This is a genomic window from Streptomyces sp. NPDC046122 (assembly GCF_056429965.1).
This window is the reverse complement of record NZ_JBWKLQ010000009.1, coordinates 171150-220058: the sequence shown is the minus strand read 5'-3', so window position 1 is coordinate 220058 and position 48909 is coordinate 171150. Positions and strand designations below refer to the sequence as shown.

The window sequence follows — 48909 nt, the reverse complement described above, 5'->3', positions numbered from 1 at the left end:
TGGGTCTGTGCGGTGAGGGTGGAGACAAGGTTGCGGTGGGAGGAGAGGATGCCCTTGGGGCGTCCCGTGGACCCGGACGTGAACATCACACACGCCGGATCGTCCGCCGTCAGCACGACGTGCAGGCCGGTGCACGGCTTTGCCGCGATCGCCGCGCCCTCCCGGTCGGTCCGTACCGTCGGCCAGGGACCCGGTACCCGCTGGGCGTGTCCGGCGGATGTGATGAGGGCCGCGATGCGGGCGTCGGCGGCGGTGTTCGTGAGTCGCTCGTCGGGGAACTCCGGGTCCAGCAGGGCGTATCCGGCTCCGCACTTGAGCACCGCGAGGATGGTGACGGCCAGTTCCGCCGACCGGTCCAGCAGGACGCCCGCGAGCTGACCGCGCCCGAGTCCCGTGGTGTCCCGCAGGTGGTGGGCCAGTTGGTTGGCGCGGGCGTTGAGCTGTTCGTACGAGAGTCGCTCCTCGCCGAAGACGACGGCCGTGGTCTCGGGCCGCAGTCGTGCCTGCTCCTCGAAACGCCCGGTGAGCGTCCGGTCGTCGATGGGGACCGATACGCCCGCCCACTCACCGAGAATCAGACGCGACTCATGCTCGTCCAGCAACTCGACTGCGTTCAACGGCAGTTCGGGTGAACGCAGCATGCTGCCGACGAAGCGGACGAAGCGGTCCTGGTGGGCCGCCACCGACGCTGTGTCGCACTTCTCCGGCGCCGCGTCGAAGTCGATCCGCAGCCCGTCCTCCGGGCCCAGGTCGTAGACGGCCACCGCCAGGTCCTCCACCGGCCCGTTCCCAAGATTGTGCTGGGTGGTGGGCACACCGAAGAACCGCATGCCGGGCGCGAACGCCATGATGTTCACCTGGAGGGAGGTCGGCGGCCGGGCCGCCGCCCCGGCCCGGCCCGGGCCCGGCTCCGCCCGGCGGCACATCTCCTCGAACCGGGTCCGCTGCCGGCGCAGCCCCTGCCGGGTCTCCTGGACCACCGACTTCAGCAGCGCGGTCAGGGTGGTCTCCGCCGGGACGGCCAGCCGCAGCGGGATGATGTTGGACATCATGCCCGGCGTACGGCGGGCCAGTTCGGTGGTCCGCGCGGTCACCGGCAGCGCGAGGGCCAGCTCGTCCCCGGCGGTGCCGGAGGCTCGCCGCACGTACGCCGCGACCAGCGCGATCACCATCATCGTCCACGGCGCCCGGTGCGCCCGGGCGGTCTCCCGCAGCAGTTGTGCGTACTCCGGGGGCAGCGTCACCGTGCGCCGGACGAAGGGGAGGGAGTCCGCCGGAACGGGCGCGGACCGCCCGCTGCCGATGCGCGGGGACGGCGGCAGGTCCGCCAGCCGCTCCGTCCAGTACGCCCGGTCCGTGACCGCGTCGTCCGAGGCCCGGTAGGCCGCGTCCTGGGCGAGGAGTTCCGTGAGCGAACCGAACGGGCTGGGGCTCCACGGCTCCCCGGCCTCGGCGTGCGCGTACAACTCGACCAGCCGGGCGTCGAGCATGGCCAGCCCCGCCCCGTCGATCACCAGGTGGTGGAAGCCGTGGAAGTAGAACCACAGCTCCTCACCGGCCTTCACCAGCGCGTGCCGGGTCAGCCAGTCCGAGGCCAGGTCGAAGGGCCGGGCCAGCTCGGCCGCCATCCAGGCCCGCGCCGCGGCGGCCGGATCCCCGGCGCCGCTGACATCCACCTCGGTCAGCTCCTGGTCGCCCGGATCGGCGTGCAGTTCCTGCCAGGGTTCGTCCTCGTCGGCGCCGATGCCCCGGATCCGCATGGCGTCGGTCTCCACGGCCAGTTGCCGGAACGCGGCCCGCACCAGCTCCGGATCGACCGGACCACGCATCTCCCGGTACTCGCCGACGTTGTAGCGGCGGCCGGTCGGGTCCAGCGCGTGGGCCAGCCAGATGTCGCGCTGGGCCGCCGACAGCGGCAGCCGTACAGAGGCCTTGGGGGACATGCGGGGGCTCCTCGGGGACGGTGTCGGTTCGGGGTCGGCAGGACGGACTCGGCTCGACGGGCTTGGCGCGGTGGCGCCGGGGCGACGGGGTCCGAAGTGCGGTACGCGGTCTTCGGGCGGGTGCCGGCGGTGCGGACCGCCGGGAGTACGGGACGGGTGGGGGCCGGGCGCCCGGTCCTTCCGGCGTACGCCCATCCAATCCGCGCGGTCCGTTCCCGGGCGGCAGTTGTTCCGGCGCTCCAGGAGCAGTTCAGACAGCGGCAGTTGCCTGCGGCGCGCACACTGCCGCACCGGGCACCAGCGCCCGTACGAGCGGAGGCACCCGGAAGTGGGAAGCGCCCTCTTCGTGAGCGGCGCGCACCAGACCCGACAGGAGCAGCTCGCGCAGCAGCCGCCCGCACTCCGGCAGGCTGCGGCCGGTCAACGCCGTCAGCGCGGGCAGCTGGAAGCTGTCGTCGGCGATCGAGGCCGGGCTCTCGCCGCCGCCCGGCGCGGCACACAGGGCGGTCAGCAGGGCGCGGGGCCCGGCGGGCAACCGGCCGATGCGGTCCCGCAGTGATGCGCGCAGGCAGTCGTCGCGACCGCCGAGGTGGTCCAGGAACGCCGTCGGGTCGGCCTCCAGCGTGTCGCACAGCGCCGCCAGGTCGGAGACCACCAGCCAGGACGCCGCGGCGGACAGGGCCCCTGGGTGTCCGTCCAGGAGGCGGCAGACCCGTGCTGCCCGTTCCCTGTCCGCACTTGTGGCGGCCGGCTCGGGCCGGACCCGCCGCACCTGGTCCAGGAACATCCGGACCGCCGGCTCGCACTCGTCCCCCGGGTCGGCCGCCCGGTCGGACCGGCCCGGGCCGCTGCCTCCGGTGGCCGGGGCCGGCAGGGGGCACAGCAGGAACAGCCGTTCACCCGGCGCCTGCCACGGCTCGTCGGAGGTCACGAGCAGGCGCAGTCCCGGTACGTCGTGCAGCAGGCGGGTCAGCCGGTCGAAGCGGGGTGCTCCCGCCGGGGCGCCGTCGAGGACCAGCAGGACGGGTCCTTCGCCCAGCAGCCCACCGGTCGGCTCGGCGCCCGCCGGGCCGGACTCGTCCCCGTACAGCCCGGCCACCAGTCGGTCGGTGAGCTCCGTCCAGATCCCCGGCCCCGTCGGCAGGTACTCACGGGCCGCCCCGGGAAAGGCGTGCCACAGGACCGGCACGCCGGCGCCGTGCAGCCGCGCGGCCACGGCGAGCGCCACCCGGGTCTTGCCGACTCCGGGCAGTCCCACCAGATGCGTCAGCCGCTCCTCGCCGTCCGGAGAGAGTTCCTCTACCAGGGTGTCAGTCTCCGTGTTCCGGCCCCGCAGCGGCTGCGGGGCGTCCGGCGGGGCGGGCGGCCCGGCTGTGACGCCCAGGGCCCGGCCCAGCTGCGCGGCATCCTCCAGGGCGGCCCGGGCCCGCGGGCCCAGCCGCAGCGCGTCCGCCATCAGCCGCACGGTGTCCGTGCGGGGCCGTCTCGCACGGCCGTGCTCCAGGTCGCGGATCGCTCGCACGCTGATGGTGGACAGGTCGGCGAGTTCCCGCTGGGTCAGTCCGATACGCAGCCGGTGGGCCCGTATCAGTGCGCCGATCTGCGTGTCCTGGGCGGGACCGGCTGTGACGGTGGGGTTCATGCGTGCTCCCGGGGGTGGTGAGGAGGGACACGTCTCATCTTCGGGAGCCCGCTATCGCGTCACCATCGTCCGGCCGCTCACCGCGACAGGCGGTGCGCGACGGCCGGCGTCCGCCCCGCTATCACGGGTTCGGACGAGTCCCAGGCCCGCGTGATCGGTGCGGCTCGGGCCTGCCCCGGCGGTGGGCCGGTCTGTTGAGAGTGGTGCGGAAGTGACGGGTGTGGTGTGTGGGGTTGGGGGCTGCCTCGTGCCGTCGGTCCGGAGCCGGTTCTGCCTTCTCCCTGGAGCGGCAGTCGGGCGGGGGACGGCGGGCAGCGGCTCGTCCGCTATCACGGCGTGGGCATCGCGCGGCCGAGCGACGGCGGAGGCAGGCCCGCCGCGCGGCGTGGACGCCCCCAGGACCGCGCAGCCACCGCCGGATCACACCACGCACGTGCCGAACGGCCAGGTCGGAGCGGGTTGCTGCGGCCCGGTCGGGTGGCCGGGCGGAGCGCCGTCCCGCAGTCGGGGGAGAAGTCGGAAGCGCCGGCCGCGCCCCCGCGAACAGCGGAGCCGCGCCGTCCGCCGGCATCCGCGCCGCGCCGCCCGGAGCCTCGCCGACAGCTACCCCGCGCCGTGATAACTGCGTGATAGGAGCAGGGCCGGTTCGGGGATTCCGGCCGTTCCTAGCGTGGTGCCCACGAAGAAGGAGACGCCCCCCGCAGCCCGGCGGGGACGCCCCGAACGAAGGGAAACCCCATGGCCCTCGCCCACGCCCTGCGCGCCGCCGTCGTCACCGTCGCCCTGGCCGGCGCCGCTCTGCTCGGCGCCCAGGCGGCCCTGGCCGACGAGGCTGCTCCGGCGGGTGCGACGACCGGGACCTCCACCCCCCAGGAGGCGGCCCCGACCCCGACCCCGAGCACCACCAGCGACAACAACCCCTGGGACTGACGCCGCGGTACTGCCCCCCGTCGCCGTACCGAACGCGCACGGGAGACCCCGGGCCGCGCGTACAAGCCCACCGCCCCGGGGCCCGTTTCTCGCGATCCGCTGCCGGATCTCCTGCGCATGCTCGACCAGGACTCCGTCGCCGGTCCGGTTCCCGGACTCCTCGACGGCCCCCACAGATGACGCCGAGCAGTCCCCCGGCCGCCTCCTCCGCGCGACCCGCGACCCGGCCTCGCCCACCGGCCCCACCCACCCGCCTCGTTCGCGGATGCCTCGTCGAGCGACGTCCGCTTCGGCGGCGTCCGTTCAAGGGACGGCCCTCCCCCCGGCTTCGTCAGCCGATGCTCCGTCAGGCGGCGTACACCCAGCGGCGTCTGTTCCCCGTACGCCCCCGGCCTTCCGCCGAGCCGCTTCAGCCGCCGGCCAGCAGCCGCTGCGCCTCCGCGAGCTCCGGCTCCATCCGCCGGTCCCGGAACGCCCGGACCGCACTGTGCAGCAGCTTCTGCGACCGGTCGCGGTCACCCGGACCGTTGTCCGACGTGAGCAGCCGTGCGAGATCGAGCCGCACCATGGCCGCCCCGCCCTGGTCCATGATCTGCTCCCGGATGCTCAGTGCCCGGTCCAGACACGCGCGGGCCTCGGCGACGTGGCCCAGCCCGGCGTGGGCCAGCCCGAGGTCGCGCAGCAGGTGCCCCTCACCGATGACGTCCCCGGTGTCCCGGCACAGTTCCAGAACCTCGGTGAACGTCGCGACCGCACGGGTCATCTCTCCCTGCCGCTGCTGCAACTGCCCCGCCCTGCGCAGGGTCCGCGCCTGGCCTCCGGTGTACCTGACGGACCGGTAGATGCCCAGGGCCTCGTCCAGCCTGCTCTGGGCGGCGGCGCTCTGGCCCCGCAGCATCCAGATCTGCGCGCTCTGGGTGAGCACGATCGCCCGGCCCACCACGTCACCCGCCAGGTCGAAGTCCCGCAGGGCCCGGTCGTACAGCTCCAGCGCCTGGTGCTCGTTGCCGCGGAATCGTTCCAGCAGAGCCAGGTCACGGTGGCACAGGGCGAGGCCCTGCCGGTCCTCGGTCTCGGTGAACAGCCCGAGCGCCGTGGACAGCGCCGCCCGTGCCTCCTCGTGCTGACTGCGGCTCAGGTAGAGCGAGCCCAGCGAGGCCAGTACGGCGGCGCTGCCGCGCTTGTTCCCGGCAGACCGGGCGGCGCCCAGCGCCACCTGGTGCGTACGCTCCCAGTGGTCGAGATAGCCGCGCGTTTCGAACAGCGTGACCAGAGTGGTCGTCAGGTCCCAGCACACCTCGTCGAGCTGCTCGGCGGCCGCGTGCTCCACCGCCTGCACCAGGTTCGCGTGCTCGCTGTCCAGCCACTCCAGGGGATCGGCGAGCAGCTCGTCCACGTGCGCCGCCGGCGGCAGCCAGCGCGGTGCCGTGCCGTGCAGCACGGTGAAGTCCCCGCCGTAGATCCGCCGGTGGGCCGCCTCGGCCAGCGCCATCCAGCCGCCCATCATCCGGCGCAGCGCCGCCGACTGAGTCGCCGGATCGTCGTGCGCGGCCAGCTGCTCCCGTGCGAACACCCGGATGATCTCGTGGAAGCGGTACCGGAATCCGCCGGTGGACTCCATGCCCACCACGTCCAGCATCTGCACGTCGACCAGCGGTTCGAGCAGGTCCGACGGGAAGGGGCGCGTGTCGTCGAGCAGCGCCCCGGCCAGCCAGCCGGGCAGGCTCGGCCCACGCGCCAGGCTGAGCAGCCGCAACAGCTTCCGGTCCTCCGGGCACAGCCCGTCGTGCGTCAGGGACAGGCTCGCCCGCATCGTCATCTCGCCGTGCGTGAGCTCGTCCAGCCGGTGCCGCTCGTTGGCGAGCCGGTGCACCATCGAGGCCAGGGTCCAGTGCGGCCGGGCCGCCAGCCTGGCCGCGACGATCCGCAGGGCGAGCGGCAGCCCGCCCACCGTCCGGATCAGCGCCTCCGCCGAGACCCGCTCGCCCGCGACCCGCTCCTCGCCGATCACCCGGACGAGGAGCTCCATGGCCTCCTCCGTGCCGAGTACGTCGAGCTCCACCCGGTGCGCTCCGGGCAGCCCGGTCATCCGCACGCGGCTGGTGACCAGCACCGCGCAGCTCCCGGCCCCCGGCAGCAGCGGGCGCACCTGGCTCTCGGACGCGGCGTCGTCCAGTACGACCAGCACCCGCCGGGACCCGAGCAGCGTCCGGTACATCTCGGCCCGTTCGTCCAGGGAGTCCGGGATGACGGGCCCGGGGATGCCGAGGGCGCGCAGGAACCGGCCCAGCACCTCGCCCGCCGTCGCCGGAGCCCCGCTGGTGCCGCGCAGGTCGCAGTAGAGCTGTCCGTCGGTGAAGTGCTTCTCGCCGGCCCGGTGCGCGATGTGCGTGGCGAGGGTGGACTTGCCCGTGCCGGGTTTGCCGACGATGACGACGAGCCCCACGGCGCGGCGCTCGCCGGTGCCCAGCAGGGTCTTCTCGATCACAGATATCCGCTCGCCGTGACCGACGAAGTCTGCGGTGTCGGCGGGCAGTTGCCGCGGCACGTCGGCGGACGGCGCGGGCGCCGGGACGCCGGCCGGCCCTTCGCCGGACGGCCGGCCCGCCGGTTCGGGCGCCACCGGCTCGCCGGACCGCGGGCCGTTGTCCCCGGCGTCCTCCGCCGCGTCGCGGGTGTGCGCGGCGACCGGGCCGCCCGGGCGCTCCCGCGTACCGGCAGCCGTGCCGAACCCTCCACCGCTGCCCGGGAAGCCCCCACCGGCGCCGCCCGCCTCGCGCTCGTCGGACACGGACCGGAAGACGACGCCGTGGCCCGCCGGGCCGGGGAATACGGAGCCCGCGAGGACGCGCCCCGGCCCGTCCGCCCCGCCGGAGGCCCCCGTACCGCCGTGGAGCACCTCGCTCGCGGCGGGGTTTCCCGCCGACGCGGCCCTTTGTCCCGTGGCTGCGCGCGGCCGGTCGCCCGCGCCCGGTCCCGCCAGCCGGGGCGGCGGAACGTCACCGGCGAGGATCGCCGACTCCAGCTGCCGCAGCTCCCCGCCGGGCTCAAGACCCAGCTCCTCCACCAGCAGATGCCGACCGACCCGGTAGACGTCCAGCGCTTCGACCTGCCGGCCCGAACGGTACAGAGCCAGCATCAGGCGACCGCGCAGCCGCTCCCGCAGCGGGTGCTCGTGCACCAGCAACTGGATTTCCCCGACGAGCTGGTGGTGCCGGCCCAGTTCCAGTTCCAGGTCGATCCGGTTCTCGGCGGCCGTCAGCCGTTCCTCGTCCAGCTGACGCGCCTTGCTGCGCAGGGTCTCGCTGGAGAGTCCGCTCAGGCAGTCCCCCTGCCACAGCCCGGCCGCCGCTCGCAGCAGTTCGACCGCTTCGGCCGCGCCGCCGGGCTGCCTTCCGAGCAGCCGCGCGTCGGCGATCCGCCGGCCGAACAGGACCGCGTCCACCGAGCCGTCCTCGGTCCTGAGGACGTACCCGGGCGGCCGGGTGGTGATGGCCGCGGAGATCTCCTCCTTGCCGAACAGCTTCCGTAACCGGGACACACAGATCTGGACCTGGGTACGGGCGGTGTCCGGCGGCTCGTTCTCCCAGATCAGGTCCACCAGATAGTCGGTGCTCACGACCCGGTTCGCCTCCAGCAGGAGAGCTGCCAGGATCACCTCCTGACGCCCGGGCGGAATCCGCACCTGCCCGTGCGGGCCGTGCACATGGAGCGGTCCGAGAATGCGGAAAACCACGGTGTCAGGGGTACGAGGGCCCCCGCCGGGCGATACGTTCACTGTTTCTCCCAGCAAGGAACACGCCCCAAACCAACCGATTCGCAGCGAAAATGACCTGCAAGACGCGTGTGCGGACTGTAGTTTTCCCGATCGTCTCCGTACTTGTAAACGGTGTGGAGATTTCGTGGTGGTGATAGGCCCGCGATAGTGCGGGGTTACGACGCCGGAGCACGGTGGTAACTGCCGCCGCCGGGCCGGAGGCGGACGTACGAAAGGACTCGCCATGAACAGTCGTCACGCACGGCGGCTGCCGCCCAGCAGTCTCATCACCGACTCCGGGGTCGACCACGTGCGGCTCGCCTACCACTACCTCGACGCCGGCGACCTGGACGGCTTCTCGTCCCTGCTGCACGAGGACGCCCGCCTGGAGACCCCGGCACCGGGCTGCCGCCACCACATCGACCGGATCGTGGCCTCCGGCGACTGCGTGGTCGCGATCGGCCGGCTGACCCCGCAACAGGTCGATTTCGTCGACGTGTTCACTCTCTCCGAGGAAGGCATGCTCCGCAGCCGCCGCCGCTACGACGCCCACCCGCGGCTCTCCGCGCACTGAACCGGGCCCGCACGAAGGCGGTGAAGGACCCCTCGCCGACCATGGACCGCGAGGGCCGCCTGCCACGTCGTACGGCGGCCGCTCCAAGGTTGCTTCGGAGCCGAGGACGGCAGCTCATGCATGCACGGCCCGGAGTTGAACGGCCTCCCTGTCCAGGTCGCCGCCCGGCAGTGAGCGGGGTGAGAGGATCTGCCGACGGTTCCGTATGTGGAGGCACGATGGACGACGGCTCGAAGCACGACCACCCCGGATGGGAGGAGGTCGTGCTCGCGGCCCGGGAGCGTGCCCGCTCCCGGCAGACCCTCATGGTCGAGCGCTTCGGACTGTCGGGTGACGTGCAGTACCACTGGTCGATGGACGACGCGCAGATCGTGTGGTCGCGCGAGGGGAACGTGTTCCTCACCGGCCGGCTCACCCTGATCGGCAGCGTGAGCCTCGCTCAGCAGACCTGGTTGTGGTCCTGGGCGAACGAGTCCCTGCCGCGAGCAGTCCGGGGCGACATCGAGCGGGTACGGAGCTTCGGCGAGGCGAACGACTACCCCGTCCTGCCGTGGCCCGGCTTCGACCACCACCCGGAACTCGTCGCTGAGGCGCGGATGGTCGCAGCGTCGGTGCTTGATGCGGAAGGGCTGTGGGTGGACTCGACCGACGACGCGCAGCTCCACTTCCTGGTCCACGACCTGGTGCCCGCCGGTTGACCGCTGGTGGGTGCGAGCGGAGGTCGACGGCCTCATCGCCGCCGGCCGCAACATTCAGGCCATCGCGGTGGTGAGGGAACGCGCCGGTCTGCCGCAGCCCGAACTCGGCGAGTGCGTTGATCTTCTGGCACGGCGCCACCGGGTGCTGTGTGCGTAGGCAGGGCCGCTGTCTGCGACAAAGCGCTCGTTGCGGAGGCTGTCTTCGAGCTGCCGACAGGTCTAAGCTCGGCGAATGACCTTGGAATGGGAACAGGTGATTGTCGACTCGGCAGATCCGGTGGCCTTGGGGCAGTGGTGGGCCGAGGCGCTGGGCTGGGTTGTGGTCGACTCCTCGGCCGAGGAGTTCGAGATCCGTCCGCAGCCGGATCGCCTGCCGGGACTGCTCTTCGGCCGAACCGAGGAGCGCAAGACGGTGAAGAACCGACTGCACCTCGACTTCCGGCCTGATGACCGGGACGCCGAGGTGGCTCGTCTGGTGGCTCATGGCGCACGGCGCGTCGACATCGGCCAGGGTGACCAGCCCTGGGTCGTACTGGCAGACCCGGAAGGCAACGAGTTCTGCGTCCTTGGCGAGCGGCGTCAGTAACTGATCGCCGCAGACTGCCCGGCTGCCTGCGGGGGCGTATGGCTCGCCCGAAGCGCAGAACGTGGTCCGCCCCAGGCCTTACCGCTTCTCGGGCTTCAGCTCGCTCCCGCTTCCAGCAGGTTCATCTCGGCGCGCGAGGTGTACGTGCTGCCGTCCGCCGCCGCGTTGTTCCGTTCGCGTACGACGGTGAAGTGGCCGTCTGCCTTGTCGTAGACGGTGTCGAACCCACCGTCCTCCACGGCGAAGGCCAATTTCACTCCTTGGAACCTGGCCGGATCGCCACTCGGCTTGTCCGGCGAGTAGAAGTCCTTCAGGATGATCCACCCCGATGCCGTGACGTTTGATCTGGAGCTCAGCCCTCCGAGCGAACTGCCCGGCTGGGCACCGGCCCCGTCGGCCGCTGAGCAGCTGTACTCGCCGGCGACGTTCCTCTCGTACATGAGTGAGACGTTGTCCGTCGACATGAGCAGATCTTCGCCCTTGCGAGCGTCGATGAAAATCTGCGGTTCGGCCGTGAAGCCGCCTTGCGTATGGTCGGTCAGGCGCAGCTCGAACGGGATGACGGCGTCACGACTGGTGCTGCTGACGTCCACATCCTCGCCGCAGCCATTGATGTCGCCGAGGACGGCGACAGCGCCGGTGCGGTCCCGCATCGCCTCCGCGTCATCCATGAGCTGGTTTCCGGTGGCGAGCCATTGCTGCGCCCGGCGCAGCTTCCCGGTATTCGCGCTGACCGTGTAGGTCGTTCCGTCGGACCGGGTTACGTCGAACTCCGAGGCGTAATGGGTCGTGGCATGGACGAGACTCGGTGCTGCGGTACTCGACGACGGTGACGCAGGCGGTGATCCGGAGGCTCCCGAGCCGTCGTCGATGACGAAACCACCGCTGTCGTCGTTCTTGCCGGTTTCCGGTGCCTGACCGCAGCCTGCGGTGGCACAGAGCAGTAATCCTCCGATGACAGCGGCGGTCCCTCGAAGATGACTCATCGGTCCGTGCTCCTTACACTCAGCCATGGTTCGTGCAGGACGGCGCCCGGCGCCGACGTGTCGTAGAGGGGGCCTGGTCCGTTCGTCGCCCGCCCCGCGAGTGTGAGCCGCGCTCTGGCCGCCCGTCTGTAGTTCGCCGATTTCGCCGAGCCGCCGCTGATGGGGGGCGACAATGGGGGATGCCGTGCCCATGAGCCGCCACTGCCTGGTGCAGGGCTGCCGCGGGTGGTGGCGCGTGAGACGCCGACGAGGGTCCGAGGGCCGGGATTTGACCGACGCCTCCAGGTGCGAGCCAGGCAGTCAGGCCGGAGCCGGGGAGGGCGGCCCCGTGTAGCCTTCTGCGGTCGAGTCAGGGGCGAGGGGGCGGGGGCCGTGGTGCAGCTTCCCGAAGGGTCGTGGTGGGACTGGGACATCGTCTCGTGGGAACCCGGCCGGTTGTGCCTGGGCGCGGGGCACGACATCTCGTACGCCCACGGCTTGGAGCTGGTGTTCAGTGACCCGGCCTTCGTCACGTGCCCGGCCGCTTTCCAGGATCCGGTGTTTCGAGAGCCGACGCCCGAGGAAGCCCGACGCGTTGCCCGGCAAGTCGGTGAGACACCTCCCGTGCTGATTGCCTTCGAGGCCGATGCGGGCGGCCCCAGCCTGGCCTCCGGCTTGGTTGCGGCCGGGCAGCTCGACATCGTCAAGGGAACCGTCTTCCGGTACTGGCGCGAGAAACTGGCCGCGGGGGAGCGCCTGGCCCCTTGGGTGAGACCTCGAATGTGACCGCTATCCGCCTGTGCGGTCACGGCAGTCGGATTTACGGTTCGCTCGAGCAGTCGGCCTCGGTCCGGGGCGCCACCAGGTCACTGCAGACGACGGCGAGTGTGCCGTTCCGGCACGCGATCTCGTGGCTGTCCCCGTACTCATCGCCCTGACCTCGCGTCGCTGTCCAGGGGGATACTGCTGTAGGGCTGTTGACGTGGATAGCTGAGGTAGCGGACGAGCCGTTGGTGCTGGAGCCGGCTCACCGGACGGCGGAGTGGGAGACCAACACCTGGTGGCTGAGTGCGGCGGACGAGGACAGGGGTTCCTTGTCCGCCGTCGAGGTGGTGGCTGCCTTTGAGCGGACCGCTTCCGCCGTCCGGAAACGCATTCGCGCTCTGGGCTTTTCCGGGGTGGCGACGTTCTACGTGTGGCACGACGAAGAGGCCGGGCAGCTCCGCTGCTCGACCGGTTCAGTGCCCCCGGACGCGTTGCCGTTCAGCGGTACGTACGTCGCTTCGGATGACCTCGCTGCGATCGTCGAGGTATTTCTGGCCAGCAGCGAGCCGGGCCTCACCGCCTGGTCGGACCTTGAGGATGTGCTGTGCTCCTTGAAGGAATCCGAGAGCAAGCTGGGAATCGCACCCTTCCCCGTTTGGGTCAGCAGTGTCGGGTCCGCACCGTGATCGGCCCGCCTGTTGGCACGGAGACCCGGCCAGTGCCATGAGCGGACAAGCGGCAGTACCAGTGCGGCGGGCCGCTCGGCAACCCGTAGCGGTGTCGGCATTCAGCCGCTGACCCGCTCCACCGGAATCCACACCTCCGCGTCCGCGTGCGTACCGTCCTCGGACACGCGCGTGCGCGAGAGCGACGGACCTGGCCGGCTGCGGTACGGGTTCGACGGGAACCACTGCGTGTACACGTCCCGCCAGAGGTACTGGACGGCCAGCGGGAATTCGCCCGAGGATTCGAACACCGCCCATGTACCCGGCTCGATGTCGAGGCTCTCCGAAGCCCCGGGCACCTCCGCGTCGCTCACCACCCCGTGGAAGTAGCCGAGTTCGGTGCCCTCCGCATCGTCCGCGGAGTGGTTGCTGACGGCGGCCACGACACCGCCCGGCTCCCCGGCCGCGCTCTGCTCCCAGCGCCCCAGCGTCTCCTGACCGATAGTTTTGATGAATTCCACGATGGCCGGGTTCATCCCCTCGTAGACCAACGGGACCTGCGTCCCCCTGCCGACGAGCCTGAACCCGTCCTTCTCCACTACCCGGTACCGCATGCTGCTGCTCCCTTCGACGATCACCCGGAAGGACATCCGCGGCTGGGAGTGCAGCGCCGCACCCGTACGCCGCGCCTCGCCCGGGCCGACCCCGTGCACCGCGCGAAAGGCACGCGCGAACGCCTCGCCCGAGCTGTACCCGTACCGCACCGCGACATCGAGCAGCGTCCGCTCCCCGGCGAGCACTTCGGCCCCGGAGAGCGTCAGCCGCCGGCGGCGGATGTACTCGGAGAGCGGGATCCCCGCCAGCGCGGAGAACATCCGCCGGAAGTGGTACTCCGACGTCATGGCGATACGGGCCAGCTCGGCCGCGTCGATGGGCTCATCCAGGTGGTCCTCGATGAAGTCCATGGCCTGATTCAGCCGCTCCAGCACTCCTGGCCGTCCTTCCCCTTGTTGATGTCCACGCTAGGGAAGTCCCACTGTGCCGGACCCGACATCCTGTGCCCGGTGCGGTCGGGTCAGCCGGCCGCCTTCGTCTCCCGTCCGCCCGGCGCAGGAGCGGTTGAGGCCGTGAGGGCGGCGGGCTCGCCGAGGTGCCGGGCTGCTGTGCGCCAGGCCGCGGTGACGGCTCGGTGCGCGGCAGCGCTCGCTGACGTGATCTCGGCCGGGAGGTGGAGCGGGGCGGCGATGTGAACGTGCAGTCGGGGACGCCGGGCGGGAGCGGTGATGAGTCCGGCCACCTGCTTGGCGGTGCTGCCGGAGGTGACTCGGCGCGCGCCGGCCTGGCCGATCGGAATGATGGGGGCGCCTGAGGCGGCGGCCAAGCGAGCGGGGCCGCTGCGGAAGGCTCCGGGAGCCGCTTCGGCCGCATCCCTGCGCTGGGGTATGCGCCCTTCGCCGTAGATGAGGACGTGGCGGCCGGCTGCGAGGGCGACCGCCGCGGTCTCCAGAGCGTCGGCGGCACGGCTGGTACGGCGATGGACGGGGACGTGGCCGCCCCGGTCCAGGAGGTGGCTCAGGACCGGGACGCGCCACAGGCCGGCGGTGGCGAGTATGACGGGCTCGATGTCCATCCGTCGCAGGGCGGCGAGCACGATGCCGGGGTCCGCCAGCGAGGTGTGGTTGGCGACGAGAATGGCGGGGGCCGGGACGGCGGCCAGGTCGGCCGAGGTCGTCAAGCGACCGAGGAAGGGAACGACGGTGGCGGCGATGCGGCTGAGCACGGCACTCCTGCAGGTCGGGCGTCGAGGTGATCACCATCGTCACGCCGCGATCGGCCGGGGGCCTGAGTCGTCGTACTCAAATACGCCCGGTATCTCCCGCACGGCCGAGTCCCCCGCGCCGTGAAAGAAGCGAGCCCTGTCGTCGAAACGGGTTGCGATCGGCGTGGTTTCCGACCGTTGCTACTCAGCCGCCAGGGCTCCACGTCCCGGCGTCGCACGATCGCCTTCACAAGGTCGAGTGTGTGTCGCGTCGCGGTGGGGCGGGCGACGTCGAGGGCCGTCCGGGCGCGGGCGGTGACGCAGAGGGCATCCTGGCGGTGGACGCGTCGAGGTCGGGGACGGCCTCAAGGCGGCGGCCTGTGACGTTCAGGAGCCCAGGATGCCTTCGCGACGGTCCCGCGAGACCAGAGGAAGCACATGGGGTAGTGCGTCCTTCGCGTGGCCGCGCGCCTGCTGGGGAAATGAACTTCGCCGCGAAAGCCCGTCACGGCATGATTCCCACCATGCATGGGGACAGGGGCCGTCGCGGGCAGGGGCGCTACACGCTGACGGAGACGGAGCAGGGACACGTATGGGGCGTCTGTGCCGAGGTAGAGGGACTCTTCGGAGAATCCGGGCGTGGCACGTACGAACTGATGGACTGGGTTCCGGACGGCCCCGAGGTGCGCGGATGGGTCGGTAGCCGAGTGTGGCTGGTGCCGCAACGGGCCGGGCGGCTACTTCGGCGGCGGCTTGGACGCCCTTGCGGACTGCCTGTGCGGCAACTTCGGCTGTACCGCCCCCGCGACCCTTCTCTGGCGAGACGTGGCGACCGCGCGCGAGCACCTGTCCCGCGTCCTGGCGCCGGAGGGCGAGCCGTACGACCTGGTCGCCGCGGTCCTCGACGTCCTGACCGAGGGCGGGATACGCGTCATCTTCACGTGACGCAGCTACGGCGCTCAGAGAGCTGCTGAGAAGCACGCCGGCCCGCTGCAGTTGTGCTCTGTGGCCGCTGTCCATAAACGGAGAACCGGCCCAGAGCCGGCACCCGTGGGAGGTGTGTGGGAACCCGCACGTGCAGTCGGCTGCGTTCTCGCCTCCCTCGTTGAGGTGAACGCGGCACGCGCCCCGCCCCGGGCCGCGGCGGGGCGGCGACCGCGGGGTGTCCGACATCGGGACCTCGCGACGAGGGATGTTTCGCATCCTGCGTACGAAGGGCGCGTGGGCCGTCAGTTTCAGGACACGGCGCTGGGGCCATACTGGTCGGGCCCCGATCACCCACAGAACGATGCCATGGCCAACAACAGAAGCTCTTCGACCATCGTCCCCGACACCGCGTGGCTGGGACGCGGGCGCCACCTCGGGCCCGAGCCCGAGCAGGACGTACGGCGCAACCTGACCGCCCTCAAGGCGGCCGGGGTGCTCGACGACTTCCTGGACCTCGACCCCGTCGAGGCGGCGCGTTCCACCGTCCTGCACCCACGGGACGAGGCCGCCGACCCCGGTCCGTCGGCCCGTCGCCTCTTCGAGGCGCGCTGGCGCGTGGGCGACGACGTCACCGTGCGCGCGCAGTTGACCACGTATGACGCCGAGACCCGCCGCAAGGAGGACGAGGGCGTCACCTGGGTCCTCGCCGCCGAGGCGGAGCGCACGTGGGACCCGGGGTGGCCCTCGCCCGCCACCATGTTCTGGCCCGACAGCGACCGGGTCGCCTGGGACCACGACACGGTGCCGGGCGTGCGCCTGCGGGCGGCGAACCACCTGCCGAAGGACGACGACGAGCTGCGCCATCGGCTGCGGGACTGCTCCCGCGGGAGCTGGTACATCCATGTCGTGGTGCACGAGGCGATGACGCCGGACGCGAGGGGGCAGCAGCCGGTCTCGGCCTTCCTGCCGCCGAGCCTGCGGCACCGGGTGGTCGAGCACCGGGGCACACCGGAGCAGGCACAGATCGCCGACTTCGCGTTGAAGCGGGAGCTGGACGTGCGGCTGCCGCGCGGCGGTGGCGTCGTCCTGCCCACGGAGCCGCGGCATCCGGAGTACGACGCGGACCGTTTCACAGTGCGCAGCGTCTTCCTGGACGGCTCCGAACCGGCCGAACTCCTCAGCGCCATCCAGGCGTTCGCCGCACTGCCGCGGCCGCTGCCCGGCGACGCCGAGCCGGCCCTGACGCGGCTGCGCCAGGGCTGGCATCTGCTGACCCCGGACGAGGAGCTGGTCCACGCCCGGAGCATGGTCGTCAAGTACGCCGAGGCGCTCGACGCCATGACGAGGTCCTGCGACCTCTACCGGGAGGCGGCCGAGTCGGCACATGCCGCGCTGGCCGAGGTGACCGGCGGCGACGGTGTGCCCCGGCAGCCCGCGCCGGGGCCGGCCAAGCCCGGCGGCTCGCCGCTGAACGCCCTCACGAAGGCGTTCGGCCGCCTCCGGGACGCGAACAAGTAGGGGCGGCGCTACTGGCCGGACCGCTCGCGCGGGTAGCGCCCTGGCGTATCGGCGGCTGGGGCAGCGCGGCGGCATCAGGAGCGGGACAAGGAGTGGCAGAAGACCGACGACGGCGTTCGATCCACGACCAGGACGACCGACCAGCGCCAGATGCACCAGGAACTCGGCGACAATCGCTGACGTCCATCGACGCCCGTGGGTGAGCCCGAGCCCTCGCGCCATACGGCCGAATGTGGCCTGTGCGAAGGCCCGGCTTCCTTCAACCGCAACGGGGAGCGGCTCCCCGTACGGGCCGTCCTCTACACGTCGTCGCGGTCGGAGCACAGACGCGGGCGGGCGTTCGGACGACCCCTGCGCCTCTACCAAGGGCTGCGGCCCGGCTGTCGGCGCGCGCGGAAGTCGGAGTCGTGGTGAGATCGACGGTCATGGACAAGGTCGAACACCATCACAGCGGGGAAGTGCGGCGCCGGGCGCAGCGTCGGCGGGCGCGGCTTGCCCTGGCGGGCCGGGCGAGGGACGCATCCGACCTCGCTCTGCTTCTCGACATGCTCGCTCTGGGTCCCGAGCTGGACGGGGACGCGAGTCACCACTGTGCGGGGACGGATCTGGCGGGATTCAACGACGCGGTCTGAGTACCGCCTCCGGTGAAGACGCACGACTGTGGCGAAGCGGAGAGGCGAACGCCGGCCGGACCGTCCCGGGTGCGGTGCCGGCCCTCGGGGCGTCGCCACCGTACGGAGGCGTCACGCGCGGCATCGACGCCGGCTTCCACCACCGGTCGGCAGTTCGCCGGCGTGACGTCGCGCTCGTGTCGGCTGTCCCACCCGGCCCGGCGCCGAACTTCGAGCACCGGTGACTGCCGCTCCCGATGCCGCAACAGCGCTCGCACGCATCGCGGCATCCAGTGTGAGGCCGTGCCGTCCTGTTGGGCGATAGGAGGATCACCCAGCCAACTTCTTTGTGTCATCTGCCAGTACGGGGGCCAGTCGGGGTGGGAGGAGACTTTCTGCCACGGCCGCGGCCCGGCGAGCGTCCGATGGCGGAGCGCCGGCGTGGCCCCGTACATGATGAAGCACAGAAGGGGGCGGCACATGAGCGTGCAGCAGCAGTACGACGCGATCGGTGAGGCGTTCGAGGGGTTCAAGTCCCTGCCGCTGATGCGTTACGGGGAGGTGCCGAGCTTCCTGGGGATGGTCGGGGACGTGAGCGGCAAGTCGGTTCTCGACCTTGCGTGCGGCACCGGTTTCTACAGCAGGGAGTTCAAGCGGCGCGGCGCCACGGATGTCTTCGGGGTCGACATCTCCGTCGAAATGATCGCAGCCGCGCGCTCGACCGAGCAGCGCGATCCGCTGGGTGTGCGCTACGAGGTCGGTGATGTCACCGAACTGCGCGCCGTCGAGCGGCGCTTCGACATCGCGGTGGGAGTGCAGTGTCTCAACTACGCGGCGGACATCGCGGCGATGGAGCGGATGTGCCGCAACATCCACCGGAGCCTGGTGCCGGGCGGAGAGTTCTTCGTGCTCGCACAGAAACCCGACTACCGGTTCGACAACGCGTCCTTGGACAGGTACGGGTTCCGCTGCGAGCCCACCGGTGTGGAAACCGAGACAGGCCCGCAGGCGCGCGTCACGGCTCTCCTCGAACCGCAGCCGATCAGCATCGTCGTCGCGGCCCCGCGCCGCGAAGTCTACGAAAGTAGTCTGCTGGCGGCTGGCTTCAGTGAGCTGGAATGGGTTCCGCTGCAGGTGTCCGAGGCCGGCATCCGCGAGTTCGGTGAAGACTTCTGGGCAGACCTCCTCGCCAACCCGCCACTTGAGATGCTGCGCTGCCGGGCCTGACGGGATGGCTGGCCGGAAGACGCGTATGGTCCCTGTCGCCTCCGGATGGCCACGGGGGACGCGCGAGACCGGCTGGTGGCCACGTCGACGCCGTGGGCGAGGCGAGGGTACGGAGTGGGTGTCCATGAGTACCGTCGCAGCTTGTTGAGTACCACCGGGCCGACGGCCCGGCGCCGGGGCGCGGGCCCGGGGTGTGGGCCCGCGTCGGCGTCCTGTTCACAGACGACCGCCGTCGCCCGGTGCACGTGGCCGGACAGCGGGTGCGGAGTGTCCAGGAACTTGGCCGGGCTGCACGTCGCGGACACCTTCCGCTGATCCGCCAGGTCATCCGAACGCACGCGCCTAGACGCCGTCCGCGCCGCGGCTGAACTCGCCGCCGGTGAAAGCGTCCACCGCCAGCAGGACCAGCAGGGCGATGCCGCCGAGCGAGCAGAAGAGCAGGAACGAGCCGAGCACCGAGTTCAGGAGGCGCAGGTGCGGGGGCTGCGGCACCAGCACGTCCGCCGGATCACGCGGGTCGTAGCTGACCGTGACGTACGGGCCGTCGTCGCCGTGCATGAAACCCCGGTAGGTGCCGGCACCGTCCATGTACACATACGCGCCCGGCGTCGCGGCCGCCGTGGCGGTCACGGTGACGCCGTGCCGGCGCAGCCAGCGCTCGCGCAGCCACCGCCGCACCGTGTACGCGCCGACCCCGAGGCTGACCCAGGTGATCCCGCCGAATATGACCATGGCGATGACCGACACCGCGGTCCCCGCCAGACCGGCGGCCACGGTGAAGGCGACGAGCGTCACGAAGAACCCGAACATGCCCCACAGGAGCCGGCGCACGAACCTCTGGTGCCACGTCGGGGTGAGGGAGCGGACGACGGTCAGGGCGGCGCCGTCGACCTCGCCGTCGTCCTGGTCCGGGAGCAGCGTGTTCACTCCGTCGGCGAATACGGTGGCGTCCGCCTCGCTCACGTCCTCCACTCGGTAGACGGTCGGGGCGGTTCCGCGACGCGCCCGCAGTTCGACCGTGACCGTCCGGCCCTCGGCGCACACCCGCGCGATGGCTCCCGGCACGAAGGTGACCTGCTCACTCGGGCGGTCCAGGACGAGCGCGTCCGAGTCGGCGGTGAGGACGGCGCCGCCGCGGCCCCTGAGGACGGGGAGGGAAGGGGGAGTTGTCGACATGGGCGTGATCGTAGGGCGGGCGGTCCGGCGCGTCAGCCCTTCAGTGCGGCCGCGAACGGCCGGCCGGCGTCGTGGACCTCGGGAATCAGCTCATCCTGCGCGGCCACCCCCGGGTCGGACAACGGCACAATGCTGCCGCTCACTCGTCTCCCCAGTCCCACGTGTCGAAGTACGCCGCGACGCCCGTACGGCGGGCCTCCGCGACGGCGGTCAGGCGCGCGAAGTCCTGCGGCGGCATCAGCGCCTCCCACTCGGCCAGGGGCAGGACACGCACCTCGTCGTGCTCCTCCGCGTGCAAGGAGATGTCACGGATCTGCGCCGGGGTGAGGCGCCCGCCGTCGAAGACGCAGCCGACCGTGCTGTAGGGCCACTCGGCGCCGGGCAGCCCGTACACCGTGGCCAGAAGCCGGGGAGGCTCGGCCGGCGTGAGCCCGGTCTCCTCCCGGCACTCGCGCACGGCCGTCTGCCAGGGGCGCTCGCCCGGGTCCATCGTTCCGCCGACCAGCTGCCAGGGGTGGGCGGGGGAGTAGACGGAGTGCAGCTGCAGCGGCTGTTCGTTCTCGTCGGTGAAGTAGACGCAGGCGAAGGCGGTGGCCTTGAGGACTGTCTCGGCATACTGCTCGGGCGGCATCCAGCCGGAGCGGCGCTTCTCCCCGGACGGGGCGGCCGGTTCTTCGCGGCGCGTCATCCGCATCAACGCCGGACTGCCCGCGAACCCGAACTCACGGTAGAGCGGCGCCGCTTCGTCGCTGGCGTGAAGTTCGAACAGCGTGACGTGCTCGACGTGGGAGAGGTGGTCGAGCAGCGAGGACAAGACGGCCCTGGCGTATCCACGGCGCCGGACATCCGGGTGGGTGGCGACGATGTGCACGCGTGCGGCCAGCCCTCGCGGATAGGCCGGTGCCGGGAGTACGGGGTGGACCAGTCCGAGGGCACAGGCGGCGAGCGAGCCGTCCGGGGCGTCGATGACGAAGGCGCGCGCGTCCCCCGTCGGGGCCAGCCTCGGCGCGAGTTCGGCGGTGCACCGCCGGATCCACTCCTCACTCAGGGGCTTGGACAGGACGTGATCGGAGCGCAGCCGGACGATGCCTTCGGCGTCGGCCGGCGTGGCAGCACGGGCCGGCGGACACCCGGCAGCGGTCGGCGGCCGCACCTCGGCGGCGGTAGATGCCAGGTCCTGGTTCATGACGCGTCTCCTGTCGGTGCCCTGTGTGCCCTGTGTGCCTGGTGTCCGTGGTGTGCGTGGTGCTCGCCGAGCGGCGGGCCGTGCGAGTCCGGTACGACGCCGATGTCGCCGCGCACGTGTCCGGGGCGGATCCCCGCTTCCTCGCACACCTCACGTACGGCCGCAGCCAGGAGACTGCAGTCACCCGCCTCGACCCAGCCGCCCGGTGCAAGCAGCTTCCCCGATGCCTTGTGCACCATGTGCAGCACGCGTCGATCTCGGTTGACGACGACCGCGCTGCAGGTGACGTGGCCCGGCATCGTCGTGCGGCTCGTAGGCTCGTCCCACACGTCGAGTACGGCGGGAAAAGCAAGCTGTTCCCGCTCTGCGGGGTGGCGCTCGAGGCAGCCCTCGATGAGGGCGTGGAGGTCTGATAGGGCAGGCCGCACGGAGGTACCTCTCGGGCAGCGGACATGGGCGGCGACGCGGTCGGCACAGCGGGCGGTGGTGGTCACGTGGCCGCCTCCGTCTCCGGGGTGCGGGGCTGGTAGCCGCCGGCCTGCAGCGTGAACATCGCCTCGTAGGCGCCGCCGAGAGCCATGAGTTCGTCGTGGGAGCCGGACTCGGTGATCCGGCCGTCGTCGAAGACGTAGATCGTGTCGCAGTCGACGACGCTCGCCAGCCGGTGGGAAATCAGCACGGTGATCTGGTCCTCGCGCAGTCGGCCGCCCAGGACGGCCTCGTAGACGGCGTGTTCGGACGGCGGGTCCATGCTCGCCGTCGGCTCGTCCAGGAGCAGCAGCGGGGCGTTCTTGTACAGGCCGCGGGCGACCGCGATCTTCGCCCACTGGCCTCCGGACAGTTGCTGCCCGCCTTTGAAGCGCTTGGACAGGAGCGTGGCCCAGCCGAGAGGGAGGGAGGAGATCACAGTATCGGCGCCCGAGGCGCGGACGGCGGCGATGACGCGGGCGGGATCGGCATGAGTGAGCGTGCCGGTGGCGGCGGTGATGTTCGACAGGGCGCTGAAGGGGAAGCGGACCGGCTCCTGGAGTACGCAGGCGACCTGACGGTGCAGTGAGGCCGCGTCCATTTCGCGCACGTCGACACCGTCCCAGCGCACGCTGCCCTGTTGGGGCTCGTACAGTCCGGCGAGCAGCTTGGCGCAGGTGGATTTGCCGGAGCCGTTGAGGCCGACGAAGGCGACCTTCTGACCTGCGGCCAGAGTCATGCTGATGCCGTTGAGGGCGGCGGTGTCCTTGTCGGGGTAGGTGAAGTGCACGTCCTCCACCGTGATCGTCCGCACTGCCGGTGGCGCCGCCGACGCGGCCTGTGGCGGGAGGAGTTGCCGACTGCGTTCCTGAACGGCGAGGAGGTCGGTCACCCACAGGGCGTGCTCGTAGACGAGGTGGGCGACCTCGACGAGCCGGGTGAGCGCGGCCTGCCCGGACTGGATGGCCAGGACGGCGCCGGCTCCGGCGGCCAGCGGGAGCCATCCGGCGATGAGCATGCCGGCCAGCGCCGCGTAGGTGATCCCGGTTCCGAGCCCTCCGACGGCCCGGCCCGCCAGGTTGAGGAGCGCCGCGTGCACGCCCAGCCTGGAGTCCTCGGCAGCGATCTTGACGGTCAGTCGGCGGTGCTCCTCCAGCAGTGCGCCCTGGGCGGTGTCCGAACGCAACTCGGCGGCGGCGTCGACGTCTAGCAGCAGCCAGGAGAAGACCCGCACCCGGCGCTGGAGGGCGTTCCACCGCTTGAAGGAGGAGAAACGGGCCCTGGCGCTGCGGACGGCTGCGACGCCGACCGGCAGCACGGACAACAGGAGCAGCGGCAGCAGGGCAGGGTGAAGGATGCTGAGCACGCCGACGGTGCCGACGAGCGCGAGGGCGGCGGAGGCGAGGGAGACGACCTGTCCGACGATCTGGCGTGCGTAGAAAAGACCGCGGTCGTTGGCGCGGTACACCTCGTCGTGCCAGCCGGCGTCCTCGACCGCTTCCAGCCGTACGTGTGCGGTCAGGTAAAGGAACTCGTACTCCAGGGCAGTGCGGATCTTCGGTGTGACGCGGGCCTGGGCGACCGCGACCCCGGCTTCGAGGACGGCCCGCGCCGTCAGGAGCGCAACGACCAGCAGAAGTTGGGGGAGGGCTGCCCGCACGCGGTCGGGGGTGGGGCCCTGGGCGAACAGGTGCTGGAGAACGGTGACTCCTGCGAGCAGGCCGAGGGCGGTCATCGCGGCGGACGCCAGCTGGCACACGATCACGCACAGGGTCGCGCGCCGATCGGCCTGCCAGGCGAGGCGGCCGATCAGGGCGGTGATCCGGGGTAGCTCGGTGAGGACCTGACGCACGGTGGCGCTGGCGGCGGCGCCGTCGTGCACCGACCAGTACGCCTCCTTCAGCTCGTCGGTGAGGTTGTCGTCCTGCGGCCCGGCCGGGATGGTGGCGGGTGGCGGGGGCAGGGGGGCGGTGCGCGGGCCCGGGACGCCGTCGGCTAACGCATCACTGGTCTCACTCATGCCGCTTTCCCCCTGTCCGGACACGCTGAGCGACGGGCACCGCCGACGCGGTGCCTGACCGTGCCGGGTCGTCGTTCGATTCCGGAAAGGGGGTGCGAGGGGGCAGGGGTGGGGTGCACGGTGTCCTCCGTCTGGGCGTCGATGTGGCACTGGTGCTCTAAGAAACGCGCCGGATCTGCCCCCGTCACGGGCGGAACGCGAGCGTGTCGTGAACACGCGTTCCAATGGGCGGATTGGGGCATGCGGGATCTGGATGGTCGTAGCTCAAACTCGTTCGATCAGGTCCATTCACTCGGTCAGGGGCTTGCGGCAGCACAGGCAAGGCTGCGGCGGAAATCGCCGACGGCCCCGAGGAGATGCTCAGATCAGGGGGGTATGGAGTGGCGGTCAAGGGGTGAGGAATATGGCGGCGGAGGGACTGGGCGCGTCGCCGTGGCACAGCCTGCTCGCACGGAGGGGCGTGGTCGGAGCACTGCAGAGGATCTCCTGCGCGGTGCCGGTGACGACACCGGCGTCGGGCAGGCGCCCCACGTCCAGCGGTGCGCTGGTGCGCCGAACGCCAGAGCCCTCCAACGGCACTTTCGGATGTGGCGGTTTACGGCAGCCGCTGGTCGGCGCAATGTCCAGAACGAGGGTGTAGGCCGCTCGGGCGGAGAAGCGCATCCCTGCGTTGCCGCTCAGTCGCGCGTGTATGGGTGACAGATCGCAGAAGGAGGGACAGCGGTAGCCGATCGCCGGTAGGGAAAAGGGAGTACGTATCTGTTGGTTGACAGGGAGGTACGCATGTTCGCGCCCGACGGTTTCTTCGTGCCTGGAGACCTGATGAAACCCACCCGGAGCAATGACGGGACCAGGGCATACGAGGCCGCGCGATGAAGTGGGATGCCGAGCGCCCGGTCACCCGGCAGCCGCGCCGCTTCTACGACGGTGGGATCGACGCCGACGAGGGACAAGAGGAAGTTCCGCCCGACCGCGGTTCCGATGTTCGCATCGAGCTGCTCCGGCACGTCGAGGGCGGCCGCGAGCAATTCACGATGCAGCGCCGAATCGCCTACTGCGACCGGCATCTCGGCGAGCTCCTGGTGCCAGGGAGCACTCGTACCTTCTGCAGCGACCTGACCTCCGTGCCCGCGTTCTTCACCTGGCTCGTGCCGAAGACCGGGGAGCACCTTCCGGCCACACTGCTGCACGACGGGCTCATCCACCCCCTGGGGAATCCGACGTACACCTCGACCGACGGCCACCTCGTGCTGCGGGCGGAAGCCGACCGCGTATTGCGCGACGCGATGGCGGACGCCGGCACCGCGCTGATCCGGCGATGGCTGGTCTGGTCGGCGGTCGCGACGGCGACGATGTTCGACGGCAAGGGAACGGGCTGGTCGAAGAGGCGCGCGTGGTACTACCGCCTGATTGCGGCCGCGACCGTCTTCGTGATCGCCGCGCTCGGCGTCTGGGCGTCCTTCGACCTCTTCGACTGCCCGCCGCTCGACCTGTTCGGTGTCACGATCACCGGCATTCCGCTGCCCTGGATGGGTGACCGGCCGTGGTTCGTCGAGCTCGTCGGCGGGCTGTCGGGCGCCATCGTCATCCCGCTGGCGCTGGCGCTGCTGTGGCAACGCTTCCGAATCGCCGGCGCGGTCGTGGGCGTGAGTCTGGCGATGCTGCTGCACGTCACGCTCGCGCTGCTCGCCCTTACGGCGCTCTACCGGGGGCTGGAGTGGCTGGCGAGAAGGCCGAAAACGGCACTGGCGCTGGCCGGTGTCGGGACGCTGGGGGCTCTGCTCGGATTCACTGCGGTGCTCTGTCGGCGATAAGCGCGAGGCTCCACGCAGTCCGACGCCGCGCCGGCAGATGTCCACGCCGTCGCAGGAAGGTCAGCGGCGCGCCAGGAGTGCACTCTTCGGTGGCAGGAGGCCAGTGGAGCTGCGTCGACAGGTGCATGCAGCCGTCTGCCCCGGGCGATCAGCACCGGCAGGGCACCGCTGCGATGAGTTTCGGCCGGGGCGGGAGTCTGTTCCTGTGACCGTCCTAGACCGTCGTACGGCGCTGCCCGGAACGAGACACAGCGGAGGACACCATGACGACCACGCCGGACGAACCGCCCACCGCTCTGCCCGGCCGCCCGCCGGTGGTCGACCTGGCCACCTGGCAGACCGCCCGTGACGAGCTGCTGGTCCGCGAGAAGGCCCACACTCGCGAGGGCGACGCCATCGCCGCGGCCCGCCGCCGACTGCCGATGGTGAAGCTCGACGGGACGGTCGAGGTCGTCGGACCCGACGGCCCGGTCCCGTTCCTGGCCCTGTTCCAGGGCCGTGACGAGCTCGTGGTGTACAAGCACATGTGGTACGACGGCGCGCCGCACCAGGGCCAGTGTGAGGGCTGCACCACCACGGCCTGGCACCTGAGGGACGCCGTGTACCTCAACGCCCGCGGAGTCTCGTTCGTCATCCTGACCACGGGCCGCTGGGACGAGGTGGCCGCCTACGTCGAGTTCATGGGCTACACCCAGCCCTGGTACTCGGTGCGTGACGTGGACGCGCCGGTCGGCGGCACCATGGGTTACGTCACCTGCTTCCTGCGCGACGGCGACCGCGTGTTCCTCACGTACTCCACGACCGGCCGTGGCAACGAGCGGATCAACGGATCCCTCGGCCTGCTCGACATGACGCCCTACGGGCGCGGCGAGGTGTGGGAGGACAAGCCGGAGGGCTGGCCCGAAGGCGGCAGCCCGTGCTGGTTCTGGCGCTCGGACGCGGACGGGAACGCCACCTGGGGTCCGACCAGCCGCCCCGTGCCGCAGTGGACCCGCCCCGGCGCGAACCCCGTGCAGACCTTGGGCCGGCACGGCCATCCCCACTGACGAACCTACGCCGAAGGCGTCGACGAGCGGAGCAGTGACGAGGATGGTTCCGGCGGCAGCAAGAGTCGAGCCCGGGTCATTCCGAGGGTCCACTGTTGTAGGGCTGGCGGAGGCAAGAGGCGACGACCACCAAGGGGCGTAGTCCCCATGATGCGGACTTGCCGCGATCAGCCAGAACCGGCCACACCGCCAGGAGAGTGATGCCGACCGCAACGACTGACCCGTGGGTCAGAGACCCCCGCTGCGCGGTACGGGGAGCAGAGCCACCACCCATGCCACTGCCCCGCCGCAGCCCAGCGCCACACGCCCCGCAGGCGCGGCCGCGCGCAGCCCACAAGCGGTGAGCAGGTGGCAGACGCCCAGGCCGGGGAGGGCGCCGGTCATCACCCAGAATCCCGCAGCCCCGTAGGCCCCCAGGACGCTGATCGTCTGAGTGGCGGGATCGTACGCAGGCCCTTCCAGAAGTGCCGCGATCGTCCAGCCTGCGACCAACAGGACGGGGGCACTCCCCGACGACAGCAGGGCCCACCTGGGAACAGCTCGCATCAGCCCCCGTAGGGCTCCCGATCATTCCTCAGCGCGCACGCGGGCGGGTGGAGCGCAGGTGTCCCTGGCCGACCGCGACGCAACCCGAGTGGCCGATCGTGAAGCGCGTTTCGGGTCACCTGCTGTGGGAGACGGGAGGACGAATGCGGACCTGTGGCGAGGGGCAGCGTCGCCAGCGGCCTCGCGGAGTGGCATTCGGCAGCAGCGCCTGGCGCCAATGCGTGGAGGCTCACGCTGGCTGACCCCGCTTGATCACAAATGCGATGCGCCCGGCCTGAGGCAGCCGTACGTGGCCAAGGTCAGGATTGCGCTGAGGGCTGTCGTCGAACCGGACCCTCGTCAGGCGCCCGGTGACCGAGCTGACGCTCGGAGGAGAATGCAGTCATGGCACCTCCCTCTTCCGCGTCGCGGCTGGTGGCTGCGGCCGCCAGGTCCCAGCTCCGCCCCCTCGGCCTGCGTCAGCACGGCCGGTCCCGCCTTTGGCTGGACGACCACGGCTGGTGGCTGGGGCTCGTCGAGTTCCCTTCCCCCACGTGGAGCCAGGGGAGCGGTCTGCACGTCGGAGTGATGTGGCTGTGGCAGGATTTTGGTCATTTCGCGTTCAACGTCAGTGAGCGACTGAGCCACACCGAGGACTACCGCAGTGATGAGCAGTTCTCGCGGGTTGCAGACGAGCTCGCATGTCGTGGGCGAACACAAATAGAGAAGCTCCGAATCCAGTTCCCGGACCTCGGGTCGGCGGCGAACTACCTGGCTGCTCAGCCGGTGAGGCGCGGATGGTTCTGGGAGCAATGGAACGCCGGCGTGGCCGCGGCGCTCGTCGGGCACGTGTCTGTGGCGCGGGAGCGGTTCACAGCGGTGCTCAAGGAGGAGTCCGTCGCCGCGTGGATGGACGATGCGCAACAAACCACACGACATCTGCTGCGCTTGGTAGAGGACACGGATTCCGTCAGGACCTGGGCGATGAGCAGCATCGGCTCCTGCAGGCAAAAGCTGCGCCTGAGTGCGGCGGAGTCGCTTGCGCAGGCATTCGACCAAGGCGCGAGCGCAGGCCTTGACCGTGGCATCAATTCTCTCTCAGCCTGCGTGAAGAGTGCGGAAGCGGTCAGGTTGCGCCGGATCCCGATCGACCACCTGGATTGACGTCCAAGCCCATTGCCAAACGCTGATGCCTGGCGTGCGGGTGAACCGGATCGGACCGCGGGTGCCTTCGACGGCAACGTGCGGCCAGGACGCGGCGATGCGTGCCCGGTCCGTGCCGTGAGAGCGCAGCACGTCGGCGAGGACGGTGATCGTGTCGTAACCCTCCAAGGCGACGAAGGAGGGTGCTTCGGCCAACCGCTCGCGGAGGGCCGTTTCGACTCGTGTCCCGAGTGGGGTGAGGCGCTCGGGCAGGTAGCGCAGGAATGGGATCGCGGTGCTGTCGTCGCCCAGAGGCTTTGCCCACTCGGCGAACTCAGGTTGCCCGGCCGGAGCACCGATCGTGACCCCGGCGAGGCGCTGGTCGCGGCGGACGGACTTGACGATCGACACGGCCGGCTCGGGGTGGCCGACCAGAAGAAGGAGGGCTGTCGCGCGGTTGTCGACGAGTTCGTCGCACACGGCAGTGGGGGCGAGCGCGCCCATGTCGAGTTCGATGACGGTGCCGCCGCGCAGAGCGAGGTGGTCCCGCAGAATGCGGGTGCCAGAGGCCCAGTAGACACTCGGCTGGGTTGCTACGGCGATGCGGCGGTGGCCGGTGCCGAGGAGGAAGTCCGCGTAGACCTGCCAGCCGCGGGACTGCGGCGGGGCGAGGCGCGCGACCCATTGCGTCGGCTGTTCGGTGAGCGCGTCGAGAACCGCTGACGAGCAGAGGAACGGCAGGCCGAGGGCGTCGGCCCTGGCGGCAGCGGCGCGAGCGACGACGCTGTGATACTCCCCGGCCAAGGCGGCCACGCCCGTGCGCGCCAATTCGTCGACGGCCGCCGTGGCTTTCTGCGGATCGGCCGCGGTGTCTCGGACCACCAACTCGAGTGGCCTCCCCACGATCCCGCCGGCGTCATTGACCGCGCGGACGGCCAGCTCGAGGCCGGCGAGCAAGTGTCGGCCTGCCTCGACCCAGCCAGGCCGAGTCAGCGGCACGAGAGCGCCGATCCGGACGGATGGCGACTCGTCAGTCCGCGCCGCTTCAGGAGGCGATGGTGGTGATGGCGGGGTGTTCATGCGTTGACGTCTCCCGTGCGACGGTGTGATCGGAGTTCGCCTTGATCGCCGAGTGAGGAGGTCCGGCAGTGCGCGATCGTCTCGTCTCGCCGAGGCGGGCGCACGTGGGTGACCGTGCCGGACAATGCATCCACCACCATCGCCAACAGACAACCGATTATCTGTTCGCTGGGCTACGAGGCTTCAGAAACCTCGGTCCTGGGAATCGCGGCCGGGCGGGTGGCCGGAGAGATCTCGCCTCGCGTGGGTACGGTCGGTCGGTCGGGCCCGGCCCCGGAGCCGAGGGCGTGTTCGCGTAGCCGCGCCCTGCGGGTCCGGGGACGGTCTGTGGTTCCTCAGGCCGCCTTCGCCGCCTGCTCCAGAGCCTGCTCCACGTCCGCCCACAGGTCCTCGACGTGCTCGATGCCGACCGACAGCCGTACCATGCCCGGGCCGATCCCCGCCGTCTCCAGGGCCGCCGTGTCCAGCTGGCGGTGGGAGGTGGAGGCCGGGTGCATCACGAAGGTCTTCACGTCGCCCAGCGACGGGCTGAGCGAGGCGAGGCGTACCGCCTCGATGAACGCCCGGCCCGCCTCCCGGCCTCCCACCAGGTCGAACGAGACCACCCCGCCGCCCCCGGTCAGCACCCGCCGCGCGATCGCGTGGTCCGGGTGGCTCGCCAGGCCGGGATGACGTGCGGCGGACACCGCCGGGTGGGCGGCGAGCCGTCCCGCGAGTTCGAGCGCGTTCGCGCACTGGCGCTCCATGCGCAGCGCCAGCGTCTGCATCCCGCGCAGCGTCAGCCAGGCCGCGAACGGGTCGGTCGAGGCGCCCTGCTCGATCGCGTAGTGGCGGATACGGCCGTGCAACTCGACGTCCCGGAAGACGGCCACCCCACCGAGGACGTCCGCGTGCCCGGCCAGGTACTTGGTCGCGGAGTGGATGACGACGTCCGCGCCGAATGCGAGCGGCCGGCACAGCAGCGGCGAGGCGAAGGTGTTGTCGACGACGGTGGGGACACCGTGCTGGGACGCCTCGGCGATGAGGGCGGGGAGGTCGGCTACGCGGGTGGTCGGGTTGGCGATGGTCTCGAGGTAGAGCAGCCGCGTCGTGGGCCGTACGGCCCGTCGCACCTCTTCCGGGTCCGTGCCGGAGACGTAGGTGACCTCGACACCCCACCGCTCGGCGAGGTCCGTGAGGACCGCGTACGTACCGCCGTACAGGCAGCTCTGCGCGATGACGTGGCCGCCGCTGGACAGCATGGCGAGCAGGACGCCGTTGATGGCGCCCATGCCGGAGGCGAAGGAGTGGGCCGCGACGCCGTGCTCCAGCCGGGCGACGGCGTCTTCCAGGGAGCGGACGGTGGGGTTGCCGAGCCGGCTGTAGAGGAAGGTGTCGGGCTCCTGGAAGGCATCGGCCATCGCATCGGCCGTGTCGAAGGCGAAGACGTGCCCCTGGTGGAGGGGGACGCCGATGGGGCGGCTGCCCCGGATCTCCGTCCGGGGCGGGTGGGCGGCGAGGGTTTCGGGACGGAGGGCTCCGGTGTCGTGGCTCATGGAACTCAGTCTGTGGACAGGCGACTTGCGCTCACAGGACCAATCCCGGCAGATTGGTCTGCCAATGGAGCCAATGTCACCACCCCCACCCCCGTCGCTCGCCGCGCCGCCCGTGCCAGCCCTCACGCCGCCCCTCGCCGCGCCGCTCAGCCCTGACGAACTCGTCGCACGGCTCGGCCGCTGGTCCGCCGGTCGCGGCCCGCTGTACCTTCTCCTCGCCGCCCGACTGCGGCAGTTGATCGACGACGGTCTGCTGCCGCCGGACACGCCGCTGCCGCCCGACCGGCGGCTCGCGACCGCGCTCGCGGTCGGCCGGACCACGGTAGTCGCGGCGTACGACACCCTCCGCCAGGAGGGCCGGCTGGTCCGGCGCCAGGGCAGCGGCACCCGCGTCGCCCCGGCCGCGCTCACTCCCGGACCCCGGGTGACGGAGACATCGAATCCGCTCTTCCTGCACCTGCTGGAAGCGCCGGATGACGGGGTGATCCTACTGAGCTGCGCGGGTCCCATGACTCCTCCGCCGGAACTCGTACGGGCGTACGCGGAGCTGACGCTGCCCACCTGCGACCTCGGCTACCACCCGGCCGGGCTCGCCCCGCTGCGGTCGGCGGTCGCGGCCCGGTACGCGGCGCGCGGGGTGCCCACGGAGCCGGAGCAGATCCTGGTCACCACGGGAGCCCAGCAGGGTCTGTCGCTGCTGACCCGGCTGCTGGTGGCGCCGGGCGACGGGGTGCTGGTCGAGGCGCCGACGTACCCCGGCGCACTGGACCTGTTCCGCGAGGCGGCGGCCGCGCCCCTGCCGGTCGCGGTCGGGCCCGACGGGGTCGACGTCGACGAGGCGATCCGGACGATGGAGCGTCACCGTCCCGCCCTGGCCTACGTCGTCTCGCGCTTCCACAATCCCACCGGAACCGTCCTGCCCCCGCTGCGCGCCCGCCGCCTTGTGGAGGCGGCGCAGGCCCTCGACGTGCCGCTCGTCGACGACGAGGTGCTCGCCGATCTCGCGTTCGAGGAGGACCCCGGGCAGACGGCACGGCCTGTGCTGTCCGCCTACGGCGAGGTCATCGGTGTGGGTTCGCTCAGCAAGGTGGTGTGGGGCGGGCTCAGGATCGGGTGGGTGCGGGCGCCGGCCGCGCTGATCGCACGGCTCGCCCGGCTGAAGGCCATCCACGACCTGGGCTCCGATGTACCGGCGCAGCTGGTGGCGGTGCGGCTGCTTGCCGAATTCGAGTCGATCCTGGCCGACCGCGTCCGGTCGCTGCGCGCGGGCCACGACCACATGCGCGCCGAGCTGGCCCGCCTGCTGCCGTCATGGAGCTGCGCCCCGGCGACCGGCGGCCAGACGCTGTGGGTACGCCTGCCCCACGGTGACGGGGTGTCCTTCGCGCAGGTCGCCCTGCGCCATGGGGTGGCTGTGCTGCCGGGGGCCACGATGGACGCCTGTGGAGGCAGCACCCGTCGTCTGCGTCTGCACTTCCTCGCCCCGCACGACACCCTGACCGAAGCGGTCCGCCGCCTGGCCGCGGCCTGGGCAGACTACGCTTCCGCCCCCGCACCTCCGTCGCCAGTCCCGCTCGCGGGTGCGTCCCTCCGGGCGATGGCCGTCTGAAACCGGTCGGGTCCGCCCGCCCGACTTCGTACCTCCCGGGGGCCGTTCCTTGAAGGCCGGGAACCGCTCCCAGATCCGCCGCACAGCTACGCCAACCCCGCCGACTGAGCGGTGCGAGTGGGTTCGGACGTTCAGAACCACGTTGTGCGGGCAAGCGGCCAGAGTGAGCAGTCGGCGTGAACCAGACGTTCAGGACTCGGCTTGGACGACAGCCGAGTCCTGTGATGCGCACGCCCTCCGTGACCACCTCGCCCACGCGATCGAGTCCATCCGATCCCAGACAGCGATGATCCGGGGGCTGCCCCCGGAAACTTCTGGTCGGGACGGGGTTACGAAGTCTGACGACACGCGAGGGGAGTGACCCGCCTCGCCGCCCGCAGGGCGCAGTCAAGCCAGGACGTCGAAGGCGGCTGGGGCGTGGGGGCGACGGTGCTCGGCGCGGGTGTCGGGTGGGCAAGGTATGCGCACCGCACGTCAGCTCAGGAGATGAGTGAGCGGCCAGTGGGCGACAGCCTGAGCAGCCGGGGTGCTGATGTCTGTTCTCGCTCGACGCTCGGCAGAATATCCCCTCGTACGAGGGGGTGAGCCCGGGCCGCGGCGACGTGTCGGCGGTGTGCGTCCTCGTCGGGGTACGAGGTGAAGATCGCGGCGACGTTCTCGCCGGTGCGGACCGGCAGCCGCGGAAACGTGTTGGGCGCGTGCTCGGTGGTCAGGAAGGCGAGTGGCGCGGGTCCCGTCTCGGCGAGCACGGGCAGGAGCCCGTCCCGGAGCAGCTCGATGCCGTCGTGCCGTCCGGGTGCGAAGGACCACAGGGTTGCGGCCACGAACCGGTCCGGTGGCGGAGTTCCGACCGGGGCCCGCTCGGAGAGGGCAGTGGTCAGGGCGTTCCCGGCCGCGCTTCCCGTCGACTGCGGACGCAGGAGGAGGACGTCGTCGGAGTCGATCATGGTGTCGTTCGCCTGGGGGCCGTGCTCGGCCCACACAGGGCCGCCGTAGAAGTCCGTGAGCCCGTGATGGCGTGTCCTCATGTCCCGGAACCCGCGCAACCAGACGAAGCGGTCCGGGTCGTCGAGATCCCGGAACTGGCCGAGCACGCTCATGCCTACTTCTTCCTGGGTTTCGACGAGCTCCCGGTCGAACAGCTCGATGAGCTCGTCGCGCCGGCGGGGGCGCAGTGTGTACTGGCGAAGTTCGATCACGGCGGGCGGGCCGGCGAGGTCGGTCGTTGGCACAGCAGGGCTCCCGTTCGGTGCTCTTCGGGCGGTGGCTACCGCCTGTCGGATCGGACACTAGGGTCACTCTGTGACACGTGCTGTCAGGGTTTCCGGGGAGAATGCGCGCATGTCTGCCAGTCGACTGCTGTCGGTGCTCCTGCTGCTGCAATCGCGCGGCCGCTTGTCCGCGTCAGAGATAGCCGACGAGCTGAACGTGTCCGTACGGACCACCTACCGGGACCTGGCGCGCCTGCAGGCCACTGGCGTACCGGTCTACGCCGAGACGGGCCGTGGGGGCGGTTACCAGTTGCTCGACGGCTACCGTACGCGTCTCACCGGAATGAGCGAGGGCGAGGCACGGGCACTCTTCTTCGCAGGACTTCCCGGGCCGGCCGCCGACCTCGGGCTCGCGGCCGAGGTGGCGGCCGCCCGGCTGAAGCTCCTCGCCGCGCTGCCGACAGGACTGCGCGAGGAGGCCACGCGGGCCGCGGCGGTGTTCCACCTGGACGCCCCCGGCTGGTACCGGGAACCCGAACAGACTCCGCATCTGGCCTTGTTCGTCGAGGCGGTGCTCGCCGGGCGTGCGGTGGACGTGCGCTACCGCCGCTGGCGCGCCCCGCAGGAGGTGAATCGCCGCCTTCACCCGTTCGGCCTGGTGCTCAAGTCCGGCACTTGGTACCTCGTGGCTGCCACAGAGAAGGGGACGGCGACCTACCGCGTCGCACAGGTCCTCGACGCGATGCTGGCCGACGAACTGTTCGACCGGCCCGAGGATTTCGATCTGGCAGCGTACTGGGCTTCTTACCTGAGTGACTTCGAGGCGCGCCGCTACACCGGCACTGCCACCATCCGTCTGTCCCCTCGGGGGCGCCGGCGCCTTCCCGACAACGTACCGCCCGAAGTGGTCCGCGCGGTCGACTCCACCGCGACCGCCGTGGGCGAGGACGGATGGGTCGAGGCGGTCATCCCGGTCGAGGGCACCGAGCACGCCTGCGGCGAGTTGCTGCGACTCGGCAAAGACGTCGAGGTCGTCGCACCGGCCGAACTCCGCCGGGCCATGGCCACCACCGTGGGGATACTCGCCCGCACCTACGAACTGCGCTGACGTACCGCGCACGATTGCTTCGACCACGCCGACGACGAACCGCCCGAAGCGGCGCACCTCCGGTTTCGGCGTTCCCGCCGCGCGGCTGGGTTTGTCGAGACCTCGCTCGCCTCGACGGTTCGTGCCCCCAGGTGAGAAACGAACGCTTACGCCGCGCCCGCTGTCGCCGACCCCGTTGCTGGTGGGCGTGGAGTGACGAGGAAGGTCGCAACCCCCGACCCGGATTTCCGAGGCGTCAGATCATCAGCAGCAGTCGCGTGTGCGGAACGAGCTTCCGGTTCACACTGGTGCTCTGCACAAAGATCGTGTATTCGTCGTTGTGGTCCGGCTTGATGCGAATTTCCGTGTCCGGCAGGCCGAGGAGTGCTCGAGCCTCCGGCCCGGTGTACACCCGGTCCGTCTTTTTCTCCAGCACCGCGATCTTCTTCCGTGCCTGAATCTTCTCCGACTTACTCAGCTGATAGAAGGCACAACCGGTGCGGTACGTGTGCCCGCATTCGATGACCCATTCCCGTATCGCCGCATCACGAGCCACCGGAATCAGCTGGTACTCCGACGGCTTGACCGGAGTGAGACCGGCTGCCTTGATGGTTTCCTCGTTGACCGCCTCCGCGCCCGTGGAGAACACCGCCCGCGATCCCCGGATCCCCTGGGCGCGGCCCACCATGAAGTTCTCGGTGGCCTGGCGGATGACCTGTCCGGCCTCTTCCAGGCCCTGTGTGCTCGTGGCGTCCCAGATGGCGATGTTGTCCTTCGGGAAGCCGCACTGCATGGCCTCGCGCTTGCCCAACTGGTCCGGCACAAGGACGGCCAGCGTCCAGTTGTCCTGCTGCGTCTCGATCATCTTCCCGACGGCCTGCACCAGTTCACGCGCGTTCCTGCTGGGTGCGTCCGGGCAGCGATGGCTTGCGTTCTCCTGACCGTCGGTCAATACGAACGTCAGGAAGCTGTGGTCGCCGTACAGTTGCGCGGTCTGAGCCAGTTCTCGCTGCGACTTCAGTGTGGCGGCCAGCAGAGCCGTCATTCCGCCGACCCGGTACAGCTGCTTCAGGGAAGGCATACGCAGCACGTCCTTGTCGTAGATGACGCACTCCACCTTGTCGGCGAAGATGTACACCGTGACGCGGGTTTCCTGGTCCAGTTCCTTCGACCGGCGGGCCAGATATGCAATCTGCTGGTCGGCTACTTCGACGACCTTGCCGTTCAGATGCGACATGGACGAACTGGCATCCAGCACGAGAGCGACGTGATTGATGTAGTTCTGGTTTCCGGACATGGCGGCTTCCCCTCTTTCCGACTCGATGCTTCTACCTTCTCACCCACCACTGACAATCGATCTTGGCTTCCGACCCGGCAACGACGAGTAAGCCCCTCCGGGGCCCCGCCGAACCGCTGGACCCCTCCGTACTTACGTGCGCGACTCCACAGGGCCGCCTGCGAGTTGCCGGGCGGTCCGCCCCTGCGAGTGGCGATCTGCGCCCCCTCGAAGCCCAGTTCATCGAGGCCAGTTCCTTGAACGCAGGCCGCTGCCCGGGGCGGAGTTGCAACAGCCCGCCTCGCCTGCGAGAGGGCGTGTCCTCCGACGCGATCGGGCCGTACGAGAATTTCGCGTACGTGCCCGGTGCCACTGTGCGGTTCGTGGCAGCGGAACCCGGCCTGTTACAGGCCACGTCGGGTTGCCGCCGGTTCACGTCCCAACCAGGTACTCCGAGGGGGAACGCTGCGGTGTCCTGCTGACTCCGGGAGAGCGGCAACTACCCAGACCATGATGGACGACCGCGCCTTGCTCGGCTGGGTACGCCGGATCCACACCGGCACCCGCTCACCACTTCGGCCTGCACCGATTCCCTGGTGCTGGGCGCGGCCGACCACTCAGCCGCCGCGTCGGCCGCGGCGAGCGCGCGTGCGGAAACGTGCGTGCGTACGAGATCGCGGCCGTGCCAGGATTGGAGTCTGAAAGCGAGGTCTCATGGATGAGTTGAGGCGATTCCGCCTGGCGCTCGCCACGTGGGCGGCCGGCGGACCGGAGTCAGGGGCGGCCGCCTCGGTGGCGCGAGAGGTCGCCGACGGGGGTGTTCGGACGATCGTGCTCGTCGAGGGGGGCAGCGATCAGATCGCACTCGAAGCGCTGGCCACACGTTACGGCCGCGACCTCGGCGCAGAGGGAGTCGCGGTAGTACCGCTCGGAGGTGCGACAAGCATCGGGCGTTTCCTGGACGTGTGCGGTCCTCCAGGGCTCGGCCTCCCGTTGGCCGGTCTCTGTGACATTGGCGAGGAGCGGCATTTTCGGCGTCATCTCGAGCGGGTCGGGCTCGGGTCCGCTCTCGAACACCCCGAACTGGAGACGCTGGGGTTTCATATGTGCGTCGCCGACTTGGAGGACGAGCTGATCCGCGCTGTCGGAACCGAGGGCGTGCAGCAGGTGATCGAGGCCCAGGGGGAGATACGCCCCTTCCGCACCTTCCAGGGCCAGCCCGCACAGCGGGAACGACCAGTGGAGCACCAACTGCGGCGCTTCATGGGCACGCACAGCGGCCGCAAGGCGCTCTACGCGCAAGCCCTCGTCTCGCACTTGGACCTCGAGCGCGTTCCCCGGCCGCTGGAGCGCCTCCTCAGCCACGTCTGACGCTGACGTCGTCAGTGCCGAGCGCTCTGGCTGAGGAGGCGGTTCCCGCCGCGTGATGGAGGGGCGGTCAGTCCCACTGTTCGTCGGCGAGGGATGCGACCGGGGCCGGTTTGCCGATGACGGCCAGGGCGATGAAGAAGTTGATCTGGCCGATCGCGACGGTAAGGGTGGCCAGGGCCTTCTCGTCGTAGTGCTTCGCCACCTGCGCGTACAGCTCGTCGGAGACTCGTTCCTTGCAGTGGGGGGCGGGTTGGAGGGTTGCCTCCGCCAGGGCGAGGGCGGCGCGCTCGGCGTCGGTGAAGTACGGCGCGTCCTGCCAGGAGGAGACGGCGGTGATGCGCTGTTCGGACTCCCCTGCCTTGCGCAGGAAGTTGGTGTTCAGAATCGTCAGGTAGGTGTTGCCGACGATCTGCCCGGCCCGCAGGTGGACGAGGCTCATCGTGGTGCGTGGCACCGAGCGGTTGCCCGTGGCCCGGAACAGGGCGGCGCTGATCTCGTTCAGCTCCGGCACGAACTCGGCAGGGTTCGCCATCCGGGAGATCGAGGTGTTCGTCATGACTGGACTCCTTCACATCGGCCTGCGCGGCGCTTTCACAGCATTGACGGACCGACTCGCCAAGGTGTGACGGCCGCCCGAGGTATTTCTTCCGATGCGTCGCGGCTGGCCCGGTGACGTCGTTCCCCGGGGGCCGTACTCGCGCCCCCTACGGTTGTGCCGCAGCGCGGCGAGGCAGCCACCGGGAACGCCAACGCGATGGTGGCCGCGGCTGCTCCCTCGCCAGTTCCGGTCGGCCGCTGCTCCGGCCCTCGCTGCGGCAACACATCCTCGTACGCCCCGTCATCACCCAGCGCGGTGAGCGCTGCTGTGGCACGCGCGCTGCCTCCTCGCGGACCGCCCGTCGCGATGATGGAGCGCAAGGGCGCCCCGAGACTTGCCGAGCCGAGCCGAGCCGAGCCGGAGCAGCGGACAGCAGGGCGGAATCCTGCCACCTGGGCTGCTGCTTGTGGCACTAGCTCCGGGGGACGTCCTTGACGAACACGAGGGCGTCCATTCCTGCCAAGTGGGTCGGGTCGAGCGGGGAGTAACCGAACCACGGGGAAACGCGCGGGGTGGGCAGCGTTTCGCCGAGGACCGTGACCAGCCGCTGGGTGTCAATGACGCATTGGTCCTCCGGAAGCGAGTACAGGAGTCCTTCGACGGTGTCCGGCGGCGGCGTGTCCACTCCCCGGTGCCGGATCGTGCCGAGAGCCGTGGCCACGAAGGCGTAATCTTCGCCCAGTTGGGCGCTCACCAACGCACCGGCGCCCCACCACCGCAGCGGCATCCCGCCCATCCGCATCGTGCTCTGCTCCCGCTGGAGGTGGGAGTTGTGGGCGTGGACGAGTGCGGGGCCCTGTTCAGCGAGGGCGAGGAGGTTGTGGGCCATCATCTGGTCCCGCACGCTCGCCAGCCACGTCAACCGAGCCGGTGAGGCGTCGGCCATCCAGCGGTGGTAGCGCAGCAGGCCGGTCGCTGTGCGCCCGTACAGGCGCGCCCGGTCCCAGTCGTCCCGTGAGGTCACCGTGACCAGGTGCGGTGCCTGCGCGTCGAGGAGTGCGGCCAGGTCGTCGGCGAGCAGCCGCAGCTGGCTGGCTTCGGCCGACTGCCCGACGGACTGGGCCGGGTCGCGCATCGCAGCGGGATTGGACCACTGGTCGTCGGCGCCGAGCAGGCGGTCGAGCGTTTCCGCGGTGCAGGGGAGCAGATCCGCGTCCACGCAGGTAGAGAGGTAGGCGTGGAGTCCGGCGAGGGCTTGCCGGGGGCTCGCGGCGCCAGTGATCTCCAGCGGGCCGTCGAAACCGGCGAAGCGGAGCTGCTCCGGCGCGGGCCGGCCGTCGTTGTAGGAGCGCATCCAGCGCACGAGCTCGCGGTTGGCCGCGTAGGCGCCCCACTCGTGGCTGATTCCACGCTCCATGACCTCGTCGAGGGTGCCTTTGCCCGAAGTGACGTACCCGTCCACGACCAGGCCCATCATGCAGTCGCTCTCGATCGCGATCGTCCGACAGCCCTCCTCCTCGACGAGTTGCCGGAAGAGCTCGTTGCGCAGGTCGAGGAGAGTGTCCTCGCCGTGGGTGGGCTCGCCCAGGGCGAGCAGTCGCGGCCGGGTCGTAAGCAACCTTATGACGGCGGCTGCTTCGACGGGATGGGTGGTGTCCTGGATGTGAGTAGCCATGCATTCAACGGTATCGTTGAACCTCCGATTGAAACTTTTACGCGATATCGGCAGGACCATGAAGCGAAACCTTCAAAGCAGTGAGCGGCTCAGGCCAGTCGATCTGGCACGCGAACATGGTCTGTCCACGCAGGCGATCAGGAACTACGAGGAAGCCGGCATCCTGCCGGCGTCCGGTCGCACATCCCACGGCTACCGCACCTATACGCCGCTGCACGCGGTGGCCCTTCGTGCGTTTCTTGCCCTGCTGCCCGGCCACGGCCACCAGACGGCGTCCTCGATCATGCGAGCCGTCAACCAGGACGCGAACGACGCGGCGTTCCGCCTCATCGACGAGAGCCACGCCCAACTCCTCGACGACCGGCGGACCCTCCAGGCCGTGGAGAGCGCCCTCCGCGACCTGGAGTGCACGACATCGTCCGAACCCGCTGCGGAATCCGAGCGGGTCAGAGCATCCGGGCGCAGTGACACGTTCATCGGGCCGCTGGCGGACGAGCTCGGCATCCGGCCCGCAACCTTGCGCAAATGGGAGCACGCCGGGCTGGTGCGCCCGCGCCGCGACCCGGTGACCGGGTATCGCGTCTACGGCGAGGCCGACGTGCGCGATGCCCGGATGGTCCACCAGCTCAGGCGGGGCGGCTACCTTCTGGAGCAGATCGCTCCGCTGATCACCCAAGTGCGGGCGGCCGGCGGCCTGGTGTCGCTGGAGGCCGCACTGGGCGGCTGGCGCGGTCGGCTGTCCGCCCGCGGACGGGCGATGCTGACGGGGGCCGCAGAACTGGAGGCGTACCTCCGCAAGCGGGGATAGGTCCTCGGTGTCGCCAGGCCATCGGTTCGTCCTGGCTGCCCCGTCCACTGGCGCGGTCCGGTCCGTACTGAGTCCTACTCCTTGTCGACCGCAGCCAGACCCCAGGGGTGCAGGCGGGCGGGCAGCTTGAGGAGCCGCCGAACGGCGCGTTGGCAGCGACGCGACCCGGCACGCTGTCGGTGGGCGCTGGTTGATGCGGGCATGGACGCGGGGGTGCCGGAGCCGTTCGGCAGGTTCCTGCAGGAACCTGCCGGCGCAACCGCCTGCAGCACCTCCCCGCTCCTGGAGGCAGGCGCGGCCGAACGACGCTGACGGGCCAGGGCGTGTCTCGTGGAACACCTGGGCCGGGCGGTGGTCCTACTGAGTACCCACAGGTCGCCGGCGTGAGCCGCATCGGGCGAGGGACGGCCGATCCGGTGCACGGCCGGGTACGGGTCCCGGACACTGGAGCGCCCCGTGCCCCCTGCGAGACGCGCGGTCCGGTCCCGTTCGCAGTCCGCGCGTCTCACCCGCGAGGCGAGGTGGTCCAACGGCAGCCGGGAGGGCGCGCCGGGGGAGCGGGTCAGCCGGTCGGCAGCCCCAGCCCGTAGTACCTCACGTCGTACCCGTCCACGTAACAGGCCTCGCCCCCGATGACCAGGTCCGTCGGCTCGCGCACCCCCGTTGCCCCGGCCGTCGCCACGAGCATCTCGGCGAGTGCGCGGCCCTTCAGCTCCCCGGGGCCGCCCGCGTCCACACGCCATACCGGATCGTCGTCGCTGAAGACCGACGCCGTCCTCGGGTGCTGGGCGACTGTGCCCCAGCCGAGTGCGGCCGGATCGACGTCGTCCGGGGCGAAGCAGCCGATCGACAGCCGGTCGCTGCACGTCACTTCGAAAAGGAGGGGCGCGTCGTGGCCGTAGCGCCCGTAGACCGGCATTGCGATGCTTACACCGAGGGCGGTCGTCTCGGCGGGCAGCGCCCCCAGGAACTGGTCCAGTGACCGGGTGACGGTGTCCCAGCTGCGGGCGGTCCAGCCGCCGGGAAAGCCGAGGCCGGCGTTGGCCTGGTCGTTATTGCTGCCGAAATAGCCGCTGATCGAGTGCTCCTCGCCGATCCCCTGACGCCAGAACCAGTTCTCCGTCGGGTCGGTGGGCTGCAGGACCAGCTCCGGACCTGCCTGCCCGGCGCGCAGTTCCAGGGTGTCCGGCCTGCCGCGCCAGCGGGCGAAGGGAGCGCCCCAGAGAGGCTCGCTGTCGTAGAAGGGGCCCAAATCGCCGTGCGAACCGATGATTGACGGTTTGCCCAGCGCCGCGGTCACTTCCTCTTTGGCGGCGCGGAAGGCGGCGGCCTGCGCTGCGGCGTCTGGTACGGAAGTGGCAACGGGGACCGCGAGCTCCACATACGACTCGTTGCAGACGTACCGTTCCTCGTACTTACCCACCGGGCGCAAGCGGGCGTCGCCCGAGGACCGGCCGGTTGTCAGGACGGGCCTGTCCGGCGTGCCGTTCCAGGCCCAGCCGAGTTCAGCCGCCAAGGCCCTCACCCCGTCCGGCGTCCAGCCACCGGTGTCCGCCGCAACGAGTCGCCGGGCGAGCTCGGCGATGGATTGTTCTTCGAAGTTTCCCCGCTCTCCGTTCATACGCGCATCGTGCCGCATCCAGGACCGGGCCGATTGTGCGGGGTGCGCGGGTCGGGCGATGCGCAGAGCGTCAGAAGGATTGCACGCATGCGTTGGCGTCAGAAACCGTTGGGTGCAACGTGTTTCGCTCTACTGCCAGGTGAGAGTCGGCGCACGTTCGGTATTGAACTGGGCAGCCCGCAGCCCGCAGCGCCTTCGTCGATCATGTTCGCGGTCGACGGCATCGAGGACGTCATTGCCCCGCCTGCCCACCCACGGCGCGGAACTCGTCGGCGACGTGGCGCAGTACGAGGACGTCTATCGCCTCTGTTACGTCCGCGGACACGAGGGCATCATCGTCGGACTCGCCGAGCAGCTCAACTGAAGGCTGCAGAAGTCACGGCACCGGGAAGGCACCCGAGAGCATCAGTTCGGGCGCGCGCATGCATGTCGGTAACCACACGGCTCAGCTCGGTGCTCGCTGCTGCCCTGAGCCATGCGAGAGCATTGCGCTGCCGCTGCCGCTGCCGCTGCCGCTGCCGCTGCCGCTGCCGCTGCCGCTGCCGCTCGACGCCCGGTCCCGGAACCCTAGGATCGTACTGATCCGCAGCCATCGCAGTGACCTGCAGACATCGAAGGGCCTCGTCCCAAGGCCCACCCGGCGCAGGCGGATACTGCTTCCAACACGGCCGTCAGGGCGTCGCGATGCATCCTCACCGCGCCCTCGGGCTCCGCCTCTTCGAGGAAGTCGTCCAGGTCCGCGGCTTCGCCATCGGGTCCCTCGTCGTCACCGGCATCGTCCTCCGGCAGCGTCTTGTAGGAGTTTCAATCTCTTGCCGTGGGCGTTCTGTGCTCACTGAGCGCGGGACTGTGGAGGGTGCCAGTGCGTCTGGCAGAGTTCTGTCCATGTTGCAGGTGTGCCTGAATGGAGTGCGGAGTCGGAGAGAGAGCCGTTGGGTTCCCCTGACCCCCCGGGAGTTGGCGGTCGAGGCTGCGCGTGCGGTGGAGGCTGGCGCGGAGGACGTTCATCTGCACCCCAAGGGGGCTGACGGTCTCGATTCACTGGATCCACAGGCAGTGGGCGATGCGGTGAGCGCGGTGCGTGCCGTCGTGCCGGAAGGGGTGCGCGTCGGAGTCACTACCGGGGCGTGGGCGGTGTCGGACCCGCTGCGGCGGGTCGAGCTGATCCGGGCCTGGGCGGTGCTGCCGGATCATGCCTCGGTGAACTGGCACGAGGAAGGTGCTGAAGCAACGGCTGGTGTGCTGCTGGAGCGTGGGATCGGCATCGAGGCCGGCATCTGGTCGGGGACCGATGGCGCCCGCCGGTTCCGTGCCTGGCCACTGGCCCATCGGGTGCTGCGCGTGCTCGCAGAGGTCACCGACACCGATCCGGGTACGGCAGCGGAAACGGCCACGGACCTGGTGCGGGAGCTCGGGGAAGGTCCCGCAGCGGCGTTGTTGCTGCACGGTGAAGACGGCGGGGCCTGGCCCGTGCTGCGAGCGGCAACCGGTATGGGATTGGACACCAGAATCGGTCTGGAGGACGTACTGACACTGCCGGACGGCTCGGCCGCAGAGGGCAACGCGCAACTCGTGCAGGCCGCGCGGAACATCCGCAGCGAGCACCCGATCACCCGGCGGTTGTGATCTAACTCAGTGTTACGCAACGACGGCGCTCGTACGCCGTGAGGGCCGCACCCCCTTGCCCCAGTGGGCGGCGATCAAGAGTTTCCCACGCGAAGGCACCAACCGCGCCGTCCCCTCAACGGATTGCCGCCGCGGCCCAACGGGCGAAGCCTGCCACATTGTGCGGGCAACGCCATCGGGACCCCTCCGGGCAGTCGAGGTCCGACCACTCGTACTCCGAGTCCCCGGCCAGCAACAACACAGAAGCATCTCGAAGGACTCCAGCTTCCCGTCCACGTCACTTTCTTCGCACGGATGGATCGCGTGGCCGCACGCCCGCTCGGCGACGGCCGGATCCGAAGCCGCGGCCAGCAGCGCCTCCGAAGCCTCGTCTGCGGCTCTGGGGTCAGCCTCCGTTGCTGCATGGCCGTACATCAACACCAGGCCGAGCGTGAAGAACGCAGTGACGTCCGGATCCCGGGGCACAGCAGCGCGCGCCAGGCGGAGCTGCTCCACGCACTCCAGCAGAGTCTCGTCGTGATCACCCAGGAAGTAGCCCTGCGTGATCGACTCCAGTCCTCGACCAGCTCTTGTGCATTCGCAAGATGTGAGCAACCGCGACGTACGCGTCGATCACGTCGTTCACCTCCGTCCCCTCCCAGCCGGGCAGCAGCTCCGCCGGGATGAGGGCGTAACGGGCGAAGTCGGTGCAGTCGAGCCAGGTAACTATGCGGCGGATCATGGCACCCCTGGCACGTGCGAGCGGTGGCTAGCCTGTTCCTGCGCGCAGTGGCTAGCCCTCACCATCCGTACGACACGACCGCCCGCCACGGTCCGCTGGCACACGAAGCACGGCGCCGGGTCGTCCGATACGTGGCCCTCAAGCCTTGTGCCCGTCTTCCGCCGCACCACCATGTCGCTGCGGATCACCACCATCCCTAATCAGCGGCGCGCGTCTGGCCCGTGGCCTGCGACCTCTGGAATCCGTCCTCTGAGGCAGGTGCCGCCCCTCTGTGACGCGGGTGACGCAGCCCCCGCCAGAGGTATCGGCTTCGGGCACGGTTGCCTTGCTCGAACCGGCGGACCTCGGCCGTCTGAAGGGCGACGAGCCCGCGGTCAGGTCAATCGCGGCCGGGCCCGTCCGAAGCGAGGAGCTGAGCGGCGAGGGTGTCGGCCGCCCAGCGCTCCCATGCGGCGGGAGTCCAGGCCCGGTCGCGGGTGAGGATGAGGAACAACTCGGGGCTGAGCAGGGCGTAGAGGATGTCGGCCGCCTCGTCGACGGTCAGTCCGGGGCGGGCGCCGGGCTTGTCCAGCAGCGCCTTGGCCGCTGCGGTATGGACGGTGTGGCGCGGGTCCTGGTGTTCGGGCCAGACGTCGCGCAGCTCGGGGTGGGCGGCGGCTGCGGCGCGGACCATCTCGGAGACGGCGGCGACGCGCTCCAGGATGGCGCGGCTTCCGGTCACGAGTGCGGCCAGGCCGCTGCTGGCGTCCGGCGCATCCGTTACCTGAGCGAACCAGGGCCGGTCCATCGTCGCTACCTGTGCGTCATCGCCCGCGATGGCCACATCGACCAGTTCCTTCAGCAGTCCGGGCTTGTTCCGGAAGGTGAAGTAGATGGTCTGGACGGCCACACCCGCCTGGTCGGCCACCTGCTGGAGCGTGGTCGCCCCGTAGCCGTTGGCGACGAACAACTCGGTGGCGGCGGCGATGATTCGGCGACGCGTCGCCTTGGCCCGGTCGGGCCGGGGGCCCTTGACAGCACTCATGGCTGGAGTCTACCTCTAGAAGTGACCTCTAGAGATGGACTCTAGGAGATCGGCTGAGGGGAACCGCTATGCCGACGATCGCCAACCAGCAGCAAGCAGAGGCGTGGAACGGCTGGGAGGGCCAGCTGTGGGCCGACCACCCGGACCGCTACAACGCGATGATGGAAGCCTTCAACGCGCCGCTGTTCGCCGCGGCCGACATTGCCGTTGACCACACCGTCCTGGATGTGGGCTGCGGCACCGGCCTCACCACCCGCCTGGCTGCCCGCCGCGCCCACCGCGGCCGAGTGCTGGGCGTCGACCTGTCCGCGGCCATGCTCGAGCGGGCCCGCCGCGACGCAGCCGGGGAGAACCTCACCAACATCGCCTTCGAGCAGGGCGACGCGCAGGTTCACCCCTTCACCGAGCGAGGATTCGACACCATCGTCAGCCGCGGCGGCGTCATGTTCTTCGCCGACCTGGTCGCGGCGTTCACCCACCTGCACGACGCGCTGGCGCCTGCCGGAAAGTTGACCTTCCTCGGCCCGCAGCCCGACGGCCCCCACAGCGCCTTCGCGCGGGCGACCTCGGCGCTCAGGCCCTACCTGCGCGAACCCTCACCCGCCGCGCAGGGCATGGGCTCCCTGCTCGCCCCGGAGAGAATCACCGAGGTGCTCACAACGGCGGGCTTCCACGCCGTCGAAATCAACCCGGTCAGCGCGGACATGGGCTTCGGCGTGGACGCTCACGACGCGGCCGACTTCATCTTCGCGATGGGGCCCATCCAACACAACCTGCGGAACGTGGAGGCGGCCACGGTGGCTGCGCTGCGCGCCCAGGTGCAGGACGCCCTCGGTGAGTTCGAGACGGCACAAGGCGTGCGCATCCCCGGCGCCGTGTGGATCGTCACCGCCACACGCTGACACCCGACTGACCCCGTGGAGGGATGCAGATCAACGGTTGACCTCGGATGTTGAGGTGCACCTGTCGGCCGGCTGAGTCGGTGCTCAGGGGCGAACTGGGACACGTCCAGGGATGGCTTCTGTCTCTACTACAGCAGGGGGGAACGCCCAGCTGAACACACCACCTGCTCAGCCCTGCGGTCACGTGGACGCGCCTGGCCGTGGGGCTGAGGGAGAGGAAACCGGCATCTGGACGGCCGATCCGGACCGGTGGTTACAGCAGCGACACCAGCAGTCTCGCCCAGTGTGGGGAATGTTGTGCCGTGTTCACCGCAGCAGTCCCCCAACGCTCGCCGGCGTCCTTGCTTTGCGCGCAGGATGGTTCATCTCGCGTCGTTGAAGGGCCAGGACTCGATGTCGCGGTAGTGGATCGGTCCCGGGCCGCGGCCGAAGTTGCTGCCGACCAGGTGCAGACGCTCGGCCTGCCACGTGCGGCCGACGAACGCGGAGAGTCCTGCGGCGGCCTCCACCGTGCTGGAAGTGTCGTCGCGGCGAGATCGGGCGAGCGTCAGGTGTGGGTTCAGAGGCCGGTCCACGAAGGCGACGCCCTGTGCCTTGACCAGCGCCCGGACCTCTCCGGCGAGCTGGCGCAGCCCTTCGAGGTCCCCTCCGATCCCGCTCCACAGCACACGCTCGTCGAAATGTCCGCCGCCGCGCAGGGCCAGGTGCAGAGGGCGGTGCCTCGCTGCGAGTCCACTGAGCGGCGGCTGCAGGAGTGAAACGGCTGATCTTGGCAGCTCACCGAGGAATGCCAGGGTGATGTGCCAGTCCTCGATACGGTTCCACCGCATGCGCGGATACGCGTCATAGGCGGGCCGCAGTGCTTGCGCCAGTTCCTCCTTGGCGTCGTCGGGAGGGGCGAGCGCTATGAAGACACGGACGGTCGAACCCTGGATTTCTTCGTGCATGAAGAACTTCGTACACCATCGGGGCCAGTCGCCGCTGCGCGCGGTGGGCTGTCGTACACGGTGGGGGAGTGGCAGCTCCCGCCGACATCGTCGGCGCCCCTCGGCCTCGCGCCGTCCGTGGCGACTGGTCAGGGTGCGCCGGCTCCGCCCCGGTCCGTTGCGGGTGAAGGCGCTGCTAGTCACAGTCGGCGCGTCATCAGCGCGGGAGTTCGTATCGTCCCGAGCCCCGTAGGTGACAACCCGCGTATCCGGCGAACCGGCACGAAGGGCGACAGCCTCACAACGCCGGTTCGCTTTCGGCCTGCAGGGCCGAGCGCATGGAGCGATAGTGGTCCATCGAACGTCGGCGCATCCACAGGACCCAGCAACAGAACACGATCACGCCGACCGCGAAGATCAGAGGGAAACCCCAGGAGCCGGTAGCCACCCCGAGAGCGAGCATGCCGACCGCCATCAACCCCATGAAGCCAAGCCAGTAGGGCAGCCACCTGCCTCCGCGCTCCATCTGCCCCAGCTGCTGAGCGACGAGCCGCCGCATGGCTTCCCGCTCTTCGGGTGCGGTCGGTACCTCGTTGTGCCGGATCTTGCGGTTGAGCTCCACGATTCCGCGCGGGTCGGTGCCGACCGCGCGGCTGATCCTGCGACGCTGCACGGCCAGGACCGTGATGGCGATGGCGGTGTAGAACAGGGCGTTGACTACCCACCCGACCGGATGCGCATCCCGGCGGACCAGGGCGGTGATCCCCATACCCAGCAGGAAGATCGCTAGCGCCTGCGCGGTGAGGCTTCGGTTGAGCCACTGCTTGAAGGCGCGCACGGCACCTACCCCCTCGGATCGACGCTTTGCCGGTGCCACTTCGAATACCCGTCAAAGCAGGTTCTATTGGCAGTGCCGTAGGTGCGGCGTTCTGGGTGCCGCAGGAAGGAAGTCAGGGTGACGGGCTGGTGATCGGCGCTGTTGAGGCAGGCGAGGCCGAGGGGATACCGCTGTCGTTTTCAGGCAGCGTCGGAGCTGCGGTGGTCCCGCACCGACTCCACGTACTCCGCCACGGCGTCCCGGTTGCGGATCAGGCACTCGATGCGCTGGTTCATCTGCTCCAACTGCGTTTCCAGGGTTGCGATCATCTCCGGGGTGGCATCGGGGAAGTAGATCACTCTTGGCTTGTCCAGGCACGGCAGAATTTGCTTGATGATCCGGGTCGGCAGCCCTGCGTCGAGCAGCCCCCGGATCTGCAGTACGCGATCGACGAAGCGCTCGTCGTATTCGCGGTAGCCGTTCGGAGAGCGGTCCGCGACGATGAGCCCCTGCTCCTCGTAGTAACGCAGCAGCCTGCGGCTGGTGTTCGTCCGTTCGGACAGCTCGCCGATGCGCATGAGCTCCACCTAACGCCATGTCGGGTTTGACCTTCACATCTATGTGAGGGTTGGAGCATACCGGCATGACGACACAGCAGGTACCCGTTGATTCCGGTACGCGGGACCAGAAGCAAAAACTGCCCATGGCGGCACTGCTCGCATTGGGCACGGCGGTGTTCATCACCAGTCTGACCGAGACACTTCCTGCCGGACTCCTGCCCGAGATGAGCGCCGACCTGCACGTCGGCGAGTCCGCCACCGGGCAGACGGTCACGATCTACGCCCTCGGCACCGCGCTGACCGCCATTCCTCTCACCGCGGCCACCGCCGGGTGGCGCCGCAAGCACCTGTTGCTGACCGCCATCGCGGGATTCGCCGTCGCCAACACCGTCACAGCCCTGTCGGCCTCCTATCCGCTCACCATGGCCGCCCGCCTCGTGGCCGGTGTGGCCGCCGGCCTGGCCTGGGCCCTGCTGGCCGGCTACGCCCGCCGCATGGTTCCGGTCGGCCTCGAGGGGAAGGCCATCGCCATCGCCATGGCCGGCATTCCGGTCGCCCTCTCGCTGGGCGTACCCGC

The 48909-nt window shown here is 70.3% G+C and carries 42 protein-coding genes and 2 pseudogenes (1 of these 44 cut by a window edge); 21 read left to right on the top strand and 23 right to left on the bottom strand.

The window, feature by feature from the left end; translation table 11 throughout:
- Both AC07FK_RS24025 and AC07FK_RS24020 read right to left on the bottom strand, forming a co-directional pair.
- Positions 1-1943, bottom strand: a 1943-nt coding sequence (locus AC07FK_RS24025; RefSeq protein WP_479106974.1) for a condensation domain-containing protein, incomplete at its 3' end; no start/stop codon positions are given.
- A 250-nt stretch (positions 1944-2193) separates the two neighbouring features.
- Complete coding sequence (locus AC07FK_RS24020) at positions 2194-3585, bottom strand: helix-turn-helix domain-containing protein (RefSeq protein ID WP_479106973.1); 1392 nt, start codon at positions 3583-3585, stop codon at positions 2194-2196.
- Between the two features lie 738 nt (positions 3586-4323).
- On the opposite strand from AC07FK_RS24020, the gene AC07FK_RS24015 reads away from it, so the two are divergent.
- Positions 4324-4515: a hypothetical protein gene (locus tag AC07FK_RS24015; protein WP_479106972.1), complete on the top strand. Its 192-nt coding sequence runs from the start codon at positions 4324-4326 to the stop codon at positions 4513-4515.
- Positions 4516-4924: 409 nt separating this feature from the next.
- Here AC07FK_RS24015 and AC07FK_RS24010 read toward each other — a convergent pair whose 3' ends face one another.
- Positions 4925-8251 (bottom strand): AfsR/SARP family transcriptional regulator, encoded by a 3327-nt coding sequence (locus tag AC07FK_RS24010; RefSeq protein ID WP_479106971.1) that lies wholly within the window; start codon positions 8249-8251, stop codon positions 4925-4927.
- Positions 8252-8516: 265 nt separating this feature from the next.
- Here AC07FK_RS24010 and AC07FK_RS24005 point away from each other — a divergent pair, with 265 nt between their 5' ends.
- From AC07FK_RS24005 to AC07FK_RS23990, 4 genes are all read left to right on the top strand, one after another.
- Entirely contained in the window at positions 8517-8846 is a 330-nt protein-coding gene (locus tag AC07FK_RS24005; protein ID WP_479106970.1) for a nuclear transport factor 2 family protein, read from the top strand.
- Positions 8847-9064: 218 nt separating this feature from the next.
- Positions 9065-9544 carry a DUF6882 domain-containing protein gene (locus AC07FK_RS24000; RefSeq protein WP_479106969.1) on the top strand — a complete coding sequence of 160 codons (480 nt, stop codon included), beginning with the start codon at positions 9065-9067 and terminating at the stop codon, positions 9542-9544.
- 10 nt (positions 9545-9554) lie between these two features.
- Positions 9555-9701, top strand: a complete 147-nt coding sequence (locus tag AC07FK_RS23995) for a hypothetical protein (protein ID WP_479106968.1) — start codon at positions 9555-9557, stop codon at positions 9699-9701.
- Between the two features lie 75 nt (positions 9702-9776).
- A complete protein-coding gene (locus tag AC07FK_RS23990) occupies positions 9777-10130 on the top strand; it encodes a VOC family protein (protein ID WP_479106967.1) in 354 nt (117 codons plus the stop codon).
- A 95-nt stretch (positions 10131-10225) separates the two neighbouring features.
- Here the strand turns inward: AC07FK_RS23990 and AC07FK_RS23985 are convergent, their stop codons facing one another.
- A complete protein-coding gene (locus AC07FK_RS23985) occupies positions 10226-11116 on the bottom strand; it encodes a hypothetical protein (protein WP_479106966.1) in 891 nt (296 codons plus the stop codon).
- A 372-nt stretch (positions 11117-11488) separates the two neighbouring features.
- On the opposite strand from AC07FK_RS23985, the gene AC07FK_RS23980 reads away from it, so the two are divergent.
- Positions 11489-11881 carry a hypothetical protein gene (locus AC07FK_RS23980; RefSeq protein ID WP_479106965.1) on the top strand — a complete coding sequence of 131 codons (393 nt, stop codon included), beginning with the start codon at positions 11489-11491 and terminating at the stop codon, positions 11879-11881.
- Positions 11882-12189: 308 nt separating this feature from the next.
- The gene (locus tag AC07FK_RS23975) at positions 12190-12546 is read left to right on the top strand and encodes a hypothetical protein (protein WP_479106964.1); all 357 of its coding nucleotides are present in this window, start codon (positions 12190-12192) and stop codon (positions 12544-12546) included.
- Positions 12547-12647: 101 nt separating this feature from the next.
- On the opposite strand, the gene AC07FK_RS23970 is transcribed toward AC07FK_RS23975, so the two are convergent.
- Positions 12648-13514, bottom strand: coding sequence for a GyrI-like domain-containing protein (locus AC07FK_RS23970; RefSeq protein WP_479106963.1), 867 nt, complete (start codon positions 13512-13514; stop codon positions 12648-12650).
- Between the two features lie 86 nt (positions 13515-13600).
- On the bottom strand, positions 13601-14305 hold the full coding sequence (locus AC07FK_RS23965) for a lysophospholipid acyltransferase family protein (protein WP_479106961.1): 705 nt from the start codon (positions 14303-14305) through the stop codon (positions 13601-13603).
- 1272 nt (positions 14306-15577) lie between these two features.
- Here AC07FK_RS23965 and AC07FK_RS23960 point away from each other — a divergent pair.
- The 3 genes from AC07FK_RS23960 (at position 15578) to AC07FK_RS23950 (ending at position 18567) form a co-directional block, all read left to right on the top strand.
- A complete protein-coding gene (locus tag AC07FK_RS23960; RefSeq protein WP_479106960.1) occupies positions 15578-16729 on the top strand; it encodes a hypothetical protein in 1152 nt (383 codons plus the stop codon).
- Between the two features lie 410 nt (positions 16730-17139).
- Positions 17140-17361 (top strand): hypothetical protein, encoded by a 222-nt coding sequence (locus AC07FK_RS23955; protein ID WP_479106959.1) that lies wholly within the window; start codon positions 17140-17142, stop codon positions 17359-17361.
- A 459-nt stretch (positions 17362-17820) separates the two neighbouring features.
- Positions 17821-18567, top strand: a complete 747-nt coding sequence (locus tag AC07FK_RS23950) for a class I SAM-dependent methyltransferase (RefSeq protein ID WP_479106958.1) — start codon at positions 17821-17823, stop codon at positions 18565-18567.
- A 342-nt stretch (positions 18568-18909) separates the two neighbouring features.
- On the opposite strand, the gene AC07FK_RS23945 is transcribed toward AC07FK_RS23950, so the two are convergent.
- The 4 genes from AC07FK_RS23945 to AC07FK_RS23930 form a co-directional block, all read right to left on the bottom strand.
- Entirely contained in the window at positions 18910-19743 is an 834-nt protein-coding gene (locus AC07FK_RS23945; protein WP_479106957.1) for a hypothetical protein, read from the bottom strand.
- 139 nt (positions 19744-19882) lie between these two features.
- Positions 19883-20929 carry a GNAT family N-acetyltransferase gene (locus AC07FK_RS23940; RefSeq protein WP_479106956.1) on the bottom strand — a complete coding sequence of 349 codons (1047 nt, stop codon included), beginning with the start codon at positions 20927-20929 and terminating at the stop codon, positions 19883-19885.
- A complete protein-coding gene (locus AC07FK_RS23935) occupies positions 20926-21168 on the bottom strand; it encodes an NUDIX hydrolase (RefSeq protein ID WP_479106989.1) in 243 nt (80 codons plus the stop codon). Before AC07FK_RS23935 ends, AC07FK_RS23940 begins: the two co-directional genes overlap by 4 nt.
- 251 nt (positions 21169-21419) lie before the next feature.
- The gene (locus tag AC07FK_RS23930) at positions 21420-23417 is read right to left on the bottom strand and encodes an ABC transporter ATP-binding protein (protein WP_479106955.1); all 1998 of its coding nucleotides are present in this window, start codon (positions 23415-23417) and stop codon (positions 21420-21422) included.
- An 872-nt stretch (positions 23418-24289) separates the two neighbouring features.
- Here AC07FK_RS23930 and AC07FK_RS23925 point away from each other — a divergent pair.
- Together AC07FK_RS23925 and AC07FK_RS23920 are read left to right on the top strand one after the other, a co-directional pair.
- On the top strand, positions 24290-25231 hold the full coding sequence (locus AC07FK_RS23925) for a DUF1353 domain-containing protein (RefSeq protein WP_479106954.1): 942 nt from the start codon (positions 24290-24292) through the stop codon (positions 25229-25231).
- Positions 25232-25494: 263 nt separating this feature from the next.
- Positions 25495-26277, top strand: coding sequence for a DUF899 domain-containing protein (locus AC07FK_RS23920; RefSeq protein ID WP_479106953.1), 783 nt, complete (start codon positions 25495-25497; stop codon positions 26275-26277).
- 130 nt (positions 26278-26407) lie between these two features.
- On the opposite strand, the pseudogene AC07FK_RS23915 reads toward AC07FK_RS23920, so the two are convergent.
- Positions 26408-26823, bottom strand: a pseudogene (locus tag AC07FK_RS23915) (DUF998 domain-containing protein); the annotation flags it as partial.
- Positions 26824-27207: 384 nt separating this feature from the next.
- On the opposite strand from AC07FK_RS23915, the gene AC07FK_RS23910 reads away from it, so the two are divergent.
- The gene (locus tag AC07FK_RS23910; RefSeq protein ID WP_479106952.1) at positions 27208-27966 is read left to right on the top strand and encodes a hypothetical protein; all 759 of its coding nucleotides are present in this window, start codon (positions 27208-27210) and stop codon (positions 27964-27966) included.
- On the opposite strand, the gene AC07FK_RS23905 is transcribed toward AC07FK_RS23910, so the two are convergent.
- Both AC07FK_RS23905 and AC07FK_RS23900 read right to left on the bottom strand, forming a co-directional pair.
- Positions 27901-29025, bottom strand: coding sequence for an ABC transporter substrate-binding protein (locus AC07FK_RS23905; RefSeq protein ID WP_479106951.1), 1125 nt, complete (start codon positions 29023-29025; stop codon positions 27901-27903). The genes AC07FK_RS23910 and AC07FK_RS23905 overlap by 66 nt on opposite strands.
- Before the next feature lie 335 nt (positions 29026-29360).
- Positions 29361-30560: a trans-sulfuration enzyme family protein gene (locus AC07FK_RS23900; RefSeq protein ID WP_479106950.1), complete on the bottom strand. Its 1200-nt coding sequence runs from the start codon at positions 30558-30560 to the stop codon at positions 29361-29363.
- 73 nt (positions 30561-30633) lie between these two features.
- Between AC07FK_RS23900 and AC07FK_RS23895 the strand changes: the two genes are divergently transcribed.
- On the top strand, positions 30634-32169 hold the full coding sequence (locus AC07FK_RS23895; protein ID WP_479106949.1) for an aminotransferase-like domain-containing protein: 1536 nt from the start codon (positions 30634-30636) through the stop codon (positions 32167-32169).
- Positions 32170-32648: 479 nt separating this feature from the next.
- Here the strand turns inward: AC07FK_RS23895 and AC07FK_RS23890 are convergent, their stop codons facing one another.
- Positions 32649-33401, bottom strand: a complete 753-nt coding sequence (locus AC07FK_RS23890) for an NIPSNAP family protein (RefSeq protein WP_479106948.1) — start codon at positions 33399-33401, stop codon at positions 32649-32651.
- A 109-nt stretch (positions 33402-33510) separates the two neighbouring features.
- Between AC07FK_RS23890 and AC07FK_RS23885 the strand changes: the two genes are divergently transcribed.
- Complete coding sequence (locus tag AC07FK_RS23885) at positions 33511-34488, top strand: helix-turn-helix transcriptional regulator (protein ID WP_479106947.1); 978 nt, start codon at positions 33511-33513, stop codon at positions 34486-34488.
- 235 nt (positions 34489-34723) lie between these two features.
- Here the strand turns inward: AC07FK_RS23885 and AC07FK_RS23880 are convergent, their stop codons facing one another.
- The gene (locus tag AC07FK_RS23880; protein ID WP_479106946.1) at positions 34724-35764 is read right to left on the bottom strand and encodes a vWA domain-containing protein; all 1041 of its coding nucleotides are present in this window, start codon (positions 35762-35764) and stop codon (positions 34724-34726) included.
- 693 nt (positions 35765-36457) lie between these two features.
- Here AC07FK_RS23880 and AC07FK_RS23875 point away from each other — a divergent pair.
- Positions 36458-37114, top strand: a complete 657-nt coding sequence (locus tag AC07FK_RS23875) for a TOPRIM nucleotidyl transferase/hydrolase domain-containing protein (RefSeq protein ID WP_479106945.1) — start codon at positions 36458-36460, stop codon at positions 37112-37114.
- A 67-nt stretch (positions 37115-37181) separates the two neighbouring features.
- Here the strand turns inward: AC07FK_RS23875 and AC07FK_RS23870 are convergent, their stop codons facing one another.
- Together AC07FK_RS23870 and AC07FK_RS23865 are read right to left on the bottom strand one after the other, a co-directional pair.
- Complete coding sequence (locus tag AC07FK_RS23870) at positions 37182-37670, bottom strand: carboxymuconolactone decarboxylase family protein (RefSeq protein ID WP_479106944.1); 489 nt, start codon at positions 37668-37670, stop codon at positions 37182-37184.
- A gap of 454 nt (positions 37671-38124) precedes the next feature.
- A complete protein-coding gene (locus AC07FK_RS23865) occupies positions 38125-39327 on the bottom strand; it encodes an erythromycin esterase family protein (protein ID WP_479106943.1) in 1203 nt (400 codons plus the stop codon).
- A gap of 58 nt (positions 39328-39385) precedes the next feature.
- Here AC07FK_RS23865 and AC07FK_RS23860 point away from each other — a divergent pair, with 58 nt between their 5' ends.
- Positions 39386-40135, top strand: a complete 750-nt coding sequence (locus tag AC07FK_RS23860) for a TioE family transcriptional regulator (protein ID WP_479106988.1) — start codon at positions 39386-39388, stop codon at positions 40133-40135.
- Positions 40136-40697: 562 nt separating this feature from the next.
- Here the strand turns inward: AC07FK_RS23860 and AC07FK_RS23855 are convergent.
- Complete coding sequence (locus AC07FK_RS23855; RefSeq protein ID WP_479106942.1) at positions 40698-41756, bottom strand: hypothetical protein; 1059 nt, start codon at positions 41754-41756, stop codon at positions 40698-40700.
- A 201-nt stretch (positions 41757-41957) separates the two neighbouring features.
- Here AC07FK_RS23855 and AC07FK_RS23850 point away from each other — a divergent pair.
- Together AC07FK_RS23850 and AC07FK_RS23845 are read left to right on the top strand one after the other, a co-directional pair.
- Positions 41958-42120 (top strand): annotated as a pseudogene (locus AC07FK_RS23850) (VOC family protein); the annotation flags it as partial.
- Positions 42121-42641: 521 nt separating this feature from the next.
- On the top strand, positions 42642-43382 hold the full coding sequence (locus AC07FK_RS23845) for a 3-keto-5-aminohexanoate cleavage protein (RefSeq protein WP_479106940.1): 741 nt from the start codon (positions 42642-42644) through the stop codon (positions 43380-43382).
- A 520-nt stretch (positions 43383-43902) separates the two neighbouring features.
- On the opposite strand, the gene AC07FK_RS23840 is transcribed toward AC07FK_RS23845, so the two are convergent.
- Both AC07FK_RS23840 and AC07FK_RS23835 read right to left on the bottom strand, forming a co-directional pair.
- On the bottom strand, positions 43903-44103 hold the full coding sequence (locus AC07FK_RS23840) for a hypothetical protein (protein ID WP_479106939.1): 201 nt from the start codon (positions 44101-44103) through the stop codon (positions 43903-43905).
- A 379-nt stretch (positions 44104-44482) separates the two neighbouring features.
- Positions 44483-45127, bottom strand: coding sequence for a TetR/AcrR family transcriptional regulator (locus AC07FK_RS23835; RefSeq protein WP_479106938.1), 645 nt, complete (start codon positions 45125-45127; stop codon positions 44483-44485).
- Between the two features lie 68 nt (positions 45128-45195).
- Here AC07FK_RS23835 and AC07FK_RS23830 point away from each other — a divergent pair, with 68 nt between their 5' ends.
- On the top strand, positions 45196-46029 hold the full coding sequence (locus AC07FK_RS23830; RefSeq protein ID WP_479106937.1) for a class I SAM-dependent methyltransferase: 834 nt from the start codon (positions 45196-45198) through the stop codon (positions 46027-46029).
- A gap of 362 nt (positions 46030-46391) precedes the next feature.
- On the opposite strand, the gene thpR is transcribed toward AC07FK_RS23830, so the two are convergent.
- The 3 genes from thpR to AC07FK_RS23815 form a co-directional block, all read right to left on the bottom strand.
- On the bottom strand, positions 46392-46976 hold the full coding sequence (thpR, locus tag AC07FK_RS23825; RefSeq protein WP_479106936.1) for an RNA 2',3'-cyclic phosphodiesterase: 585 nt from the start codon (positions 46974-46976) through the stop codon (positions 46392-46394).
- Between the two features lie 277 nt (positions 46977-47253).
- Positions 47254-47793 (bottom strand): hypothetical protein, encoded by a 540-nt coding sequence (locus AC07FK_RS23820; protein ID WP_479106935.1) that lies wholly within the window; start codon positions 47791-47793, stop codon positions 47254-47256.
- 179 nt (positions 47794-47972) lie between these two features.
- Positions 47973-48350 (bottom strand): MerR family transcriptional regulator, encoded by a 378-nt coding sequence (locus AC07FK_RS23815; protein WP_479106934.1) that lies wholly within the window; start codon positions 48348-48350, stop codon positions 47973-47975.
- Between the two features lie 65 nt (positions 48351-48415).
- Here AC07FK_RS23815 and AC07FK_RS23810 point away from each other — a divergent pair, with 65 nt between their 5' ends.
- Positions 48416-48909, top strand: the 5' portion of a protein-coding gene (locus tag AC07FK_RS23810) for an MFS transporter (protein ID WP_479106933.1). The gene runs 712 nt beyond the window's last position; only the first 494 of its 1206 coding nucleotides appear in the window; it begins with the start codon at positions 48416-48418; its stop codon lies beyond the right edge, outside the window.

Coding starts and splice junctions, on each gene's coding strand:
- AC07FK_RS23870 (WP_479106944.1), bottom strand. CDS start 37,670: ATGACGAACACCTCGATCTCCCGGATGGCGAACCCTGCCGAGTTCGTG.
- AC07FK_RS24000 (WP_479106969.1), top strand. CDS start 9,065: ATGGACGACGGCTCGAAGCACGACCACCCCGGATGGGAGGAGGTCGTG.
- AC07FK_RS23815 (WP_479106934.1), bottom strand. CDS start 48,350: ATGCGCATCGGCGAGCTGTCCGAACGGACGAACACCAGCCGCAGGCTG.
- AC07FK_RS23865 (WP_479106943.1), bottom strand. CDS start 39,327: ATGGCTACTCACATCCAGGACACCACCCATCCCGTCGAAGCAGCCGCC.
- AC07FK_RS23855 (WP_479106942.1), bottom strand. CDS start 41,756: ATGAACGGAGAGCGGGGAAACTTCGAAGAACAATCCATCGCCGAGCTC.
- AC07FK_RS23835 (WP_479106938.1), bottom strand. CDS start 45,127: ATGAGTGCTGTCAAGGGCCCCCGGCCCGACCGGGCCAAGGCGACGCGT.
- AC07FK_RS24015 (WP_479106972.1), top strand. CDS start 4,324: ATGGCCCTCGCCCACGCCCTGCGCGCCGCCGTCGTCACCGTCGCCCTG.
- AC07FK_RS23985 (WP_479106966.1), bottom strand. CDS start 11,116: ATGAGTCATCTTCGAGGGACCGCCGCTGTCATCGGAGGATTACTGCTC.
- AC07FK_RS24005 (WP_479106970.1), top strand. CDS start 8,517: ATGAACAGTCGTCACGCACGGCGGCTGCCGCCCAGCAGTCTCATCACC.
- thpR (WP_479106936.1), bottom strand. CDS start 46,976: ATGCACGAAGAAATCCAGGGTTCGACCGTCCGTGTCTTCATAGCGCTC.
- AC07FK_RS23940 (WP_479106956.1), bottom strand. CDS start 20,929: ATGAACCAGGACCTGGCATCTACCGCCGCCGAGGTGCGGCCGCCGACC.
- AC07FK_RS23895 (WP_479106949.1), top strand. CDS start 30,634: ATGTCACCACCCCCACCCCCGTCGCTCGCCGCGCCGCCCGTGCCAGCC.
- AC07FK_RS23880 (WP_479106946.1), bottom strand. CDS start 35,764: ATGTCCGGAAACCAGAACTACATCAATCACGTCGCTCTCGTGCTGGAT.
- AC07FK_RS23845 (WP_479106940.1), top strand. CDS start 42,642: ATGTTGCAGGTGTGCCTGAATGGAGTGCGGAGTCGGAGAGAGAGCCGT.
- AC07FK_RS23950 (WP_479106958.1), top strand. CDS start 17,821: ATGAGCGTGCAGCAGCAGTACGACGCGATCGGTGAGGCGTTCGAGGGG.
- AC07FK_RS23900 (WP_479106950.1), bottom strand. CDS start 30,560: ATGAGCCACGACACCGGAGCCCTCCGTCCCGAAACCCTCGCCGCCCAC.
- AC07FK_RS23875 (WP_479106945.1), top strand. CDS start 36,458: ATGGATGAGTTGAGGCGATTCCGCCTGGCGCTCGCCACGTGGGCGGCC.
- AC07FK_RS24020 (WP_479106973.1), bottom strand. CDS start 3,585: ATGAACCCCACCGTCACAGCCGGTCCCGCCCAGGACACGCAGATCGGC.
- AC07FK_RS23885 (WP_479106947.1), top strand. CDS start 33,511: ATGTCTGCCAGTCGACTGCTGTCGGTGCTCCTGCTGCTGCAATCGCGC.
- AC07FK_RS23945 (WP_479106957.1), bottom strand. CDS start 19,743: ATGTCGACAACTCCCCCTTCCCTCCCCGTCCTCAGGGGCCGCGGCGGC.
- AC07FK_RS23930 (WP_479106955.1), bottom strand. CDS start 23,417: ATGAGTGAGACCAGTGATGCGTTAGCCGACGGCGTCCCGGGCCCGCGC.
- AC07FK_RS23990 (WP_479106967.1), top strand. CDS start 9,777: ATGACCTTGGAATGGGAACAGGTGATTGTCGACTCGGCAGATCCGGTG.
- AC07FK_RS23935 (WP_479106989.1), bottom strand. CDS start 21,168: ATGGTGCACAAGGCATCGGGGAAGCTGCTTGCACCGGGCGGCTGGGTC.
- AC07FK_RS23905 (WP_479106951.1), bottom strand. CDS start 29,025: ATGAACACCCCGCCATCACCACCATCGCCTCCTGAAGCGGCGCGGACT.
- AC07FK_RS23910 (WP_479106952.1), top strand. CDS start 27,208: ATGGCACCTCCCTCTTCCGCGTCGCGGCTGGTGGCTGCGGCCGCCAGG.
- AC07FK_RS23960 (WP_479106960.1), top strand. CDS start 15,578: ATGGCCAACAACAGAAGCTCTTCGACCATCGTCCCCGACACCGCGTGG.
- AC07FK_RS23830 (WP_479106937.1), top strand. CDS start 45,196: ATGCCGACGATCGCCAACCAGCAGCAAGCAGAGGCGTGGAACGGCTGG.
- AC07FK_RS23860 (WP_479106988.1), top strand. CDS start 39,386: ATGAAGCGAAACCTTCAAAGCAGTGAGCGGCTCAGGCCAGTCGATCTG.
- AC07FK_RS23840 (WP_479106939.1), bottom strand. CDS start 44,103: ATGATCCGCCGCATAGTTACCTGGCTCGACTGCACCGACTTCGCCCGT.
- AC07FK_RS23925 (WP_479106954.1), top strand. CDS start 24,290: ATGAAGTGGGATGCCGAGCGCCCGGTCACCCGGCAGCCGCGCCGCTTC.
- AC07FK_RS23920 (WP_479106953.1), top strand. CDS start 25,495: ATGACGACCACGCCGGACGAACCGCCCACCGCTCTGCCCGGCCGCCCG.